The sequence below is a fragment of the Aquirufa aurantiipilula genome (genome assembly GCF_019923745.1).
Taxonomy (GTDB): domain Bacteria; phylum Bacteroidota; class Bacteroidia; order Cytophagales; family Spirosomataceae; genus Aquirufa; species Aquirufa aurantiipilula.
Genome location: NZ_JAANOG010000011.1, coordinates 1 through 57671, shown reverse-complemented (window position 1 = coordinate 57671; position 57671 = coordinate 1). Strand labels below are relative to the sequence as shown.

General features: G+C 37.6%; 52 protein-coding genes (1 of these 52 running past the window's edge). 21 read left to right on the top strand and 31 right to left on the bottom strand.

Features of this window, described 5'->3' with window-relative positions; all coding sequences use genetic code 11:
* The 4 genes in view from G9H60_RS11635 to G9H60_RS11620 are tightly spaced (at most 36 nt apart) and all read left to right on the top strand, a layout consistent with a single transcriptional unit that may run on beyond the window.
* A protein-coding gene (locus G9H60_RS11635) for a DUF4249 domain-containing protein (protein ID WP_223144229.1) crosses the window boundary here: on the top strand, window positions 1-956 show its 3' portion. The gene continues 199 nt to the left of window position 1, outside the view; 956 of the gene's 1155 nt are visible here — the last part of the coding sequence; its start codon lies beyond the left edge, outside the window; its stop codon occupies window positions 954-956.
* A gap of 36 nt (window positions 957-992) precedes the next feature.
* The gene (gene hemH / locus G9H60_RS11630) at window positions 993-2003 is read left to right on the top strand and encodes a ferrochelatase (protein WP_223144228.1); all 1011 of its coding nucleotides are present in this window, start codon (window positions 993-995) and stop codon (window positions 2001-2003) included.
* 4 nt (window positions 2004-2007) lie between these two features.
* On the top strand, window positions 2008-2874 hold the full coding sequence (locus G9H60_RS11625; protein ID WP_223144227.1) for an EamA/RhaT family transporter: 867 nt from the start codon (window positions 2008-2010) through the stop codon (window positions 2872-2874).
* Window positions 2875-2884: 10 nt separating this feature from the next.
* Window positions 2885-3283 (top strand): DUF6941 family protein, encoded by a 399-nt coding sequence (locus G9H60_RS11620; protein WP_223144226.1) that lies wholly within the window; start codon window positions 2885-2887, stop codon window positions 3281-3283.
* 57 nt (window positions 3284-3340) lie between these two features.
* Here the strand turns inward: G9H60_RS11620 and G9H60_RS11615 are convergent, their stop codons facing one another.
* The 6 genes from G9H60_RS11615 to pdxA all read right to left on the bottom strand — a co-directional run bounded on the left by G9H60_RS11615 (window position 3341) and on the right by pdxA (window position 11566).
* Complete coding sequence (locus G9H60_RS11615; protein ID WP_223144225.1) at window positions 3341-4231, bottom strand: YicC/YloC family endoribonuclease; 891 nt, start codon at window positions 4229-4231, stop codon at window positions 3341-3343.
* A gap of 4 nt (window positions 4232-4235) precedes the next feature.
* Window positions 4236-6671 carry a YfhO family protein gene (locus G9H60_RS11610; RefSeq protein ID WP_223144224.1) on the bottom strand — a complete coding sequence of 812 codons (2436 nt, stop codon included), beginning with the start codon at window positions 6669-6671 and terminating at the stop codon, window positions 4236-4238.
* Window positions 6672-6680: 9 nt separating this feature from the next.
* A complete protein-coding gene (locus G9H60_RS11605) occupies window positions 6681-7109 on the bottom strand; it encodes an FKBP-type peptidyl-prolyl cis-trans isomerase (protein ID WP_223144223.1) in 429 nt (142 codons plus the stop codon).
* An 83-nt stretch (window positions 7110-7192) separates the two neighbouring features.
* The gene (locus G9H60_RS11600) at window positions 7193-9634 is read right to left on the bottom strand and encodes an endonuclease MutS2 (protein WP_223144222.1); all 2442 of its coding nucleotides are present in this window, start codon (window positions 9632-9634) and stop codon (window positions 7193-7195) included.
* Window positions 9631-10557: an NAD(P)-dependent oxidoreductase gene (locus G9H60_RS11595; RefSeq protein WP_223144221.1), complete on the bottom strand. Its 927-nt coding sequence runs from the start codon at window positions 10555-10557 to the stop codon at window positions 9631-9633. Before G9H60_RS11595 ends, G9H60_RS11600 begins: the two co-directional genes overlap by 4 nt.
* 1 nt (window position 10558) lies before the next feature.
* Entirely contained in the window at window positions 10559-11566 is a 1008-nt protein-coding gene (pdxA, locus tag G9H60_RS11590) for a 4-hydroxythreonine-4-phosphate dehydrogenase PdxA (RefSeq protein ID WP_223144220.1), read from the bottom strand.
* A gap of 213 nt (window positions 11567-11779) precedes the next feature.
* On the opposite strand from pdxA, the gene G9H60_RS11585 reads away from it, so the two are divergent.
* The 5 genes from G9H60_RS11585 to G9H60_RS11565 all read left to right on the top strand — a co-directional run bounded on the left by G9H60_RS11585 (window position 11780) and on the right by G9H60_RS11565 (window position 19394).
* A complete protein-coding gene (locus tag G9H60_RS11585; protein WP_223144219.1) occupies window positions 11780-15640 on the top strand; it encodes a pyruvate carboxylase in 3861 nt (1286 codons plus the stop codon).
* Window position 15641: 1 nt separating this feature from the next.
* A complete protein-coding gene (locus G9H60_RS11580) occupies window positions 15642-16388 on the top strand; it encodes a PI-PLC domain-containing protein (protein WP_223144218.1) in 747 nt (248 codons plus the stop codon).
* Window positions 16389-16428: 40 nt separating this feature from the next.
* Window positions 16429-17331 (top strand): sugar phosphate isomerase/epimerase family protein, encoded by a 903-nt coding sequence (locus tag G9H60_RS11575; RefSeq protein ID WP_223144217.1) that lies wholly within the window; start codon window positions 16429-16431, stop codon window positions 17329-17331.
* A 19-nt stretch (window positions 17332-17350) separates the two neighbouring features.
* Window positions 17351-18571 (top strand): TCR/Tet family MFS transporter, encoded by a 1221-nt coding sequence (locus G9H60_RS11570; protein ID WP_223144216.1) that lies wholly within the window; start codon window positions 17351-17353, stop codon window positions 18569-18571.
* A gap of 85 nt (window positions 18572-18656) precedes the next feature.
* The gene (locus tag G9H60_RS11565) at window positions 18657-19394 is read left to right on the top strand and encodes a LolA-like protein (protein ID WP_223144215.1); all 738 of its coding nucleotides are present in this window, start codon (window positions 18657-18659) and stop codon (window positions 19392-19394) included.
* Between the two features lie 135 nt (window positions 19395-19529).
* Here G9H60_RS11565 and G9H60_RS11560 read toward each other — a convergent pair whose 3' ends face one another.
* Genes G9H60_RS11560 through G9H60_RS11550 form a run of 3 tightly spaced genes read right to left on the bottom strand, consistent with a single transcriptional unit; the run spans window position 19530 to window position 21548 of the window.
* Entirely contained in the window at window positions 19530-20450 is a 921-nt protein-coding gene (locus G9H60_RS11560) for a sugar phosphate isomerase/epimerase family protein (RefSeq protein WP_223144214.1), read from the bottom strand.
* A gap of 3 nt (window positions 20451-20453) precedes the next feature.
* The gene (locus G9H60_RS11555; RefSeq protein WP_223144213.1) at window positions 20454-20813 is read right to left on the bottom strand and encodes a transmembrane 220 family protein; all 360 of its coding nucleotides are present in this window, start codon (window positions 20811-20813) and stop codon (window positions 20454-20456) included.
* Window positions 20814-20831: 18 nt separating this feature from the next.
* Window positions 20832-21548: a tetratricopeptide repeat protein gene (locus G9H60_RS11550; RefSeq protein ID WP_223144212.1), complete on the bottom strand. Its 717-nt coding sequence runs from the start codon at window positions 21546-21548 to the stop codon at window positions 20832-20834.
* Window positions 21549-21744: 196 nt separating this feature from the next.
* On the opposite strand from G9H60_RS11550, the gene fsa reads away from it, so the two are divergent.
* Window positions 21745-22404 (top strand): fructose-6-phosphate aldolase, encoded by a 660-nt coding sequence (fsa, locus tag G9H60_RS11545; RefSeq protein WP_223144211.1) that lies wholly within the window; start codon window positions 21745-21747, stop codon window positions 22402-22404.
* A gap of 8 nt (window positions 22405-22412) precedes the next feature.
* Entirely contained in the window at window positions 22413-23084 is a 672-nt protein-coding gene (locus G9H60_RS11540) for a cell division ATP-binding protein FtsE (protein WP_223144210.1), read from the top strand.
* 34 nt (window positions 23085-23118) lie between these two features.
* On the opposite strand, the gene porX is transcribed toward G9H60_RS11540, so the two are convergent.
* Entirely contained in the window at window positions 23119-24684 is a 1566-nt protein-coding gene (gene porX, locus G9H60_RS11535; protein WP_223144209.1) for a T9SS response regulator signal transducer PorX, read from the bottom strand.
* A gap of 137 nt (window positions 24685-24821) precedes the next feature.
* On the opposite strand from porX, the gene G9H60_RS11530 reads away from it, so the two are divergent.
* The gene (locus tag G9H60_RS11530) at window positions 24822-25118 is read left to right on the top strand and encodes a HesB/IscA family protein (RefSeq protein ID WP_223144208.1); all 297 of its coding nucleotides are present in this window, start codon (window positions 24822-24824) and stop codon (window positions 25116-25118) included.
* The gene (locus G9H60_RS11525; RefSeq protein ID WP_223144207.1) at window positions 25115-26005 is read left to right on the top strand and encodes a Ppx/GppA phosphatase family protein; all 891 of its coding nucleotides are present in this window, start codon (window positions 25115-25117) and stop codon (window positions 26003-26005) included. The genes G9H60_RS11530 and G9H60_RS11525 overlap by 4 nt, the downstream gene beginning before the upstream one ends.
* A 70-nt stretch (window positions 26006-26075) precedes the next feature.
* Here the strand turns inward: G9H60_RS11525 and G9H60_RS11520 are convergent, their stop codons facing one another.
* The 6 genes from G9H60_RS11520 to G9H60_RS11495 all read right to left on the bottom strand — a co-directional run bounded on the left by G9H60_RS11520 (window position 26076) and on the right by G9H60_RS11495 (window position 30579).
* Window positions 26076-26903, bottom strand: coding sequence for a DUF3078 domain-containing protein (locus G9H60_RS11520; protein ID WP_223144206.1), 828 nt, complete (start codon window positions 26901-26903; stop codon window positions 26076-26078).
* 89 nt (window positions 26904-26992) lie between these two features.
* Window positions 26993-27952 carry an aldose 1-epimerase gene (locus G9H60_RS11515; RefSeq protein WP_223144205.1) on the bottom strand — a complete coding sequence of 320 codons (960 nt, stop codon included), beginning with the start codon at window positions 27950-27952 and terminating at the stop codon, window positions 26993-26995.
* On the bottom strand, window positions 27943-28725 hold the full coding sequence (locus G9H60_RS11510; RefSeq protein ID WP_223144204.1) for a TIGR02757 family protein: 783 nt from the start codon (window positions 28723-28725) through the stop codon (window positions 27943-27945). Before G9H60_RS11510 ends, G9H60_RS11515 begins: the two co-directional genes overlap by 10 nt.
* 4 nt (window positions 28726-28729) lie before the next feature.
* Window positions 28730-28894: a hypothetical protein gene (locus tag G9H60_RS11505; RefSeq protein ID WP_223144203.1), complete on the bottom strand. Its 165-nt coding sequence runs from the start codon at window positions 28892-28894 to the stop codon at window positions 28730-28732.
* A 1-nt stretch (window position 28895) separates the two neighbouring features.
* Window positions 28896-29834, bottom strand: a complete 939-nt coding sequence (locus tag G9H60_RS11500) for a septal ring lytic transglycosylase RlpA family protein (RefSeq protein ID WP_223144202.1) — start codon at window positions 29832-29834, stop codon at window positions 28896-28898.
* Window positions 29824-30579: a hypothetical protein gene (locus G9H60_RS11495; RefSeq protein WP_223144201.1), complete on the bottom strand. Its 756-nt coding sequence runs from the start codon at window positions 30577-30579 to the stop codon at window positions 29824-29826. Before G9H60_RS11495 ends, G9H60_RS11500 begins: the two co-directional genes overlap by 11 nt.
* A gap of 72 nt (window positions 30580-30651) precedes the next feature.
* Here G9H60_RS11495 and kdsB point away from each other — a divergent pair, with 72 nt between their 5' ends.
* The 3 genes from kdsB to metF all read left to right on the top strand — a co-directional run bounded on the left by kdsB (window position 30652) and on the right by metF (window position 36223).
* Complete coding sequence (kdsB, locus tag G9H60_RS11490) at window positions 30652-31404, top strand: 3-deoxy-manno-octulosonate cytidylyltransferase (RefSeq protein WP_262900027.1); 753 nt, start codon at window positions 30652-30654, stop codon at window positions 31402-31404.
* 100 nt (window positions 31405-31504) lie between these two features.
* Complete coding sequence (metH, locus tag G9H60_RS11485; protein ID WP_223144200.1) at window positions 31505-35266, top strand: methionine synthase; 3762 nt, start codon at window positions 31505-31507, stop codon at window positions 35264-35266.
* A 3-nt stretch (window positions 35267-35269) separates the two neighbouring features.
* Complete coding sequence (metF, locus tag G9H60_RS11480; RefSeq protein WP_223144199.1) at window positions 35270-36223, top strand: methylenetetrahydrofolate reductase [NAD(P)H]; 954 nt, start codon at window positions 35270-35272, stop codon at window positions 36221-36223.
* A gap of 35 nt (window positions 36224-36258) precedes the next feature.
* Here the strand turns inward: metF and G9H60_RS11475 are convergent, their stop codons facing one another.
* Window positions 36259-36831 carry an NUMOD4 domain-containing protein gene (locus G9H60_RS11475; protein ID WP_223144198.1) on the bottom strand — a complete coding sequence of 191 codons (573 nt, stop codon included), beginning with the start codon at window positions 36829-36831 and terminating at the stop codon, window positions 36259-36261.
* 127 nt (window positions 36832-36958) lie between these two features.
* Here G9H60_RS11475 and G9H60_RS11470 point away from each other — a divergent pair, with 127 nt between their 5' ends.
* Window positions 36959-37315 carry a CoA-binding protein gene (locus G9H60_RS11470; protein ID WP_223144197.1) on the top strand — a complete coding sequence of 119 codons (357 nt, stop codon included), beginning with the start codon at window positions 36959-36961 and terminating at the stop codon, window positions 37313-37315.
* 41 nt (window positions 37316-37356) lie between these two features.
* Here the strand turns inward: G9H60_RS11470 and purS are convergent, their stop codons facing one another.
* The 6 genes from purS to selD are packed head-to-tail and all read right to left on the bottom strand — an operon-like array spanning window position 37357 to window position 41512.
* Window positions 37357-37608 carry a phosphoribosylformylglycinamidine synthase subunit PurS gene (gene purS, locus G9H60_RS11465; protein ID WP_109323245.1) on the bottom strand — a complete coding sequence of 84 codons (252 nt, stop codon included), beginning with the start codon at window positions 37606-37608 and terminating at the stop codon, window positions 37357-37359.
* Window positions 37605-38327: a CDP-diacylglycerol--serine O-phosphatidyltransferase gene (gene pssA, locus G9H60_RS11460; RefSeq protein ID WP_223144196.1), complete on the bottom strand. Its 723-nt coding sequence runs from the start codon at window positions 38325-38327 to the stop codon at window positions 37605-37607. The genes purS and pssA overlap by 4 nt, the downstream gene beginning before the upstream one ends.
* A 1-nt stretch (window position 38328) precedes the next feature.
* Entirely contained in the window at window positions 38329-38970 is a 642-nt protein-coding gene (locus G9H60_RS11455; protein ID WP_223144195.1) for an MBL fold metallo-hydrolase, read from the bottom strand.
* A 23-nt stretch (window positions 38971-38993) separates the two neighbouring features.
* Window positions 38994-39716, bottom strand: coding sequence for an SAM-dependent methyltransferase (locus G9H60_RS11450; RefSeq protein WP_223144194.1), 723 nt, complete (start codon window positions 39714-39716; stop codon window positions 38994-38996).
* Window positions 39713-40474 carry an alpha/beta fold hydrolase gene (locus tag G9H60_RS11445; protein ID WP_223144193.1) on the bottom strand — a complete coding sequence of 254 codons (762 nt, stop codon included), beginning with the start codon at window positions 40472-40474 and terminating at the stop codon, window positions 39713-39715. Before G9H60_RS11445 ends, G9H60_RS11450 begins: the two co-directional genes overlap by 4 nt.
* Window positions 40475-41512 (bottom strand): selenide, water dikinase SelD, encoded by a 1038-nt coding sequence (gene selD, locus G9H60_RS11440; RefSeq protein ID WP_223144192.1) that lies wholly within the window; start codon window positions 41510-41512, stop codon window positions 40475-40477.
* A gap of 264 nt (window positions 41513-41776) precedes the next feature.
* Between selD and G9H60_RS11435 the strand changes: the two genes are divergently transcribed.
* On the top strand, window positions 41777-45085 hold the full coding sequence (locus G9H60_RS11435) for a TonB-dependent receptor (RefSeq protein WP_223144191.1): 3309 nt from the start codon (window positions 41777-41779) through the stop codon (window positions 45083-45085).
* 234 nt (window positions 45086-45319) lie between these two features.
* Here the strand turns inward: G9H60_RS11435 and G9H60_RS11430 are convergent, their stop codons facing one another.
* The 4 genes from G9H60_RS11430 to G9H60_RS11415 form a co-directional block, all read right to left on the bottom strand.
* On the bottom strand, window positions 45320-46294 hold the full coding sequence (locus G9H60_RS11430) for a UDP-glucuronic acid decarboxylase family protein (RefSeq protein ID WP_166228663.1): 975 nt from the start codon (window positions 46292-46294) through the stop codon (window positions 45320-45322).
* 9 nt (window positions 46295-46303) lie between these two features.
* Complete coding sequence (locus tag G9H60_RS11425; protein WP_223144190.1) at window positions 46304-47617, bottom strand: UDP-glucose dehydrogenase family protein; 1314 nt, start codon at window positions 47615-47617, stop codon at window positions 46304-46306.
* A gap of 86 nt (window positions 47618-47703) precedes the next feature.
* Entirely contained in the window at window positions 47704-49341 is a 1638-nt protein-coding gene (pafA, locus tag G9H60_RS11420) for an alkaline phosphatase PafA (RefSeq protein ID WP_223144189.1), read from the bottom strand.
* On the bottom strand, window positions 49338-49799 hold the full coding sequence (locus tag G9H60_RS11415; RefSeq protein WP_223144188.1) for a type I restriction enzyme HsdR N-terminal domain-containing protein: 462 nt from the start codon (window positions 49797-49799) through the stop codon (window positions 49338-49340). Before G9H60_RS11415 ends, pafA begins: the two co-directional genes overlap by 4 nt.
* A gap of 66 nt (window positions 49800-49865) precedes the next feature.
* Here G9H60_RS11415 and G9H60_RS11410 point away from each other — a divergent pair, with 66 nt between their 5' ends.
* Complete coding sequence (locus G9H60_RS11410) at window positions 49866-50639, top strand: AMP nucleosidase (protein WP_223144187.1); 774 nt, start codon at window positions 49866-49868, stop codon at window positions 50637-50639.
* Window position 50640: 1 nt separating this feature from the next.
* Here G9H60_RS11410 and G9H60_RS11405 read toward each other — a convergent pair whose 3' ends face one another.
* The 4 genes from G9H60_RS11405 to argS form a co-directional block, all read right to left on the bottom strand.
* Window positions 50641-51987 (bottom strand): tetratricopeptide repeat protein, encoded by a 1347-nt coding sequence (locus G9H60_RS11405; RefSeq protein ID WP_223144186.1) that lies wholly within the window; start codon window positions 51985-51987, stop codon window positions 50641-50643.
* A 37-nt stretch (window positions 51988-52024) separates the two neighbouring features.
* Window positions 52025-52939, bottom strand: coding sequence for a 1,4-dihydroxy-2-naphthoate octaprenyltransferase (gene menA / locus G9H60_RS11400; RefSeq protein ID WP_223144185.1), 915 nt, complete (start codon window positions 52937-52939; stop codon window positions 52025-52027).
* A 64-nt stretch (window positions 52940-53003) separates the two neighbouring features.
* On the bottom strand, window positions 53004-53630 hold the full coding sequence (locus G9H60_RS11395; protein ID WP_223144184.1) for a glutathione peroxidase: 627 nt from the start codon (window positions 53628-53630) through the stop codon (window positions 53004-53006).
* A 1-nt stretch (window position 53631) separates the two neighbouring features.
* Complete coding sequence (argS, locus tag G9H60_RS11390) at window positions 53632-55419, bottom strand: arginine--tRNA ligase (RefSeq protein ID WP_223144183.1); 1788 nt, start codon at window positions 55417-55419, stop codon at window positions 53632-53634.
* A 107-nt stretch (window positions 55420-55526) separates the two neighbouring features.
* On the opposite strand from argS, the gene G9H60_RS11385 reads away from it, so the two are divergent.
* On the top strand, window positions 55527-56093 hold the full coding sequence (locus G9H60_RS11385; RefSeq protein ID WP_223144182.1) for an L-threonylcarbamoyladenylate synthase: 567 nt from the start codon (window positions 55527-55529) through the stop codon (window positions 56091-56093).
* The gene (locus G9H60_RS11380; RefSeq protein WP_223144181.1) at window positions 56090-57535 is read left to right on the top strand and encodes a CCA tRNA nucleotidyltransferase; all 1446 of its coding nucleotides are present in this window, start codon (window positions 56090-56092) and stop codon (window positions 57533-57535) included. Before G9H60_RS11385 ends, G9H60_RS11380 begins: the two co-directional genes overlap by 4 nt.
* Window positions 57536-57671: the final 136 nt, after the last annotated feature.

The following is a 57671-nucleotide window of genomic DNA, read 5'->3' as shown; positions in this document are numbered from 1 at the left end:
CACTTCCTGTCACCAAGGCAGATGTGTACATCGTTGACCAAGCAGGCACTAAAACAACCTTCAAGGAGGTTACAGGAGGAGCCACAGGCACTTATTTGCCCCCATCCGGTTTTGCTGGAAAAGTAGGTTCCACTTATCAATTATTTATCAAGACCTTGGATGGTAGGCAATACCAGAGTAGCCAAGAAGAAATGAATCCCGTTCCTGAGATTGAAAATATTGTGACTCAATTTGAGGTCTTAGATCAATATTCCAAAGGAGATGTTCGCCGAGCTGGATATACGGTTTATCTTGATTTTAAGGATAGTCCTAAGGAAGGTGATTATTACATGTGGAATTGGAAACATTATGAACCGATATCCATATGTGCTTCTTGTGGAGGAGGAGGTACTTGGAATTTTAGACAAAATACTTGTATTACTCCTGCCGTTGCAACGGATCAAATCTTGAATTATACCTGTGATGGGAAGTGTTGGGATATTTCAACAAACAATGATTTGAATGTGTTTTCGGATGTTTTAACCAATGGTCAACGCATTGTAGGTCGTCAGGTGGCTCGTGCTCCATTTGATAATTACACCCCTTATTACTTTCGTTTAGAGCAAAGAGGTATTTCAAAAAGTGCTTTTACATTCTATCAAAGTCTAATCGCTCAAGTACAATCTAGTGGATCGTTATTTGATGTACCTGCTGAAACAAGATTTAGTGTTAATGTGAAGTCGGTTACGAATCCAACAGAAAAGATTTTAGGGATATTTAATGTATTCTCAGTAAGTAAGAAAATCTTTTACATTGACCGTACGAAGGGCATTCCTCCAGGGGAAAAGGCATTTATACCTCAAGTTCCAGGAGAAATGTTTTTCTGTCCAGGAGTTTCTCCAGGTTGTCAGGACCGCGTTCCTTGCTTTGAGGGGCCAACCAGAACAAAGATTACACCAGAAGGGTGGACTTTATAAGAATTTTGCATCATCTTTGCGGCAAATTAGGACAAAATGGTAGGAGTTTTATTGGTTAATTTAGGTACTCCGGATGCTCCGGATACAGGTTCAGTTCGTCGATATTTAAGGGAATTTTTAATGGATGGCCGGGTAATAGATATCCTATATCCTTTTCGATTTCTTTTGGTTAATGGCATTATTGCGCCTTTTAGGGCTCCTAAGTCGGCAAAGATATATCAACAACTTTGGGAAGAACGCGGCTCTCCTTTGAAATTTTATGGAGAAGATGTGCGCGATGCATTACAAAAGAGCTTAGGTGAAAATTACGTGGTTAAATTGGCCATGCGTTATCAAAATCCAGATTTACCATCGGTTTTAAAAGAGATGGAAAAGCTTCAATTGGAAAAATTGATCATCATCCCTTTATTTCCACAATATGCTTCTGCTACTACAGGTTCTGTTTATGAGCGAGTGATGGAACTGATGAGCTCTTGGCAAATTATGCCCAGTATTTCATTGGTTAGTTATTTCTATCAAAGACCTGGATTTGCCGCCTATTTTGCCGAAAAAGCAAAGAAATACCAAGCGGATCATGACTTTGATTATTACTTATTTTCTTACCATGGAGTTCCAGAGCGACATATTCGAAATGGTGATATCACGAAAAATACCTGTGTTTTTGGCACCTGTTGTGAGCAAATTACAGAAAAGAATCATGGATGTTATCGCGCTCAATGCTTTGAAACGACTCGCTTGATTGCCAAAGAAATGGGTCTGAAAGAAGGAACATTTGGAACAGCCTTTCAAAGTAGGTTAGGTAGGGACCCTTGGTTACAGCCCTACACAGATGAAACCATCAAAAAATTAGTGAAGGAAGGCAAAAAGAAAATATTAGCTTTTTCTCCTGCCTTTGTGGCTGATTGTTTAGAAACAACCATAGAAGTGGGTGAGGAATACAAGGAATTATTTGAAGAGGCGGGTGGTGAACACTGGCAATTGGTTGAAAGTTTAAACAATTCACCTGAATGGGTAAGTTTCTTGAAGGATTTGGTGCATCAATCATAATGCCATGATATACTTTGTTTTAAGCGTTTTCTTTGCCGTTTTATTGTTGGTCAATTTTAGGATGCATGCCAAATTTGGAGTGGACACTAGTTTGACTATCCTCTTAAATTATCCCATTTGTTTTTTAACGGGCTGGGCTGTTCAGCCTAATGCACTACCATTTCATTGGCCAGATTTGTCTTATTCAATGGGAATGGTGGCCTTGGGTTTGGGTTTTGTGCTTACTTTCCTTTTGACAGGTTTTTCGACCCAGAAAAACGGCATGGCGACAACTTCCTTGGCCAATAATATCTCTTTAGTTATTCCTGTATTATTTAATTTATTGATTTGGAATCGGGGAGGGGCTACTTGGACTTGGCAAATCATTGTTGGTTTACTTTTGGCTTTTGGTGCTATTTATTTCTGTAGCCCACAAATAGATGCAAAGGGGCAAAATAAATCTTTATTAGCTTTATTATTGGTGTTTGTTGGATATGGAATAACCAATACAGCCTTCAATTTTTTGAATGCAGAAGTTGCCATAGAAGCAGGGGGGACAATTCCATTCATGCTGATGATTGTGGCTGGGGCAATTGGTGCTTCAGTACTGGAATTAGTTCGTGGAACGATCTTAGGGAAATTTACTTGGAATAAGTCTTCTATGTTGGCGGCTTTTCCTTTAGGATTGCCTAATTTCTTCTCCTTTTACTTTTTATTGAAAACCTTGGATTACTTTGGTAACAATGGAGCGATAGTTTTGCCAATATTTAATATTGGAGTAATAGTGGGATCTACGGCCGTAGCCTACTTGTTTTTTAAGGAGAAAATAAGCGGTCGACAGGGCATTGGAATTAGTTTAGGCTGTATTGCTATTGTTCTATTACTACTTTAAAGAAATACATATGGAAGTTGAGATATTCACCTTGGCAGATTATGCTGCCGATTATGGACAAGGCAAATTGGTGATCAATGGCACGTTTGATAACATCACGGCCAAGGAGTTTCCTGCCATTCATCCATCTTGTGCTATTGTTGCCCGTATTCGAATAGCAAATTCGGAGCTTGGATTGCATTATTTCCAAATTGATGCTTTAAATCCACAGGGCGACAACTTCCATGAGCCATTTAAAGGAGAGTTCACGATACAAAAGAACCCCAATGCGGATCATACCACGTTGAATATCATTTGGAATTTAGTTCATTCCAAATTTGAGATGCCCGGGAAATACGCTTTTGAGTTCTTCTATGATAGGGAATTCAGAACGGGATTGAGCCTGACAGTAGGGGTGGTAGATTATTAGTTTTTAGTGATTAGTTATTAGGGATTAGATTCTTCAATTACTAATCACTAAACACTATTAAAGTACATTCGCTGTTTGCTCTTTGATTTTCTCTAATTCATCTTTCATGTTTACCACGATACGCTGGATTTGAGAATCATTGGCCTTGGACCCAATGGTGTTGATTTCTCGGCCAATTTCTTGCGCCATGAAATTTAATTTTTTACCGTTCCCTTCTTTTAATACTTCAAGGAAATATTCTAGGTGAGTCGCTAAGCGAACTTTTTCTTCAGAAATATCAAATTTCTCAATGTAATATACCACCTCTTGCTCGAAACGATTTTGGTCAAAATCTTCATTCAATCCTAAGTCCAACAAGGACTTTTTCATCCGTTCACGGATATTAGGCATACGAATCAAATCTTGCTCTTTTACAGCATCAAGTCCATTCTTAATCGAAGCAATGTATTCCTTGAATTTCTCTTCTACCACATTACCTTCTCTCAAACGAAAGGATTTACATTCTTGAGTCGCCTCTTGTATGATCTCAAAAATGGATTGCCAAAGGGCCTCTACTTCTTCTTCCGTTTCTTGGCTTTGTTCGGCCTGAATGGTATTGGGCATGGATAAAGCATGCAAATACAGGGCTGTTTCATTCACAGATTCTACCCCAACTTGCTTTGCTACTCGCTTTAATTCACTGAATAATTCTTCAATTTGCTTTTCCGGTAACAGGCTAGGAGAGGCCGTTTCCGTGGCCTTTTGCATAGTCAATGATAACTCTATTTTTCCTCGTTCTAATTGCTGAGTAAGGTAATTTCGTACTTCAATTTCTCTAGCAGAAAGCGACTTGGGCAGGCGACAAAACAAATCGGTGAATTTAGAATTCAAACTCTTGACCTCTACTTTGATTTGAAGATCTTGTATTTCTTTTTGGGCCTTCCCAAAACCGGTCATCGAATATATCATATACTTATACTTTCTTTTTTCTAAAATCTAATCCTAAGGACAATCCTAAGAATAAAATCAATCCAATGGAGGCCAAACCATCTATATTGCCTCCTGTCTCTACTGATTTCGGAGCAAATTTGAATTCAATTTGATGTTTACCAGCAGGTACCACCATGGCTCGTAATACGTAATTAGCTCGTACATGTGGCATTTCTTTTCCATCAATATAGGCTTTCCAATCTTGATTCCCTCGGTAATAAATCTCGGAGAAAACGACTAGTCCTGATGCACTTAATTGACTTTGATAAGTCAATTTATTGGGGGCATATTGACTTAAAATAACTTGTCCTGTACTTGGGACAGGTTGAAATTCGCCCAACCATTTTTTGTCTTGATTTTCCAATACTGCTTCTTGAGCTGGATTAATTTTTTCTATGGCATTCAAAGCCTCATCGGCATTGTTAGCCCATTTGATTTGAGATACAACCCAAGCATTCCCCAAAGCCGAAGGGTTGGTTTGAGCAATAGCTTGGTTCGTTGAATCCATACCAATTACATATTTGGTATTTAACATATTCAATACCGTCATTTGAGCTGGACTTCCAGCAAAATATTTCTCTATCAATTCTTGATATCGCCTAAGCTTAGCTCCGTGATATCCTCCAATGGAATGGTGGTAATAACTGGTGGTGGCATCGTTCATGAACGATACGGTCGAATTCAATACGCGGAATTGACTTTTATCGGCTAAGATTTGTTGATCCGCAGGACTTGGCTCTATATTTTCTTCCAGTGTGCTTTTAGAAACAAAGAATTCTTTTCCAAAATACCGTTTGGCAACAGGTGCAACATCCAAAACGAGTAAAAGTACCAATCCAAATACCCAAATGCTCTTTTTAACTTTCTCCATTGTGCTGACAAAAATCAATCCCGCAGCGAACAAAATAAAGAAGAAACTTCTCCAAGCATCTGAAGTAAATAAGGCAATACGATCTAATCGGATGCTATTCCAAATAGCAGTATTTAAGTTGGTATCTTGAATGAGTTGGATGCCATCTTGTGGTCCTTTGAAAGAAAGAAACAAATCAGGTAATAAGGCTAATATCAAACACAAACCGGCAGTAAAGCCGAATGATATCAATAAGGGCTTTTTGATTTGTTGAAAACTAGGTTTTTCTTTTGATAATTGAATTAAGCCTAGCATAGCTAAAGCCACCAATCCAAATTGTACAAATGACAAGACCATGGTAATGGCTCTGAACTTATTGAAAAGAGGAAAATGGTCAAAAAGGAAGTCATTAAAGCCAAAGTTTTTACCCCATGAAAAAGTAGTAAATAATAACGTAATGAAGATAATCCACCATTTTTCTTTGCTCTTGACATAAAGTGCCGCAAACAAAAATAAGAAGATGATGACAGCACCCGCATAGGCAGGTCCTGCTGTATAACTTTGTTCTCCCCAATAAGTAAATCCTTTTTCCACAAAGCCAAGCGATTGTTCTTCTGGAATACCGGCATCCGTCATGGTTTTGAAGGTATTGGATTTGCTTCCTCCTAAATCACCTTGGGAAGCTCCACCCATGAAATTAGGTATTAATAAAGTACCCGTTTCAGCAATTCCATACGACCAATCAAAGGCATATCCTTTATCCAGTCCATTACCTCTTGACGCGTTAGCTTTCAGTTCTGATGGACCGCGAGTAGTTTCTTTACTATACTCATAATTATTCCATAATCGCATCGTGTGCGTTCCTAAGGCTAAGACTAAGCCTAAAGCCATCCATAAACCATTGATTATCCAGCGCTTGAATTGACCAGCTTTAATCGCCTCAGTCAATAAGTAAAGCTTGATCGCACCAATAATGAAGAATAAATAATAGGTAATCTGAATGTGGTTGGCATATAATTCAAGTGCCATGCCCAAAGTAAAAATGGCTAATCCAAGCCACTTTCTTTGTCCCCAACACAGTCGTAAACCCGCCAAAACCACTGGGGCATACGCTAAGGCTAACACCTTAGAAGTGTGTCCTGCTGGAATAATGACCATGTTGTAAGTAGCAAAGGCATAAGCAACAGAACCGGCAAATCCTAAAATTGGCGAGATGCCCAAGGCCCATAAAAATAGGTACATGCCAAGCAATTGCAAGAAAATAAGGTTAACAGGGTTAGGTAGGATATTAGTAATCCAGCTACCTAGGTAGCTGGAGATACTGTTCGGATAAGAGCCTGAAATTTGGTAGGATGGCATTCCACTAAACATGGAATTAGTCCACCAGGCATCTTGTCCTGTTTCATTTTTAAATTGAACACTTTCCCTTGCCGCAGCTTGCGCCTGCTGTATGTCGTGCTGAATCAATACTTTCCCCTCTAAAACGGGGCCACAATAAAGAAATGCAATGATGACAAAGCCAAGTATGACTAAACCATGTGGCAAAAAGGAACGAAAATCAATTTTCATGCGGGTGAATTATTTAATCGCGACTAATTCTAATTCAAAAGTTAAATCTTTTCCAGCCATTGGGTGGTTCGCATCCAATGTTACATGCGTATCTGTTAAATCAGTCACAGTTACTTCTATAACATGTCCGCCATCTTGGTGCATATTTAAAGTAACGCCCAATTCTACTGGAATATGAGATGGAATTTGATTTCTTTCAATGGTTAAGGTGTTTTCTGGAGAATGCTCGCCATAAGCTTCTGCAGCTGGAATAGTAATGGTTTTTTTCTCACCAATAGTCATTCCAGTCACACCATCATCAAATCCTTTGATAACCATGCCAGAACCTAATTGAAATTCTAATGGGTTGCTTCCAACGGACGAATCAAAGATACTGCCATCGGTATGTTTTCCTGTGTAATGAACGGCAACCTGGTCGCCAGTTTTTGCAATAGACATAATGTATTGTTAAGTGTAAAAAATCAGGGACAAAGGTCAGTATTTTTTTATTAATCGAGGCATGAATAGAGGAAGATTTTCGACTATTTCATCGTAACGACACTGATACCTGCACCTCCGCGGTCGGCATGTTCATCCTGTACCTGCTTGATTTGGGCATAGCGTTTTAATTGCTCTCTAACCAAACTCCGTAAAATACCATCACCCTTTCCGTGTAAAATTCGTACTTCAGGAGCGCCTAAAAGCAACACATCGTTGATGTATTGATCCAAAGTCACCCAAACTTCCTCACCTCTTTTGCCTCGTAAATCTAGTGTTAAGCTAAATTGCGCCATTCGGTCATTAATGTCAATGCCTTTTAAAGGAGCAGTTTTGATTTTCTCTGTTTTGGGAGCTTGGACCTTTTGTAATCGCTTTAATTTAATAGTAGAACTAATAGATCCTAAGGCCAACAATGCATCTTTGCCTTTGATTTCTAATACTTGACCTACTGTTGGTTCACTACCTCCATCTTGTATCGCAACCCAGTCCCCGACAGCGATTGGACCACTGATTAGTTTGACAATTGGATTCGATGCTGGTTTAGGTTTTACTGGAGCCTCAATGAGTGATTTTTGGGCAAAATCATCCAGCTTTTCTCGAAGCACTTTGGTCTCTTCCTTGCCAGCTGCTTTTTCCTTAATCTCTCGAATGGTTTGCTCAATTCGTTGATTGGCTTCTTTGACCAATTGTTTAGCTTCAGCCTTGGCTTTATTGATGATGTTTTTTTGCTCTTCTTGCAAATGATTTTTCAACTGCTCATATTGCTGTTTGATGGCATCTACTTGTTCATTTTGAAGACTAAGGCTATTGTTTTTACTTTGCCAAATCTGCTTCTCTGTTTCAGTTTCTAGTAAAAGCTTATCAAAATCAACCTGCTTTTTACCGAGTTTTTTTCGGGCATTTTCAATGATACCCGTTGGTAAACCTATTTTTTGAGCAATTTCAAAAGCAAATGAACTACCTGGTTTACCCATATCTAAGATAAATAAAGGTTCCAAATGTGCTGTATCATAGCGCATGGCAGCATTGAATAATCCTTCTTTGCGGTCGGCTAAACTTTTTAGATTACCAAAGTGCGTATTGATAGCACCATAACAACCTTTATCAGCCAATTTTTCCAGAATAGCTTCAGCAATGGCTCCTCCTAAAGAGGGTTCAGTACCTGTACCAAATTCATCCACTAATACCAATGTTTTTGCATTGGCATGTTGAAGGAAATAACGCATGTTACTCAAATGAGAACTATAAGTACTTAATTCATTTTCTAGATTCTGTTCATCTCCCATATCTAGAAAAATCTGCTGAAAGAATCCCATGCTAGAGCCTTCTTCGATTGGCACCAAACATCCTGATTGATAAAGATATTGCAATAGCCCAACGGTACTTAAGGTGACAGATTTACCTCCAGCATTTGGGCCAGAGACTACCATAAGTCGTTTCTTTTCGTCTAAATGAATCGACAAAGGCTTAATTTTTTTACCTATTTTCTCCAGAGATTTTTCTAATAAAGGATGACGAGCATTTCGCCAATCTAAACTAGGTTTTTCCTGTAAATGAGGTAAAATAGCACGGTGTTCTTGGGCCCACATGGCTTTTGCGCGTATAAAATCAATCAAACCTAACCATTGTAACCATTGAGTCAACATAGGTACCATGGGTCTTACACGGTCAGATAAACGTGAAAGTATCTGAATGATTTCTCGCTTTTCTGCCGACTCCAAAGATTTGATTTCATTATTGGCTGTTAACGCATCGGCAGGTTCTAAAAATACGGTTTTACCTGTATCAGATTCATCTTGGACAAAACCTTTGATCTTCCGTTTATGTTCAGCTGCCAAAGGAATTACCATTCGACCATTTCTGAGCGTCAAGGAGAAATCCTTAGAAATCCAGCCTTGTTGTTGTGCTTGATTCAACAGACTATCAAGCTTCTTCCGCAATCCTTGCTCTTCGGCATTTTTCTTCCTTCTAATCTCTCCTAATTCCGAGGATGCATTTTCTTTTATTTGTCCATTGGCATCAAATACCCTACCTAATTCTTGCAAAACAGGTAATAATTGCATGTAATCCTGATCTGAAATCTCTGCGATTTTTTGGGAATACTGACGAGTTAATTGATGTAATTCTGGATAGGTTTCAGCATCTAAAAGGTGAAAAAATCGAATGCATTGGTAGAGTACATCCAATCCCCTTTGCCAATCTCTCCATTGGTCGGCTGATAAATAATTTCCTTCCAAGGTTAACGGAGCAAGCCATGGACGTAAGTCATAATAATCTACTTGTGGCCATTCTCCTCCACGCTCAGCCATCAATTGCTTCATTTCATGCACTTGATTGACCCATTGTTTTACTAAGGGAAATCGATTAGAAAAGCGCATTTTTTCTGCGAATTCTACTCCCATCTGGCTGAGACAAGCTGCTTTGATGTCGGACTGAACATGGCTAAAGCCTATTTTGTCAGCTAATCCTTCAGGGTAATTCATGCGGTATAAAAGGCTTTAATTTTGGCAAGTAGTACCTCGTTGATTTTGCGGTAACTTTCAATGGTCCATCCAGCTACGTGTGGACTGAATAGGGTAGCAGGATAGGAACTTATTTGATCAAATAATATTTTTTCTTCTGTTGACCAAGTATTGATTTTTTCATTAGGTAAAACATCCAATATAAGTCCTTGTATTTGACCACTTTGTAAGCCTGATAATAAGGCCGGCAAAGGAGTAATGGCACCTCTTGAACTATTGATGAGGACAATGGGCTTTTTAAATTGAGATATCCATTGCTCATTTACCATACCGCGAGTTTCCTCTGTTAAAGGGATATGCAATGAAACAATATCTGCGTGATCAAAAATATCCTGCATATCAGCATTATACCGACTAACGGGTTGGTATTTGTCATAAACCAACATGGTAGATCCAAAGCAGCTTAAACGACTAGCTACCGATTGTCCCATATGTCCATAACCTATGATACCAATGGTTTTTCCAGAAATCTCCCAACCTCTGTTTCCTTCTCTGTCCCAGATTCCTTGCCTTACTTCTTTGTCGGATTTATGCATATGATGAGCTAGACTTAATAATTGACCAATTACATGTTCAGCAACAGCTTCTTTATTGCCTTCGTTTGCGGCAAAAACGGCTACGTTTTGTTGATGGGCAGCTTCTAAATCAATCAAATCCAATCCTGCCCCTGCTCTTGCAATAAATCGTAGAGAAACAGCTTTTGTTAGAAATGAAGTATCAATTTTGAGCTTACTTCGAACCACTAAACCTTCAAAATGAGCAATTTGTTGAATAATTTCCTCTTTGCTCCATGTGCTTCCATCTACCACAGAAAATTGCATAGCCTCCAAGCCAATGGCCATGGATTCATGTACTTCATCGATGATTAGGACTTGGGCGGGCATGTTATGCTTGCATTCTATTTTTTACTAAATCCATTGCCAAAAAGATGGCATTCATGAAGGAACTAGGATCAGCTTCATTTTTACCAGCTATATCATAGGCAGTTCCATGATCTGGAGATGTTCTAATGATGGGAAGTCCCGCAGTAAAATTGACACCGGTATCAAAAGCTATGTATTTGAAAGGTATCAAACCTTGATCATGATACATACCTAAAACGCCATCAAATTCTTTGAATTGTGCTTTACCAAAAAAACCATCGGCTGGATATGGACCAAACACTAAATTTCCTTTGCTTCTAAATTCGTCGATGACTGGTTGAATGATTTCTAATTCCTCTTTTCCTAATAAGCCCGATTCTCCTGCATGAGGGTTTAATCCTAATACAGCTAATTTGGGTTTATCAATAGAGAAATCTTCTTTCAAACTCTTTAAAAACAAACTGATTTTATCTTTTAGCAATTGGGCATTCAAGGCATTGCTTACTTCTTGTAAGGGTAAATGTCCCGTAGCAACTCCCATACGTAGGTTATCACTTACCATCATCATTAATGACGATTTGGCATCAAAACGTTCGGTTAAATATTCTGTATGTCCAGGAAATGAAAATGCCTCAGACTGAATGTTATGTTTATTGATAGGAGCAGTCACCAAGGCAGATAATAAGCCACGATCTAAATCTTTAATCGCCATTTCCAGGCAATCAAAGGCGGCTTTTCCAGCTTCTTGGGTTACTTTTCCAGGTTCAACCATGGTATCTTTATCGTCCCATGCTTTCACTAAATAACTTTGACCTTCTTGTACCTGATTAAGGTTGTCAACTATTTTGATAGACCAATCTTTCAGCTCTAATTTTTGTCGGTAGAAATCCAATACCTTTTTAGAACCATAAATGACAGGAGTACACCATTTCAAAATTCTTGGGCTACCCAATGCTTTTAAAATGATCTCAGGGCCTATGCCATTATAATCACCTAGGCTAATACCAATCAAAGGTTTATTTGTGTTCATGCTTCAAAAATTCAGCCTGCAAGTTAAGAAATTTCGAGGGAAGAGGGCTTGATTTTTTTTGTGGTCCCTTTTTCGGAAAATAATCTACCGGCAAATTAGTAACGAACCCTATAATTATTGTAAATTTTTAATATTCGGCAAAGAAAATGGGGCAATTAATGCAAAAATGCCAATTATTTTAGCATTTTTGTTAGAATGCAATAATTGAAGATAATGCCAAAGTCATACGTAAGAAAAATTTCTAGTCTCCTTATCGCCAATCGTGGTGAAATCGCTATTCGTATCATGCGTGCTGCCTCCGAATTGGGGATTCGGACCGTCGCTGTTTATACCTTTGAGGATAGGTATTCCTTACACCGTTACAAAGCGGATGAAGCCTACCAAATTGGTAAAGACGATGAGCCTTTAAAACCTTATTTGGATTATGAAGGATTGATTGCTTTATGTAAAAGCAAAAACATCGATGCGATACATCCGGGATACGGATTTTTATCCGAGAATGTCAATTTGGCTCGTCGTTGTAGGGAAGAAGGAGTTGTCTTTGTAGGTCCTTCTCCAGAGGCGATGGATGCATTGGGTGATAAAGTTGCTGCGAAAGTTGCGGCCATGAAAGCCAATGTTCCGATGATTCAAGATTCAAAGGGAGATTTGTCAGTTTATTCATTGGCACTTTCTGAAGCCAAAAGAATTGGTTTTCCAGTGATGGTGAAAGCGGCAGCAGGTGGAGGAGGAAGAGGTATGCGTGTTGTTCGTTTAGAAGAAGATTTAGAAAAAGCTTACAATGAGGCTCGAAATGAGGCAAAGAATGCCTTTGGTGACGAAACGATTTTCATAGAGAAATTCATTGATCAGCCCAAACATATAGAAGTACAGTTATTGGGTGATCAACATGGTAATTTGGTGCACTTATATGAACGCGATTGTTCTGTTCAGCGCCGATTCCAAAAGGTGGTAGAAATAGCACCTTCTTTTGGTCTCAAAGACGAAACGAAAAAGAAATTATACCAATATGCTCTTTCAATAGGTAAAGCAGTAAACTACTACAATGCCGGTACGGTAGAGTTTTTAGTTGACCGTGACGAAAACATTTATTTCATTGAAGTTAATCCTCGTGTTCAAGTTGAGCACACGATTACGGAGGAGGTAACAGGAATAGATATCGTTCGTACCCAAATATTAATTGCTCAAAATTACAAACTGTCTGATCCTGGTATTTACATCCTGTCACAAGAAGATATTCCTTTGAGAGGATTCGCTATTCAATGTCGAATTACCACCGAGGATCCAACTAATGGCTTTAAGCCAGATTTTGGTACTATCATTGCCTACCGTAATGCTGCTGGATTTGGCATAAGACTAGATGAAGGTTCTTCTTATCCTGGAGTAAAAATATCTCCGTATTTTGATTCCATGTTGGTGAAAGTTTCTGCTAAAGGAAGAACTTTATTAGGAGCAGCTGAACGCTTAAATCGTGCATTAACTGAGTTTCGTATTCGTGGGGTGAAAACTAATATTCCTTTCCTAAGAAATGTAATTTCACATCCAATCTTCCAGAATGGTCAGTGTACCGTTCAGTTTATTGATACGCATCCAGAATTATTTAAGTTCACGCCAACCCGTGACCGTTCTACAAAGGCTTTGCGCTATTTAGGCGAAGTGATTGTCAATGGAAACCCCGATGTTAAGGTCAAACCTACGGCGAGTTTCAGACCACCAATTATTCCATATTCGGATGCTTTGTCTGATTTTCCAAAAGGCAATAAGCAGTTGTTGATGGAATTGGGACCTGAGAAATTTGCCAAGCACATTCGTGAGACGAAGCAAGTGTTATTTACGGATACCACATTCCGTGATGGTCATCAGTCGTTATTAGCTACACGTGTCAGAACACAAGATATGTTGGCTGTGGCTTCGGGCTTTGCCAAATCTTTTCCTCAATTGTTTTCCATGGAAGTTTGGGGTGGTGCTACGTTTGATGTAGCTATGCGATTCCTTCAAGAATCTCCTTGGAAGCGTTTACAGGAATTCCGTCAAGCTATGCCGAATATGTTGCTTCAAATGTTATTCCGTGGATCCAATGCTGTGGGATATTCGGCCTATCCGGATAATTTGATTGAGAAGTTCGTAGAGAAATCATCGGAAGCAGGAATTGACGTCTTTCGTATTTTTGACTCTTTGAACTGGGTGGAGGCAATGAAAGTGTCGATTCGTGCAGTGAGAGAAAGAACTCCTGGTATTGCTGAAGCAGCCATTTGTTACACTGGAGATGTATTTACCAATGAGAAATATAATTTACAGTATTACTTGGATTTGGCTCGTCAGTTAGAAGATGAGGGAGCTCATATGTTAGCTATTAAAGATATGGCTGGTTTATTAAGACCTTTCCAAGCAGAGCTATTAGTTAAAGAACTTAAAAAGGCAGTGGATATACCTATTCACTTGCATACACATGATACGGCATCAATTCAATCTGCTACTTATTTAAAGGCAATTGAAGCGGGAGTAGACGTGGTTGATGGTGCTTTAGCTGCAATGTCAGGACTAACCTCTCAACCGAATCTGAATTCTTTGGTAGCGATGATGCAAGGTCACGCTGACCAAGATTTGATAGATTTAGAGGAGATGAATCAGTATTCCAACTATTGGGAAGCGGTGAGAACTTGGTATACACCATTTGAATCGGAATTGAAGGCGGGTACTGCAGAAGTATATGATAATGAGATTCCAGGAGGACAATATACCAACTTACGTGGACAGGCAGTTGCTCTAGGCGTAGGGGATAAATTTGAATTATTGAAGGATAATTATTCTGAAGCCAATAAGTTATTTGGTGATATAGTTAAGGTAACACCTTCATCCAAAGTAGTAGGAGATATGGCTATTTTTATGACTGCCAATTCTTTAACCGCTGAAGATGTATATGCTAAAGGAGCAACGCTTTCTTTCCCAGAGTCAGTAAAAGATTTCTTTAAAGGAGGTTTAGGTCAACCATATCAAGGATTCCCTAAACAATTGCAGGAAATCATTCTGAAGGGGGAGACACCGATGGAAGGAAGACCGAATGACCATTTGGCACCGATTGATTTTGATAAGGATTTTGCAGCTTTTCAAGCGAAATTCCCAGATAATGAAGGCGGATTCTATGATTACTTGTCGTATAAAATGTATCCGAAAGTATACGAAGATTACTACAAGAATCACCAAATTTATGGCGATTTAACGGCCATGCCAACACCTGCATTCTTCTATGGCTTAAAGCAGGATGAAGAAATCATGATTACCATTGAGCCAGGAAAAACGATTATTGTGAAGTTCTTACACATGTCTGAGCCTGATGAGTCAGGTTTACGTAATGTGACTTTTGAATTGAACGGTCAAGCTAGAAGAATTAAAGTTCTTGATAAAAATATTAAAGTAGAACGTCCACAACACGTTAAGGCTTCTCAAAAAGGAGATATCGGCGCACCTTTGCAAGGACGCCTAAGTCGTATCTTGGTGAAACCAGGCGAAGAAGTAAAGAAAAATGCTCCTTTGTATGTGATTGAGGCTATGAAGATGGAGTCTATTGTTTCAGCCCCATTTGAAGGAATCATTGGAAATGTAGTGCTACATGAGGGAACAGTAGTAGAGCAAGAAGATTTAGTTTTGACTTTGGAGGAGGCTAAATTACCAGAACCTAACGTAGAAGAATACTTATTTGTCTATGGTACGCTTCGTCGTGATTGTGGTAATGACCTACATCGTTTATTGGCGAGAAATTCTGATTATGTAGGTATGGCAACTTACCAAGGTCGCATGTACCAAGTAGCAGAATATCCAGGTATCATTGCTTCTGAAGATCAGAAAGATCAAGTGATAGGTGAGTTGTATTTATTATCAAATACAATTAAACTATTGAGTGTTTTGGATGAGTATGAAGAGTTTGATGCGGATAAGCCAGATAAAAGTTTGTTCGTAAGAACTAAAGTTTCAGTTCAACTGAATGGACAAGAGGTTGAAAGCTATGCTTATTTGTACAATCGACCTACACAGGCAGATACACAAATTGTTTCAGGAGATTATTTAAAGAAATAAGATGAAAGTTTTCATTGGAATATTACTTTGTCTATTTACAAGTAATTTGATGGCTCAAAAGGCCTTGTTAAAGGCACATGCGCATAATGATTATGAACATACTAAGCCATTCTATGAAGCATTTAATTTAGGCTTTGGTTCCATTGAGGCTGACGTGTATTCCATCAAAGGAGAATTATTAGTAGCCCACGATGTAAAAGATGTCAAGGCAGATAGGACTTTGAAAACTTTGTATATTGATCCTATAGTGAAGGTTTTATCTGAAGATAAGCAAGGGAATTTTCATCAGTTCTTAATAGATTTTAAAACCAGTGCTGATTCGACACTACCCGTTTTGATTAAGGCATTGGAGCCTCATAAAGATTTATTCCTTAAAAGAGGTTTGAGAATTGTGATTTCGGGCAACCGTCCAGCGATTAAAAACTATGTATTGTATCCATCATGGATCACATTTGACGGACGGTCTACCGAAACATATCCAGCTGGATTAGGAAATCGTGTTGTTTTAGAAAGTGAATCTTTATATAAATTTGGCGCTTGGAGTGGACAAGGCCCGATGAGTCCAGAATTAAAAGAGAAATTGAAAGCTTATGTAGAGCGAGTGCATGCTCAAGGAAGAAAATTGAGGTTATGGGCTACTCCGGATAGTTTATTGGGGTATCAAACCTTATATGATTTGGGAGTTGATTATATTGGGACGGATCATTTGAGTGAGTTAGCCGATTTCTTGAGATTAGCCGTTAAGTAGAAATTACAAAACCTTACCTTTACTTTATAAACCTACAACTATGATTAAGCGTCGGGAGTTTCTCCAGCAAAGTTCTTTATTGGCCTTGATGGCCTCTTTTCCTGCATCTGTAGCAGATTCATCATTCAAAATGGGTTATTCAGCCATTACTTGGGGAGGAAAAGATGAACAAGCTATTTTAGATATTGCTTCTTTAGGATTCAAAGGAATTCAGTTGAGAGCTAATTCTTACACTAAATACAAAGATAATTCACAGGATTTAAAAGCATTATTGGATGCATCCAAGCTTCAATTAGTGATGTTTTCCAGTGGCAATGTAGAAATAGATCCTGCCAAGGTTCCGGCCTCGATTGAACAGCATGTCAATCATGCCAAATTTGTTAAAGCTTTAGGAGGAAATTCCATTCAATTGACGAACAGTTTACGTAAGAAAGGTGAAAATCCAAGTCAAGGCGATTTGTTGAAATTGGCTGAAGTGATGAATGAAATTGGAAAAAGAACTAAAGAAGTAGGAGTTCAGGCAACCTATCATAATCACATGAACCAGTTTGGTGAAACACCTGAGGAGGTGGACACTTTGGTGAAAAACATGAATACAGATTATTTGAGATTGTTGTTGGATGTAGCACATTACCATCAAGGAGGAGGCAAACCAGCGGACGCAGTTTTAAAATACAAGGATGTCATCCATTCTTTTCATATCAAAGATGTAGAGAGTCCTGTCAAAGGTCAGGAAACAAATCCAGCTTCTTATAAGTTTGTAGAATTAGGACAAGGGGTAGTGGATATGAAGGGAATTTTTACCAATATCCGTAAAATTAAATTTAAAGGATGGGCTATAGTTGAATTGGACGGTGTGCCAGATAAGGCAAAAACACCTTTGCAATGTGGAACTATTAGTCGGGATTTTTTACGTGATTCTATCAACTACAAGTTTGTATAAATGCCTCAATTAGTTTCAAATGGCTCGTAAAAAAGGTTCGGCTAGTATATTATTCATTTTCATTACACTCGTTATTGATGTTTTGGGAATAGGTTTGATAGTTCCTATTATGCCTACCTTAATTTCTAGCTTTACAGGAGGTGATTTAAGTTCTGCTTCTCAATATTCGGGATGGATGATGGCATCATATGCGATCATGCAATTTTTGTTTTCCCCGGTTTTAGGAGGTTTGTCGGACCAATTTGGACGAAGACCTATTATTTTAATTTCCTTATTGGGTTTTAGTCTAAACTATTTAATTTCTGCTTTAGCACCAGATTTGATTTGGCTATTTTTGGCCCGAATTTTCTCAGGAATAACGGGTGCAAGCTTTACTACGGCACAAGCATATATTGCTGATATTTCCAAACCGGAGGATCGAGCTAAAAACTTTGGTATGGTAGGAGCTGCCTTTGGGATAGGATTTATTATTGGTCCTGCAGTGGGTGGTTTTTTAGGTAGTTATGGAGTTACCGTTCCTTTTTATGCTTCGGCGATATTGACTTTACTGAATGCCTTGTACGGTTATTTTGTTTTACCTGAATCTTTGGCTGTAGAAAACCGCAGGAAATTTGATATCAAACGTGCCAATCCTTTGGGTTCATTGAAAATATTCACTCGGTATCCATTAATTACAGGATTAGTGGGTGGGTATTTTTGTTTGCAATTAGCCGGTCAAGCACATCCAAGTACCTGGTCTTATTTTACCATGAAGGTCTTTTCATGGACTCCAACAGAAGTGGGCTATTCCTTGGCATTTGTGGGGGCGATTGTGGCCATTGTGCAAGGAGGTTTGTCACGATTTATCATGCCCAAGCTAGGAGATAAAAGAGCCATTTTGTATGGTTTAATGATGTATGGATTAGGCTTTTTCTTATTTGCCTATGCTACCAAGTCGTGGATGATGTATGTATTTATGGTACCTTTTGGATTAGGAGGAATAGCAGGACCAGCATTACAAAGTATGATTACGCAACAAGTAGGGCCAGATGCACAAGGAGAATTACAAGGAGGTTTAACCAGTTTACAATCCATCACAACTATTCTTGGACCATTAGTAGCATCCAATATGTTTGCTTACTTTACCTCTACTTCTGCACCAATCCAATTTCCAGGTGCTGCATTTTTTATTGCAGGAATTCTTGTTTTTATAGGCTTGGCTATCGTTTTGTCATCCATTTCTTCTAGAAAAAGGATTTAATTGACAATTGGTCTATTGCGGGGATGAGTGATTTTCATTTGCTCAATTATTACTATAATTTCGAATTCAATAAAAAATCCTAATCATGAAAAAAATCGTTTTTTTATGGGCAATCCTTGCCTTAAGTGTTAGTTCGTTTGTGGTATCTGCACAAACCGTAGATGAGATTTTAGCCAAGCACCAAGAGGCTATGGGAGGTGCTGAAAAGTGGAGTAAAGTTAAATCGGTGATTCAAAATACCAAGTTTACAATTCAAGGTATGGAAATACAATCCAAAGCTTCTATTTTGGTAGGAAAGGCTTTTCGTTCGGAGATTGATGTCATGGGGAATAAAATGGTACAAGTGATTGAGGGTGAAAATGGCTGGTGGATTCGACCACAGATGATGGGTGGTTCGGGTGAACCAGAGGATATGCCCAAGGAGATGATTAAAGTAAGCAAGAATCAAGAGTCTGTCGGTTCATTATTATTGACAGCCAAATTGGAAGGAAGTAAAATTGACCTAGTTAATAAAGAGAAGTTGGATGGGGCAGATGTTTATGTTTGTCAAATTACTAAAAAAGATGGCGAGGTAGCGACTGCATATGTGTCGGCAAGTACCCATTTAATCTTAAAATTTGCGACTAAAGTGAATCTAGGTGGTCAAGTAATGGATACTGAATTGAAGTTTTCCAACTACAAAGCTGTAGATGGTTTGTATTTCCCTTTTTCTATGGAAACAGTTAATCCTATGGGTGGAGGAACGATGCAAGTGGATACGACTTCTATTGAAATCAATCCAACGTTGGAAGCAGCAATTTTTGTTAAACCAGTGAAAAAATAGTTTTTTTAATTAAATATTGAAATACCCGAGGATTTAAATCCTCGGGTATTTTTTTTAACACCTTGTAAATCAATTAGATAAGTAGATTACTTGAGTATGATCCGAGGATTTAAATCCTCGGCTTCCAAACCACATTTAAGGCAAATACTGCTTGATGTGATTTCTGGCGCTTAAAATAGCTTTTTCAATATCTTCATCCGAACCTTCATAGGCCTTATCCTCAACTTCAATAACGATTGGTCCACGATACCTAACATCATTTAATGCAGAGATGAATTTACCCCAATGAATATCGCCTAGCCCAGGAATTTTGGGAGAATGGTATTCCAGAGGATTGGCTAAAATCCCCACTCGGTTTAATTTTTCAGGATAAACCTTGACGTCCTTCAGGTGAACATGATGCAATTTTTCCGCATAATGGTAAATAGGATAGGTATAATCCATCATTTGGAATACCATATGTGATGGATCATAATTCAAGCCAAAGTTTTTGGATGGGATTATACTAAATAACTGATCCCAAATTTTAGGCGTAGTCATGAGGTTTTTTCCTCCTGGCCACTCATCATCCGTAAAGAACATAGGACAGTTTTCTATACCAATTTTGATGTTCAAAGAATCAGCTAATCCGATGATCTCAGGCCAAACTTCGGTAAATTTTCCAATGTTGTAGTTGACATTTTTGGTATAATCTCTACCAATGAAGGTATTAACCCGACTAATTCCTAAAACGGCCGCTGCCCGAATGATTTTTTTGATATGCTCACGGTAAAACAATGCTTGGTCTTCATTGGGATCCATAGGATTGGGATAGTATCCTAAGGCGGAAATCTTAACAGGATGTAGAGCTAATTGTGCTTTAAGGGCAATTAATTCATCATGTGATAGATTGTCAACAGCAATATGACTTACACCCGCGTATCGACGAGTATCAGCATTGCTAGATGGCCAGCACATAATTTCTACACAAGCAAATTGTTGTTGTTGAGCAAAATCCAATACTTCCCATAAAGTTTTATTGGGAAGTATGGCTGAAACGAATCCTAAATCCAGCATGTGTTAATTGTATTTTTTATCGAGAAAATAAAATGTCGCAAATGATAAGGTAGTAATCCAAAGACCCACGGCTTCCCTTGCTAATTCTTGATTCATCGTTTTCATGCTCAAACCATCCGTGATGAATCCTTCCCATGCGGTCATTTCTACCCATGTTTGTAGCCCAGCCACTCCTGAAAGAATAAATAGAACTACCATTAACTCAGCATTTACTTTTCCAGATATTGCTCTAAAAGCTGTATACGTTGGAATCAAGTAAACAGGTACCCATAAAATGGGATCTGGGTCGTTCAATTGCCAATAGGCAAATAATATAAATATGAGCGTAAATACGATGCCTGAGATTAGAAATGCTTTGTTCATATTGATATGGTTTAGGTGTTATTCACAGAGTTTATGGACCGCCTCTTTGGCCCCTGGATAATTCATTTTGGAAGCTTGCTGAAATGCTAAACAGGCTTTTTCGCTTAATTTTTGTTGGTACAAGCTTAACCCTAATGCATAATATCCTTTTCCAAATGTAGGATTAATTTCAACACTTTTTTCAAAGTCTTTGGCTGCCTCTGTTAGGTTTCCACCTTGATAATAGATATTACCTCGGTTGTACAAAGCATTGATTTCTGTAGGATTTTTAACTAAGCAGGTAGTGAAATCTGCCAAGGCCAATTTAGGTTTAGCCAATGCAGCCCACACGATTCCTCTTTGTAAATAGGCTGAAGCCGAATCAGGGGCATTTTTTATAGCAATTTCCAAAGGAGCTAAGGCTTTTTCCCATTCTGATTTTTCCATTCTTACAGCCGCTAAATTTAATTGGGCTTGATATAATGAGGGCTTTAATTCTGTTGCTTTTAGATAGTTACTTTCCGCTTCCACGAATTTTTTCTCTTGAAAATCAATAACCCCCAACATGTTAAATGCTTCAGCAGAGCCAGGATTTTTCTCAATGGACTTTTTTAAAGCCTCCCGGGCAGATACTAATTCACCCTTTTTTAATCGAGTTTTAGCCTCTTCTAACCAAGCATCAGATGATGATGAACAAGAAGAAAGTAGGGCGATAAAAAGGCAGCCAACTAAGGGCCAGGATTTTAGGTAAGACATGTTGATTAAAAGCATCATCAAAGTTAATGCCTAGCGCTAAAATATCGGTATGTATTTTGAAAAAAGGGGCATTTTTTATTATATTTGCAACGGCAAATTACCAGCTCCCGCTGAATCCCCCAGGTCTTGATCGAAGCAAGGGTAAGTTGGTTGTAGCGGTGAATTTGCCATTTTTTTGTTTAAACCAATTCTTCTCATGAAATTTTTTATCGATACAGCTAATTTAGAGCACATTAAAGAAGCACAAGATTTAGGTATTTTAGATGGTGTTACAACCAATCCATCCTTGATGGCCAAAGAAGGCATCAGTGGAAAAGATCAGGTTTTGAAGCATTATAAAGCCATTTGTGATATTGTTGATGGAGATGTTTCTGCCGAAGTAATTGCTACCGATTTTGCTGGGATGATTCGTGAAGGTGAAGAATTGGCAGAATTAGATGAAAAAATTGTTGTTAAAATACCTATCATCAAAGATGGTGTAAAAGCGCTAAAATATTTTTCTGATCACGGAATCAAAACCAATTGTACATTGGTGTTTTCTGCTGGTCAAGCGTTGTTAGCTGCAAAAGCTGGTGCAACCTATGTATCTCCATTTATCGGTCGTTTAGATGATATTTCTTACGATGGTATTCAATTGATCGAACAAATTCGATTGATTTACGATAACTATGAATTCGAAACGGAAATTTTAGCCGCTTCGGTTCGTCACCCAATGCATATCATCAATTGCGCTGAAGTTGGTGCTGATGTAATGACAGGTCCATTATCTGCTATTCTAGCTTTATTAAAACATCCATTGACAGATAGCGGTTTGGCTACTTTCTTGGCTGATCACGAAAAAGCAAAGAATAAATAAGCAATCCTATGGCCGTTCTATCTTTTGAAAATGTTACTATTTTGCAGGATGGTATTCCTACCTTGCAAAATATCAATTTAGAGATGAATGAGGGGGATTTTGCCTATTTAATCGGCAAAACAGGAAGTGGAAAAAGTACACTTTTTCGATCTATTTATGCGGAATTACCCATTGAACTGGGTGTAGCTAAAGTTGCAGGCTATTCATTAAACGATATAAAGCGCAATGACGTCCCTTTTCTACGTCGTAAATTAGGATTCGTTTTTCAAGACTTCCAATTATTAACAGATCGTAACGTTGAAAAGAACCTTTCATTCGTTTTGGAAGCCACAGGACATTCCAATCCAGACGAAATTCGTTTCCGAATAGAGCAAGTTTTAGCTCAAGTAGGCATGTCCAATGCCATTCAAAAACGGGTACATCGACTATCAGGAGGTGAACAACAGCGTATTTGTATCGCTAGAGCTATTTTGAATAATCCCGTTCTATTGTTGGCAGATGAACCTACAGGTCACCTAGATCCCGAAGTATCCTTAGAAATCATGCAATTGTTTAAACAATTGAATCAGCAAGGAACTGCTATATTGATGGCTAGTCATGATTATAATACCATGCGCCAAATTCCAGGTAAATTCTTGAAATGCGAAGGAGGAAATATCTTCCCAGTAGATAATATTTAGAGTTGAAGCATTGCTTCAGTTCTCAGCTTGTTCTCTACTTACCCGTGAGGTATACTACCGGTATAATGCATTCCTCTAGTGAAATCCCTCCATGCTGGAATGTATTTCTGTAATGATTCACATAGTGATTGTAATTGTTTGGATAGGCAAACATGTAATCTTCTTTACTAAACACATAGGTGGTGGATACATTCGGTTTTGGTAAAAACAATTGCTCAGGCCTTCTGGAAACCATCATTTTATTTGTGTTGTCCCAGTTTAAATTTTTACCTTGCTTGTACCGTAAATTGGTATTTGTAGTTCTATCCCCAACTATTTTAATCGGATTTTGCACCCGAATCATTCCATGGTCAGTCGTTATAATGACACGACCTTTCTTATCTGCTATTCTTTTTAATAAGTCAAATAGGGGAGAGTGTAAAAACCAGCTTGCTGTTAAACTCCGATACGCAGATTCATCTGGTGCCAATTCCTTAATCATCGCCATGTCAGTTCTGGCATGTGAAAGCATATCTACAAAATTATAGACAATCACATTCAGGTCATTGGTCAATAACTTACTGAAATTATCGACTAAATTCTTGCCTTGGTATTGATGTATAATCTTATGGTATGATGCTTTTGCATTAATTCTCAATCGCTTCAATTGCTCCTGTAAAAAGAATTCCTCATATTGATTAAAACCTTCCTCATCTTCTGAATCTCCTAAATCAAATATCCATTTATCAGGATAATTTTTTTGTATTTCTAGCGGCATCATACCCGCAAAAATCGCATTTCTAGCATATGCTGTAGTGGTAGGTAGAATGGAATAATAGGTCTCTTCTTGCTCCAATTGGAAGTATTCTTGAATAAATCCTTCCAAAATTTTCCATTGGTCAAAACGTAAATTATCTACTAAAATAAAAAATAGAGGACTTTTCTCCTTCAGTTTCGGAAATACATATTTTCGCATCATTAAATGAGAAAGTATGGGTGTTTCTGAATCAGGCTTTTGGAGCCAGTTTTCATATGAATTCTCAATGAATTTACTAAAATGGACGTTGGCTTCAGATTTTTGACTGCTCAAAACCTCTGCCATCGACTTGTTCTCAGTTTTGTCAATTTCAAGCTCCCAATACAATAATTTTTTATAAATATCTGCCCATTCTTTGGCGCTTAATTGATCCTGATATTGTAAGGATAAAGCCCTAAACTCTTGTTGATAACTGATATTAGTTTTTTCCTCCTCGAGTCTTTTTTTGTCAAAAATACGTTTGACAGAAAGTAGTAATTGATTGGGGTTGAGGGGTTTAATTAAGTAATCAGCAATTTTTGACCCAATCGCATCTTCCATGAGTTCCTCTTCTTCTGATTTAGTAATCATGATGACAGGAAGGTTAGGTCTGATTTGTTTGATGGAAATTAATACTTCTAAACCCGACATGCCCGGCATATTCTCATCTAAAAAAAGTACATCAAATTTCTGCTTCTCCACCAACTCCAAAGCATCCGCACCTGAATTCACAGTAGTCACTTGATAGCCCTTGTTTTCCAGAAAAAGAATATAAGGAGTTAATAAATCAATTTCATCGTCAGCCCAAAGTATCGAATACGTCATATTGCATTATTTTATTCTATTTAACCCATCTCTATGTCAATTATTGTCCATCCAAAAATTTAATTTTTGTTAAATGCTCAATCTAGATTTTGGTCACCTAAAATTAGCTAATTTTGTCTTGCTAATCATTTTTTTCCATGGCTAATACAGAAGCCCCTGTTCGATTTACAGAAAGTGCCAAGGCTAATTTATTGCCTTTGGTCCATGAAGGTAAAATGCCAGAACCATTTATTCGTGTTGGGATGAAAGGAGGGACCTGTGGAGGAACTTACGTTTTGGGATTTGATTCCAAAACGGAGTTTGATGAAGAATATGTGATCGACGAAATTCCTTTACTCATTGATCGTCGTCAATTGCTTTTTGTATTGGGAACAGAAATAGATTTTGAAGCCCGTGCCAATGGTTTTTACTTACATAAACCCGCTACATTATGAAATTTGCCGCCATTGATATCGGTTCTAATGCTGCCCGACTACAAATTTCCAGTGTATTGGAAAACGACGGAGTTATTAGTTTTAAACGTATCGAATATGTACGTTTCGCATTACGTTTAGGTCACGACGTTTTCATTGATGGTGTCATTTCCCCTGACTCTGAAGTTCGAATATTTAAGTTATTACATGCCTACAAATTACTTATGGATTTACATGAGGTAAAGGATTATGCCATTTGCGCCACTTCAGCCATGAGGGAAGCCTCCAATGCCCCTGATATCATTACCCGTATCCATAAAATTTTGGACATGAAGATCAATGTGATTGACGGAAGTAGAGAGGCAGAATTGATCAATGATGTCGTGGTTCAATCCCTTCATCCCAAGAAAAACTACTTACACATTGACGTTGGTGGAGGGTCTACCGAATTGAATATTTACCACAATCGCCAAAAACTTGCCTCCAAATCTTTTAAAATTGGATCTGTTCGTTTATTAGAAGGGAAGGAGAAAGAAGGTGATTGGGAAAAGATGCAAAAGTGGATAACCCAACAAAAAATGGAAATCCCAGGTAAAATGATTGCCGTAGGTACTGGAGGTAACATTAGTAAATTGTATAATATTTCCGAAAAAGTAAACGAATCGAAAATGATGCAATTCAGCGAGTTGCAGCGTATTTCAGACTATGTAGCTTCTTTTACTTATGAAGAGCGTGTACACAAATTACGTTTAAATACTGACCGAGCGGATGTAATTGTTCCAGCAGCATCCATCTATCTTGCCGCCATGAAAACGGCTGAATGCGAGGAAATCTTTGTTCCAGATTTAGGACTTAAGGACGGAATCATACAGTTATTGTATGATCGTTATTTACAAAGGAAAAAGTGAGTTAGTTATTAGGTATTAGAATTTTCACATTTTAATTTTCGCTATTAACTTATACTTAGTAACTAATAATTTACTTCGTGATTTTATACAACAATCCCATCGATAGTATCTGAGAAAACTGCCAATTGGGATCCTGGTCATAATCACGGAATAAAACAGCTTGTACATTAGTGCTTAGGTATTTATTAACTTTCATGGTTAAATTGGCATCAAAACGATGTACAATACCATTGGATACTCCAAATCTGAAATAATCCATTAAAGCAGAATATCGAGCTTTTAAATTAACATTTTCAAAGATGTTTTTGTCGACATTGGCCAAAAACTGGAATACAAACTGATTACGAATGTTGTCTCCAGGTTTTTGTAAACCATATAATCCAGCTCGAGAAATCCGTTCATCCAAAACAAAGGTTTGACGTAAACTGCCTATACCAAATCGAGTATAAAATGCCTTTTGTGGATGATATTCAAAACCCATGGATGTTGTCAAATAGGCAGGGGCAAAAATGGATGAAGTGATGGAATCAACAGGAATACCCGCACTGTTCTTTTTATTGTATTCAAATCCTTGAAAAAATTGAGTTTGAAAGTTGGTAGAACCATAATAATCCCATTTAGGACTTATCCGATAACCCGCTTTAAACTCATAAAAGATGCGATCCACATTTTTACGTAAACTTTGGGTTCTATTTTGTAAAAAACCAACCTGCATTTGTAAATCACTGGCTAAGCGCCAAGAATTATTTTGTACACTCGCCGAATGGTTTAAATACCATCCTGTAGCGAATGTGTTCGTTCCTCCACCTTTCCAATTATCACTAAAGCTTGATTGATTCAGGTTAATCCCTGTCGTAAATTCTTGCTTCCATTTTCTCACCACGCTATCTGGTTTCATCGAGCCCATCGACTGAAAAGCAATAAAAATGCCAGCGAAAATTAGGAGTAAATGGACCTTCATGAGACAAATGTACAAAAATGATTGTTCTACCTTGTGAGCTCTAACGGATTTCCTACCCAAATTTGTACATTTCCTTGAAAAAAATCTTTCGGTTTTAAATGAATCAGGCCATCTAGTGTATTCATGGCATCCGTATTTGCAGTCATTGGCTCTATCGCCACGCATTGCTCATTAGCAGGGGCAAATACAACCAAAAAAGGGAATAATCGACTTGATTGTTGAACGAATAGTGCTCTTTTGAGCTTCGTATCCACTAATTCAGTGACATGTTCCTCTGAGGGATTTAACCGAAATACATGGTCAATCTGGTTGGTTCTAAAGGATAAGCCGTCTTTCATGTCCATTAACTCCTCCTTCATTGGAATCATCTGAGAATCAGATAAAAATCGACTTTTTCCTTGAAAGAATATGTGGTAATCATCTAAATCTGTTCCTGGTATTTGAAAATAAGGATGCCATCCACAAGCAAAAGGCATTTCGCCTTCTCCTGTATTTAGACATTTCATAGATACATCCAATTTCCCATTTTGAAATAGCGTAAACTCCCATTCAAATTGAAATGGGAATGGAAAACCTTCGAAATCACCCGAATATGGATAATAAAGTATCACACGCGCATAGTCTGATGTAATTTCTTGTTTACCTAATTCAAATTTCCTTCTTGCTAAAAATCCATGAATGGCATTACCTAAGGCCTTTTCATTGATCGGCAATTGGTAATTTTTTCCTAAAAAGGAATAATTTCCATTTCTAACTCGGTTAACCCAAGGGCAAAGCAATGCACTAGGATACAAATCATTTTCTGCCATCGAAAATTGACTTTCCTGAGGAATAGCAATAATATTTTCCAGTTTCCCTTGAATGAGTACATGTAAGCTTTTTAAAGCTCCACCTAAATCTTGCAAAATCTCGGCAGATTCACCTGTGTGCTCATTTTTTAACTGAACAACTTGGCCATCGACTGAATCGAAAATGTTTATTTCCATAGTGTTTTTTCTTCGATTCCCATGCCATATAAGGCAAAGTCATATTGCACGGGATCTATTGGATTAAATTGTTTTAAAACTCGAGTTAGGTCTAAGGCTTTCTTCCAATGGGTAGGCCCGGCATTGACCAATCCCAATTTTTCTGCAGTTCTTTGCGAATGTACATCCAATGGGCAAATTAATTGATGAGGCTGAATTTTTGACCAAATACCAAAATCAACTCCTGCTTGATCATTTCTGACCATCCACCTTAAAAACATACATAATCGTTTGCATGCTGAGTTTTTGGAGGGAGCTGATACATGCTTTTTTGTTCTTTGGGGTGCCCACTCTGAATCAAAAAAATAGGTATAAAATCCATTCAATGCTTGTTCTATACTTTCATTTTCGGGATTAAATTCACCTTGGGTAAAAGCTATTTCTAGACTATCATGTTCTTGATAATGCCTTTGAAAAAAGGAAAGAAAGTACAGTGCATCAGTACTATTAAAGGTTCGATGTTTGAATGATTCAAAGCGCTTCAAATCTTGTGATTGATGGTTAAGTACAAAATCATGAGGAGCACCATCCATTAAATCAATCAACTCTCTACCTTTTTGTAATATCGTTTTTCGCTGTCCCCAAGCTAACATGGCGATCCAAAACCCCATTATTTCTATGTCCTGAGGCTTTTTAAACAAATGTGGGATCGAAATAGGGTCGTGTTCAATGAATCTAGGATGATTGAAAAATGCCACTTTCTTATTCAGTAGCTCAGCTAGTTCCTGCTGCATCGTCCTATTTTTTTGAACCAAAGAATGCGATGATTTTGGAAGGTAAAGAGAATATCCAAACTAGGATAGTGACTAGCACCGAAAACACGGCAATGAAAGGGTAGGATAAGATAAAAAATATCTCAAATACGACATTTCCTGCAGTAATAGGTCTTTTACGTTTCGCCATCTTATTGAACTAAATAGCTAATTTCAGCTCGAATACGCTTGTCTACCGCATTTAATCGCTCAAAAGCCTTAGGTGATAATTTGATGATTACCTTATTGTCTGTATTGGGTAATCTTCCAATCACCTTCACCCAGATGCTTTGATTGTTGGCTAAATTTTTGACTAAAACCAATGTACCAATTGGCGCAGATTTATGTAAAGCCAAATACTTGCCAGAATTATCAGGAACGTCAATAAGTTCGGCAATTCCAGTTTCTATGGTCTTGCGAATTCCTTCTTGTGTTGTTGCTCCCTCAGGATTAGCACTAGCAGCCGCTGCAGGATTTTCTTTGGCAGCAGGTAGAGTCATATCAATTTTAGCTTCTGTCGCAGGAATCTTCTCTGTTTTGTTGGGTAGTAAGCTAGACTTATCAATACTAGTAGCCGCACTTGGTTCAGCAATGATTAATCGTTGGCCCTCTTGTAAGCGATCCGAAGTCAGATTATTCCATTTCCGGATTTGAGCCATGGTTACTTGATGCATATTGGCAATGGTCAAAAGACCTTGTCTACGAGCTACAATGTGAATTCCTTTATCCGATTTATTTCCATCTTCCACAACTGTTTTTTCATTCGCCACAGGCGCCACACTAGTTTCATTTGGTTTATCAATGGTTTTAAGAATACTCGGACTTTCCTCTAAATAATGTAAAGGAAGAAATACCAATTCTCCTGTTTTTACTGGAATAGAAATTTCAGGGTTAACTTGTTTGAATTCAGTTAAGGATAAATTATAACGACGAAGTATGGAAAACAAAGACTGTTTTGGCCCTACTTTGAATACGATATAGGTTTTATTATTTTCTTTTTTTAAACCAAGAGAATCTACCGTAATGGCTTTAATCTGTGTGGAAATGACCAAACAAATAAATAGATAAAGTATGGATGATTTAAAATTCATAGATTTTAAGTTGTAGTTTTTGTTGAATAAATAATAGGTGGTTTTGGGAAATTTGAAAGGTATGATATCCCATTAAATCACCTTCCTCCAATAGTTCATGCAGTAAAATTTGGAATTCATGATCGCATACCAAAAGGTAGTTTTTCCAAGCACCATCGTAAAGATAATAAGAAAAAACTAGCTTATCCTTGCCCTCCCAATAATCCAAACCCTTTGCAATCTGTAAACTGAATTTTAGACTAAAAAATTGTTTAAAGGCATTAAATTGTTCCTGACTTTCCTCTATATGATGTGGACTTTCATAGGGAAAACTAGTTAAATCGGGTGATTCTTTTTGTTGTTCTAGAATTTTTCCAGAATCAACATCCATCAATAAAACCGAATTTCCTTGTTGGATGATGAGTTGGTCTTCTGTCAAATCTTTCGCTTGTTGGCTTTCTATGGCATATTGGCGTTTCCCATTTTGTAATTCATAAGCCTCAATGGCTTCAATTCCGGGATTTTTTCCAGATTGCAAACGAACAAATAAGCCTAATTTTTCTCTACCTTTTAACCATTGCAAATGGCTATGATGTGAAGGAACCGGTGAAATAATGTTGATTTCATTGTTTCCAAATTCATAGGAATACCAATTTCCTTGCGAAGCATCTTTCGCTTCAATCCAAAGCTTAGGTGCATCTTTTGACCCCCAATAGCCAAGGCTCCAGATTTGTTGCGGAAAACGGTAATGGAATTTTTTTTTCAAGTCGGACGAAAGGTTTCTAGGCAAATAATGTGCAAATTTGGCAATATTCTATCAATTAACGTACATCTGAATATGATGCAAGGCAAAAAAGTCGTAGCAGTAATCCCAGCCCGGTATGCTTCTACTCGCTTTCCAGGAAAACCACTGGTTGATTTGGGAGGAAAACCCATGATCCAGCGAACATATGATCAAGTGGCCTCGGTTCCGGGATGGGAACGTATCATCATTGCCACAGACGATGAACGTATTTTTTCTGTCGCTAAGAAATTTGGTGCGGAAGTCATGATGACCGATTCAGCTCATCAATCAGGAACTGACCGCTGTGCAGAAATATTAGGGTATTTGGATAGCCAAGTAGATTACCTAGTCAATATTCAAGGAGATGAACCTTTCATTAATCCAGATCAATTACTAGAACTAAGCTCTGGTTTTGAAAGCAATGCCCCCATATTAACCTTAGTCAAAGAGATTCATGATGAACTAACTTTGTTCAACACGAATGTACCCAAGGTTGTCATGGATGACCAACATAATGCCTTGTATTTTTCGCGTCAAACCATACCTTATTTACGTGGAGTAGCCACTGAAGACTGGTTTGATCATCACCACTTTTTTAAGCATATTGGATTGTATGCCTATCGGGCAGACATATTGCCAATCTTAAGTCAATTGCCTGTTTCTAGTTTAGAAAAGGCAGAAATGCTAGAACAACTGCGTTGGCTGCAACATGGTTTCCAAATTAAGCTAATCGAAACTCAACATGAAACTGTTGGAATAGATAGCCCCTCAGATTTGGAAAAAATTAAGAAATTAGGCTTCCTTTAGATTAATTTCCCTTTATCTAAACCTGCAAAAGGTGTATCTTTATCAGATTTTTATGTGATTATTCGAATTTTTGTACGATTCGGAGAAGGTTTATATCTATATGCAGAAACAAAATATTTTGGATCGATTGAAAGATCGAATCTTGGTGCTAGATGGTGCCATGGGTTCTTTAATTCAACAATATCAATTAACAGATGCTGATTATCGTGGAGAAAGGTTCAAAGACTTTCCTCATGAAGTAAAGGGTAATAATGACTTATTATCCATTACCAGGCCGGATGTTATCAAAGAAATACATGCTAAATATTTTGAAGCAGGAGCAGATATTGCGGAGACTAATACATTCTCTGGCACTTCCATTGCCATGGCAGATTACCACATGGAGGATTTGGTGTATGAATTAAACTTTGAATCCGCCAAAATTGCCAAAGAAGTTGCCGATGAGTTTAGCTCAAAAAATCCAGATCAACCACGTTATGTGGCTGGTTCCATTGGCCCTACCAACCGTACCTTATCTTTATCCCCAGATGTCAATGATCCTGGTTTTAGAGCCGTTTCATTCGATGAATTAGTTGAAGCCTACCAAGAACAAGTAAAAGGTTTAGTAGATGGAGGTGTTGATTTGCTATTAGTCGAAACCGTATTTGATACCTTAAATGCCAAAGCAGCATTATTTGCAATAGATCAATATTTCCAACAACATCCTGATAAGCCTTATTTACCAGTCATGGTATCAGGTACTATTACCGATGCTTCAGGAAGAACTCTTTCTGGTCAAACTACCGAGGCATTCTTGACATCCATTGCGCACATGCCTTTGTTGTCAGTAGGATTAAACTGTGCCCTTGGAGCAGATTTAATGCGCCCATACATTAAGACGCTTTCTGATAAATCACCCTTTTTAGTTTCGGCTCACCCCAATGCGGGTTTGCCTAATGAAATGGGGGAATATGACCAAAGTCCAGAACAAATGGCGGCGGTGATTGAAGATTATTTACAAAATGGCTTTATCAATATCATTGGCGGGTGCTGTGGAACTACTCCGGATCACATTCGTTTAATTGCTGAAACAGCCGCAAAATACCCTCCTCATCAATTACCAACTAATAATCCAAACCAAAAACTATCTGGTTTGGAACCTTTGGAGATTACTGAATTAACCAATTTTGTTAACATCGGTGAGCGCTGTAATGTGACAGGTTCTAAGAAATTTGCTCGTTTAATCCGGGAAGAAAATTTTGAAGAAGCGATCGCGATTGCGAGAGAACAAGTGGATGGAGGTGCTCAAATATTGGATGTCAACTTAGATGAAGGGATGATTGATGGTGTCAAAATGATGCCACAATTCTTGAATTTATTGATGTCCGAACCGGATATTTCTCGTTTGCCTATCATGATTGACTCTTCCAAATGGGAAGTTATAGAAGCCGGTTTGAAATGTGTTCAAGGTAAATCCGTGGTGAATTCAATTTCTTTAAAAGAAGGAGAGGAGCGGTTTATTGAATTAGCTAGAAAAGTGAAAAGATACGGTGCATCCGTAGTGGTTATGGCCTTTGATGAGCAAGGTCAAGCGGATTCATATCAACGCAGAATAGAAATTTGTCAAAGAGCCTATGATATTTTAGTCAATGTGGTTGCATTCCCTCCACAGGACATCATCTTTGATCCGAATATTCTGACAGTAGCCACGGGAATGGAAGAGCATAATAATTATGCTAATGATTTCATTCAAGCTACTGCCTGGATAAAGAAAAATCTTCCCTATGCCAAAGTGTCGGGTGGGGTTTCCAATATTTCATTTTCATTCCGTGGAAATGAAGTAGTAAGAGAAGCTATGCACACGGTATTTTTATATTATGCTATTCAGGCAGGTATGGATATGGGTATTGTAAATGCCAGCCAATTAGGTGTTTATGATGAAATTTCTCAGCCATTGCGGGATTTGTGTGAAGACGTACTTCTCAACAGAAATCCAGATGCTACTGAGAAATTAGTAGCTTTTGCTGATACAGTTAAGTCTTCAGGAAAAGAACAAGTTATCGACGATGCTTGGAGAAAATTGCCTGTGAATAAACGCCTTGAACACGCGTTAATCAAGGGTTTAACTGAGTTTATTGATGAAGATACAGAAGAAGCGCGAAAGTTAGTAGAACGTCCAATTCAGGTGATTGAAGGTCCTTTGATGGACGGAATGAATGTGGTGGGAGATTTGTTTGGTGCTGGAAAAATGTTCTTACCTCAAGTGGTTAAATCTGCCCGTGTGATGAAAAAAGCGGTTGCTTATTTATTGCCATACATTGAAGCAGAAAAACAAGTTGGGGAGAGCTCTTCAGCTGGGAAAATATTGTTGGCAACTGTTAAGGGCGACGTTCATGATATTGGAAAGAATATTGTTGGAGTAGTTTTAGCGTGTAATAACTATGAAGTGATAGACCTGGGTGTTATGGTGTCTTGTGATAAGATTTTGGCTGCTGCCAAAGAACATCAAGTTGATATCGTGGGACTATCTGGATTAATTACGCCTAGCTTAGATGAAATGGTCTATGTAGCCAAAGAAATGAAGCGCATGGGCTTTACCATTCCATTGTTGATTGGAGGAGCCACGACCTCTCGTTTGCATACTGCTGTCAAAATAGATCCACATTACGATGGTCCTGTTATTCACGTGTTGGATGCATCTAGGTCTGTACCTGTGGCGGGTCGATTATTGCAGAGTGAATTATCTCAAAAGGAAATATTCAACGAAATCAAGGAGGAATATGCTCAAATTCGAGTGCAACATGCTGCGCGTCAACAAGAGAAAAACTATTTGACGATAGATCAAGCAAGGCAAAAATCAAGAGGTATTGATTGGGCTGATTTTCAAGCTCATCAACCTACTTTCTTGGGAGTAAAATATTTTGAAGATTATTCATTGGCTGAAATCGCTAAATACATCGACTGGACCCCATTCTTTGCCACATGGCAGTTGAGCGGTAAATACCCCCGTATTTTTGATGATGCAGTAGTTGGTCATGAAGCCAAGAAATTATTCCAAGACGCACAGGATTTACTCGCAGAAATAATACGAGATAAGTCTCTGCAAGCCAAAGCTGCATTAGGATTTTTCCCAGCGAATGCTTTTGGTGATGATATCATTTTACATGACTTTGCCGTCAATGAAAATAAAGTGGCATGTGAAAAGCATGGTGAGCATATCCATGTTCAATATGAGATTCAAAAAAAGGATTCAAGCTCGGATTCAAGTCAATGGTTGCATCATTTGCGTCAACAAAATGTCAAAGCTGCAAATTTGGCAAACCACTGTTTAAGTGACTTTGTGGCTCCATTAGAAACAGGATTAACTGATTATGTAGGAGCTTTTGCTGTTACAGCAGGTATTGGAATTGAAGCCCTATTGGATAAATACGATAAGGCACATGACGATTATAATTCCATCATGGTTAAGGCCCTTGCGGATCGTTTGGCAGAGGCATTTGCTGAATTATTACATGAAAGAGTACGTAAGGAATTCTGGGGATATGAGCGTGATGAGGATTTGTCCAATGAAGATTTAATCGCTGAGAAGTACACGGGTATTCGACCTGCTCCGGGTTATCCAGCTTGTCCAGACCATACTGAAAAGAAAAGACTATTCGAATTATTGGATGCGGAAGATAAAATAGGGATAAAATTGACAGAGAGTTATGCCATGTATCCTGCCTCATCTGTTTCAGGATTTTACTTTTCTCACCCTAAATCCACGTATTATGGTTTAGGTAAAATTACTAAAGATCAAATTGAGGATTATGCTCAGCGTAAGCAGATGCCAGTCGAGGAGATTGAACGTTGGTTAAGTCCAGTTTTAAATTACGATGTTTAATATATGACTAAAATTACCGAGTATTTTAAGAATTCTGGAGGCAAAACCTTATTTTCCATTGAGATCATTCCACCCGTAAAAGGTCAACACTTGGGGGAATTAATGGGACATATAGAACCATTGATGGAATTTAAGCCACCTTTTATTGAGGTAACCTACCATCGCGAAGAATTCATTGAAAAAGAAGTAAATGGAGAAATAAAGCGAATACCTATCAGGAAACGTCCTGGTACCTTAGGTATTTGTGCCGCTTTGATGCAAAAATTCAAAGTAGAAGCAGTTCCTCATGTTATTTGTGGTGGATTTACTCATGAAGAAACAGAAGATTTTTTGATCGATTTACACTACCTAGGAATCGAAAATGTGCTTGCCTTACGCGGTGATCAAGAAAAAGGGGAAGATCGATTTATTCCGAAATCGGGCGGACATGCCTATGCCAATGAATTGGTAGAACAGATTAGTCGGATGAATAAGGGACATTTATTGTACGAAGAGACAGAGTCCTTTCCAACGAATTTTTGTGTCGGAGTAGCGGCATATCCTGAAAAACATTTTGAAGCGGTTTCTTTAGAAACAGATTTACACTATTTAAAACAAAAAGTGGATGCTGGCGCTGATTATGTAGTAACTCAAATGTTTTTTGATAATCAAAAATACTTTGATTTCGTCAAGGCATGTAGGGCTATCGGCATTCAAGTTCCTATTATTCCAGGTATTAAACCTTTAGCGACAGCCAAACAATTAGAGGTTTTGCCAGCCATTTTTCACTTGGAAATTCCGCAGGAATTATCTTCGGCCGTATTATCGGCCTCTAATGCTGCAGGAATTAAACAAGCAGGAATTGAATGGGCTATCCAACAAGGTAAAGAATTGATTCAAGCTGGTGTTCCCGCTTTGCACTTTTATACCATGAGCAAATCAGATAGTGTCCGATCCATTGCATCGGCGTTATTCTAGTAAAAAGGAGCGAATTAGAATCGCTCCTTTTTTATTTACATGGCTGCACTAGATTCTTCTAATTTAACATGTTTCCAGTTTTCACCAGAACGAATACGGTTTAGCTGAGTATGCGTAATGCCAAATTGTTTAGCGATCATTTTGAATCGACTCTTCTCCGATTTTAGCATCTTTTTGATCATCAACACTTTGCTTTCCGTCAGTTTGTAATTTTTCGTTCTTTTCGGAATCTGTCGATTAATTACACTCGGATTGTTCTTGTTGTGAGCAGTGACTAGACTTCGATTTCCCCAAGCTAAATTTTCAGCTCGGTTATTCATTTTGTCATGATCTAAGTGCAACACAAAATTGTCCGATTCGTCTTTTTTGTTGACAAAACATTCAGCCACTAATTTATGGATGTACCGATTAGCAGATTTTTGTTGAAATCGAATATTGAGAGATCGATACCCCTGAATCATAGAACCTTGTATTAAATCGCCTTCCGGATTGTTTTGAAAGCTTTTTACACGGCCATAATTAGAGATTTCATAATGAATTTGGTTGTCAAATTCAGGGAATGGAATGCGCTTCCATTGCTCATTCCAATAGTTTTTTAAGGCGGTCATAGTATTAATTGTACGTATTATAGAACGGTAGTAATTGCAATTTAATTATATTCCTTGAATTGCAAAAGTTTAGCTCAAAACGAAAAAGAATAATTAATATTGTTAATTATTAATTCTCTTTAATTATATGAAAGTATTAGTTTACGGTGCCTCAACAAATCCTCAACGATATGCCTATTTAGCCGCTCATCTATTGCACCAAAAAGGGCATGAAATAGTACTAGTGGGAATTAAAAAAGGAGAGTTATTAGGGGCAACCATTCATCCCAATGATTGGGTAGAAGAGAATATTGATACGGTTACCTTGTATGTTGGCCCACAAAATCAAGAAGGCTTATTGGAATATCTTAAAAAAATACATCCAAGAAGGGTGATTTTTAACCCTGGAACCGAAAATGAAATACTGAAGAGGAACCTGGAAGAGGAGGGGATAGAGACAGATGAATCCTGTACCTTGGTATTATTGCAAACGGGGCAATTTTAAAAGGAATCTGTTGGGTCATATTCAACAGATTCCCTTTTTATTTATATAGCTTTCAATACGAAGTCAAATTCCTCCATAATTAAATTTGCTAATAATTTTTTGCAAGCATTCGTAACGATATCATTAGCTTCAGCCTCAGAACTAGCTTCAATTTGTAACTGAATATGTTTACCAATACGCACATCGGCTACCTGATGTATATCTAAGTTTTGTAAACCGATACGCACAGCTTTACCTTGAGGATCAAGGATTTCTTTTTGAGGCATTACATTAATTTCAGCTAAAAATTTCATTTTTTTTGGGTATTAAGTATGTAAAGAACTCCTGAAAGGAGGATATAGGATGCTACTAACAGTGGCAATGCTACAAATTTAAGGAAAATCAGTCCAGCAACACAAAAAACTAGGAAAATGAATTTAATTTGATTGCTTTTCCAATCCCAAGTTTTAAACTTAAAGGCCATTAAGGGCAATTCACACACGAGTAAATAACTCATGATAACGGAATAAATCAACAAGCCTTTAAAATTAAGTATGTATTCGCTATACTCAGGTTGAAATTCCAGAATGAGGGGCAAGGCAGCAATTACAATGCCGTTGGCGGGTGTCGGCACACCAATAAACTGATCACTTTGACGAGTGTCTACATTAAATTTAGCCAAACGATAGGCGGAAAATATAGCCAATGAAAAAACGATAAAAGGTTTATAAAATCCGAAAAGGCCGATAGAGCATTGGGTGCCACAACTTGCCTCTACCAAATGAAATAACATAAATGTTGGTAGCACACCGAAAGAAACCATATCTGCCAAGGAATCCAATTCCTTTCCTAGTTCAGAATAGGCATGTAATAATCGAGCTAAAAAACCATCTAAAAAGTCAAAAATTAGTGAAATTACGATGCAATAAGAGGCCCATAAAACATGTCCTTGCATAACAAAATAGATACCAAAACAGCCTGACAATAAATTGCCTAAGGTTAAGGTATTCGGGATTTCTTTTTTTATCGACATCTTATGCTTTAACAAATGGATTTTGAATTTTTTCTATGCCTATTGTAGTACTCCCTCCATGTCCAGGAAAAACTTCCGTTTCTTCTGGTAAAACATACAATTGATTCTGAATGCTATTCACCAAATCTGCATGATTGCAGAAGGGGAAATCTGTCCTGCCAATGCTTCTTCTAAACAAAACATCTCCATCGATGAGCCAGCCTTGTTCTTCTAAATAAAAGGCAACATGCCCTGGCGCATGCCCAGGAACAAACAAAACTTTCATGTTCATTTCTCCAATTTCAATAACCTCATCGTCTTCCAAAAAGCGGTCTACTTCCACTGATTGAAAAGCAGGAAAGCCATAAACTGCTGCCCGATTAGCCGCATCATTTAATAAAGGCAAATCTTTGGGATGTAAGGCAAATGGTACTTTAAAATGTTCCTTGATATAATGTACTCCTAATACATGGTCTATATGAGCATGGGTATTGAGGCAATATTTCAATTGAATGTTTTTGGATAAAATGAAGTCCGTAATTGTTTTTCTTTCCTCGTAATTATGACAACCTGGATCAAATATGACTCCATTGCCAGCATCATCCCAGAGTAGATAGGTGTTTTCTTGAAATGGATTACATGTAAAAACTTCTTTATATACCACGAATGATCTGTTTTGTATGCAAATTACTTATTTCCTGTAAATTGATGTTGACCTAATAAGAATAAGCAAGGTTTTTTATGCAAATCTGGAAGTGTTTTTGCCCAAGCCTCTACGGTTTTTGTCTGGATAAAGCCTGTTTCTGCTTGGATATCACAACCGATACATATTAATTGTTGCTTAGGACAAATCTGAATTAAATCAGCCAACAATGCATTATTCCGATATGGAGTTTCGATGAATAATTGGGTTTGTCCTGATTTCTCAACTTCCTTTTGTAATTGTTCAATTCTTTTGATTCTAGCGGTCTTATCAATGGGTAAATAACCATGAAAGCAAAAGCTTTGTCCGGAGAATCCTGAACCCATTAAGGCCAAAAGGATGGAGGAGGGGCCAACCAATGCAATTACTTCAATTTGTAATTTATGCGCAATGGAAACTGCTAAAGCACCAGGATCAGCAATTCCTGGACAACCTGCCTCGGAAATGATACCAATGGAATGATCTGCTTGAGCTTGAGTCTGTATGAATTTTTCAATACTACTAGTTTCACTATCCTTATCCAATACTTCAAAAACCAATTCCTCTATTTGAATGCCTAATTTTAACTCACTGACGAATCGTCGAGCCGTGCGTACATTTTCTACTAAAAAATGTTTACATGTTAATACAGCTTGGATAACTTCAGGAGTGATAACTTTGGAAGCAGTATTTTCAGCAATCGGACAAGGAATCAAATAAATTTTCATAAAATACTGCGCAAGGCGTCAACAAAAGCTTCTGGTTGATCTGCTTGAACCCAATGGCCAGCATTCGGTATTTCAATCAGTTCAAAGTTGGGGAAAATTTCTGCAATATAACGTTCATCTTCTGGTTGGATGTAATGAGATTCCGCTCCTTTGATGAAATAGGCGGGTAGATTCACAGAATGTTTAACCCACAATTCATGTCCAACTACATCTATGTTCTTGGTAATTACTTTAACATTAATTCTCCAAGCAAACTCCTGCTGATCATTTCGATACAGATTTTTTAGTAAAAATTGACGAACGCCTTCTTTCTCTTCAAATCGCTTTAAATGTTCATTGGCATCAGTTCTACTGGCCAAATGTTTTAAATCTAGACTATTTAAGCCTTCCAATATGGCCGTATGATGTACCGGATAGAATTTAGGAGCAATGTCTACCACAACCATCTTTTGGGCTATATCAGGATGATTTAAGGCAAACTGCATCACCACTTTACCACCCATGGAATGACCAATGATGATGGGTTTATCCAAAGAGTGTTCTTGAATAAATTCCAATAAATCCTCTGACATGACTTGGTAATCAAATTCATCTGACCATGGAGATTGACCATGATTTCTCTGATCTACCAAGTACACTTGGAATTTGTCTGAAAGTACTTTGGCAATGCCTAACCAGTTGTCGGATGAACCAAATATACCATGTAATATAATGATGGCAGGTCCTTGTTCTCCTACTTTTCGGAAGTATAGTTTCATTTATTTGATATAAATAGCTTTTTCTTTTTGTGCAATCGTTTTACCTATTACCTGTAGGCTAAAACCTTGTGTCTCTGCAAATGATTCGAATTCGGTTTGTGAATTTGCATCAACGGCTATTAACAAACCTCCAGAAGTTTGTGGGTCAGCACCAATGAGCTGTTGAATTTCAGAAATACTTTCTTCTACTCGATGTCCATAACTAGCCCAATTTCTAGATGTACCTCCTGGGAAACATTTTTGTTCCAAATAATGACCAATCTGAGGTAGAGTAGGTATTTTATCAAAAAACAATTGGGCGCTCACTCCAGATCCATCACACATTTCCACTAAATGACCCAATAATCCAAATCCGGTAACATCAGTCAACGATTTGACATAGGCCAATGGCCCAAGTTTTTCACCAAATTGATTCAGCGTGCTCATTTGTTTTACAGCTAAAGCTAAATCTTCTGGACTAACGATCCCTCTTTTTTGAGCCGTAGATAAAATACCAACCCCTAATGGCTTGGTTAAATACAATAAGCAATCTTCACTTGCCTGATCATTTTGTTTTAAATGTTCTTTTTTCACTTTACCCGTTACGGCTAAACCAAAAATGGGTTCAGGAGAATCAATGGAGTGACCACCAGCTAAAGGAATACCAGCTTCAGCACATGCCGCTCGCCCACCTTCCAACACCTTTTTAGCAATTTCTGGAGCTAGTTTGTCAATTGGCCAACCTAAAATGGCGATTGCCATCAATGGAGAACCACCCATTGCATATATATCTGATATGGCATTGGTGGCAGCTATTTTTCCAAAGTCAAAAGGATCATCGACAATGGGCATGAAAAAATCTGTCGTGGAAATAACTGCTTCTCCATTTTGCCAATCAAAGACAGCAGCATCATCCCGACTTTCATTTCCTACTAAAAGTAATGGATGATTTTTTTTAGGGGTATCGGTATGTAAAATTTGGTCTAAAATTTGAGGTGAAATTTTACAACCACAGCCGGCTCCATGAGAAAAGGAAGTTAATTTAATGCTAGTATCCAAAGTCGAATAATTTAATTGAAGAGTACAAAAATATTCTTTAAATAATTAAAAATTAAGTTTGTGTTAAGATTTAAGCCAAAATAGTACATTTAGATGAGCTTATTCGTTTAAATAATTACAGAAAATGCTTTATAAGTTCTAATTATCAGTTGATTAGTGCAATTTCATATGAAATGACTTTAGTCAAACAGTTGTAGTATTTGATTTTTTCCATTTATTTTGTGGAAATATCTTTCAACTCAATTATAACTAAATTCCAAATTTATGCAGAAAAGATTTATTACTCGTTCTGTGTTATTGGGGGCGTTTTTTGCGCTTTTGATGGCATTGCCGATTGGGCAGCTATTTGCTCAAGTTACTAGCTCCTCCTTTACCGGTACTGTTACCGATGCTAAAGGAGAAGTTTTGCCAGGTGCTAGCGTTTTAGCTGTGCACACTCCATCTGGGACCAAGTATGGGGTAGCCACTAACGCTGCTGGTCGTTATACCCTTATTGGTGTTCGTGTGGGTGGACCATTTGTTTTAAAAGTAACTTTTGTTGGTTACAAAGAACAAGTTAAAGACAATCTATTCACTAGTTTAGGTACATCTACCAACGTAAGTTTCAAGTTAGAGGAAGAAGGACAACAATTACAAGAAGTTGTAGTAAAGTCTTCTCGTTCAGATTTGTTTAGTTCAAACAGAACAGGGGCGGCTACTTCATTCGCTACTGAAACCATCAATGGTTTGCCTACAATCGGTCGTACAATTGACGATATTACCAAATACAACGCGTATAGTAATGGCCGTTCATTTGCAGGACAAGATTCACGTTTCAATAACTTCACCATTGACGGATCTGTTTTCAACAATGGTTTTGGTTTAGGTAGTTCATCTCAAGCAGGTGGTCGTACGGGTACTACAGCCGTTTCTTTGGACGCAATTGAGCAAATTCAAATTAACATTGCTCCATTTGATGTGCGTCAGTCAGGTTTTGCTGGTGCTGGTATCAACGCCGTTACTCGTTCTGGAACAAATGACTTCACTGGATCAGCTTATCATATTTTCAGAAACAGTGATTTAGTAGGAAAGAAAGCTGATGGTAGAGATTTACCTTCCATCAACATTTCAGAAAAGACAACTGGTTTCCGTGTAGGAGGACCATTGATTAAGGATAAATTATTCTTCTTTGCTAATTACGAAGAATTTAAGAGTTCAACACCTGCATTAAACTGGTCAGCTAACCGTTCTGGAGCTACCGGTAACGTATCTCGTGTATTGGCTTCAGATATTGAAGATTTGGGAAATTTCATGAAGACTAATTTCAACTATGAAATTGGTGCCATTGATAATTTCAATAATGAAGTTACTTCGAAGAAAGGTTTGTTGCGTTTAGATTATAACATCAACAACAACAACAAATTAACGATTCGCTACTCTCAACATGATTCAGAGTCTGGATCAATCATTTCTAACTCAAACAGTAGTAATACGGCTGGAAATGGTAACCGTACAAACTCTGCTTTAGCCTTGTCTCCTCAAAATACAGGGTATATCATTCAAGATAATACACGTTCCATCGTAGCCGAGTTAAACTCAACGCTTAACTCTAAGTTTGCGAATAACTTCATTGCTACGTATAACAAGCAAATTGAAGATAGAGCTCAAACAGCTTTGTTCCCGACAATTGATATCTTGAAAGATGGTTCTACCTATACTTCATTAGGTATGGATCCATTTACTCCAAATAACAAGTTGAATTATTCTACTTTGAATTTTACTAACAACTTGACTTATTTCAACGATAAGCACACATTCACATTTGGATTAAGTTATGAGTATTTCGTATCAAATAACGTATTCTTCCCATCTTCGAATGGTGTGTATGTGTTTAATTCGATCAACGATTTCAAAACGGCAGCTTTGGCCTACAAAGCCAATCCAAATTTAGCTGTTTCTCCAGTTGTTATGCCTCGTTTTAACTACCGTTACTCTTTATTGCCAGATGGTGCTGAGCCATTACAACAATTGAAAGTTTCTACCTATTCAGCTTATTTGCAAGATGAATTCCAGGTTTCTGAGAAATTTAAAGTGACTGGTGGTGTACGTTTTGATTTGTTCTCTTATGACAATTCAACTTCTGCAGACTTTTACAATCCAATTGTTGCAGGTTTGACTTACAAAGATGAAAACGGTAAGGATTTGAAAGTAAACACAGGCGCTTTCCCTCCAGCAAAATTATTGGTTTCTCCACGTATTGGATTTAACTATGATGTCAATGGAGACAAATCACTACAAGTACGTGGTGGTACAGGATTCTTCGTATCTAGAATTCCACAAGTATTGGTTTCTAACCAATTGGGTAATAATGGTGTGAATACAGCTGTTATTTCAGCTTCTAACACAACGGCATATCCATTTACAATGAATCCAACCGTATACAAGCCAGCTACTACTGACATCAATAAGTTGCCAGCTTATGTAGTGAACGCTTCTACAGAAGACTTGAAAAACCCAATGATTTGGAAAACAAACTTTGCCATTGACAAGAAATTGCCTTGGGGCTTAGTGGGTACATTGGAGGCTATTTACAACAAGAACATCAATTCTTTACGTTACATAGATGCTAACTTAAAAGCACCAGCTGCTACTTTTGTAGGTCCAGATAACCGTAGTCGTTTCAATACAGCAGGTCGTTTTATTAACTCAGCTACAACCAACGTATTCGTATTAACAAACACAGATAAAGGTGAATCATATTCATTTACAGCAAAATTAGAGAAACCAACTGTTGATGGTTTTGGTGGTATGTTAGGTTATACTTATGCTGTTGCTAAGGATATTCAATCTGTAGGTTCTACTGTTCAAGCTAACATTGCTTCTGAATTTGGTCAAAACTATTTGAATACTTCTTATTCAGATAATGACTTACGTCATCGCTTCGTAGGATTTGTAAATTACCGCTTGAATTATGGTGGAAAATTAGGTGGATCTACCATGTTTACTTTAGGTGCAGTTTCATCTAGCGGTTACCGTCAATCTTACACTTTTGGTGCTGATTTCAACGGAGATGGTCAAATCAACGATTTAATTTATGTTCCATATAGAGCAACTGATTTAACATTTACTCCATTGACAGTTAATGGTCGTACTTATACTCCAGCTGAACAAGCTGCTGCATTTGACGCATTCATTGATGGAAATGAGTATTTGAGCAATCGTCGTGGAATGTATGCTGAACGTAATGGTGCTTACTCTCCTTGGTTAACTCGTTTTGACTTTACTGTTGAGCAAGATTTCCATATCAAAACAGGTAAGAACAAGAAAAATATCATCCGTTTACGTGCTGATATCTTGAACGTAGGTAACTTATTAGATAATACTTGGGGTGTAGGTTGGGTTCCAACAAATGCTAACCCATTACGTTTCACTACAGCGTCTAATGGAACTGTTACGTATCAAATGGGTACTCAAGTTATTCAAAACGCTTCAGGAGCTAACGAAACTATCTTATTACGTGATTCATTCGTGAAATCAATCAACGTAAATAATGTTTGGCAAGCTCAGTTAGGTATTCGTTATATCTTCGAATAATCGAAATAGACAAATCCTATATGTTAAAACAGGCTGCTCATTCGGGCAGCCTGTTTTTTTTTCAACGCATTTTTTCACGCTGGCAAGGTTCCAAACCTTGACAGCGTTGTGCGTTGATAACGATTTCGAAAATAAATTTATTTTAATTCGAAATTCTTTATCAAGTTTCTGATAAAGTTAGGACAATAAAAAAGGCCAGCGAAAGCTGGCCTTAATATAATCATGTTCAGGTTTTTATTTAAACTCCTTATGATGAGCTAATCGATGTAAGTCTTCCTGACTTAATGATTTGAAATATTCATAGGTGATTTTTAAACCTTCAGCTCTAGAAACCTTCGGTTCCCAACCTAATATGGCTTTAGCCTTAGTAATATCTGGTTTTCTCTGTTTAGGATCATCTGTCGGCAAAGGCAGAGAGATTAACTTCTGACTAGTACCCGTCAATTTGATAATTTCCTCTCCAAACTCCTTGATGGTGATTTCATCTGGATTTCCGATATTCACAGGTTGAGCATAATCGCTTAGCAATAAACGATATATTCCTTCTACCAAATCATCAACGTAGCAAAATGCTCTTGTTTGAGATCCATCACCAAACATAGTTAAGTCCTCACCTCGTAAGGCCTGACCAATAAATGCAGGTAATACGCGACCATCATTCAATCGCATTCTAGGGCCGTAGGTGTTGAATATACGGACAATACGCGTTTCTACTCCGTGATACGTGTGGTATGCCATGGTCATAGCTTCCTGAAAGCGCTTAGCTTCATCATATACGCCTCTTGGACCAACTGGATTTACATTTCCCCAATACTCTTCAGTCTGCGGATGAACCAATGGGTCTCCATAAACTTCAGAAGTAGAGGCAATCAATACACGTGCATTTTTAACACGTGCCAATCCTAAACAGTTATGAATTCCCAAAGAACCAACTTTTAAGGTTTGAATTGGGATTTTCAAATAGTCAATAGGGGAGGCTGGAGAAGCAAAATGAAGAATATAATCTAATTCACCAGGTACATGGATGAATTTAGATACATCATGGTGATAAAATTCAAAGTTGGGTAGCTTAAAAAGATGCTCAATGTTTTTCAAATCACCTGTGATTAAATTATCCATGGCAATCACATGAAAACCCTCTTTGATAAATCGATCACATAAATGTGACCCTAAAAATCCTGCACCCCCTGTTATTAATACTCTTTTCATTTCTATGATTTATGATAATACGGTTTGACGGCCAATCGAGTAATACGTATACCCCAATTCTTTCATTTGAGATAATTCATATAAATTTCTACCATCAAAAATGACTTTGTTTTTTAGCAATGAATCCATTTTTTCGAAATCCGGTGTACGGAATTGAGGCCATTCAGTGACAATCAATAAGGCATCCGCATCCTCTAGGGCTTCGTATGGATTTTTGCAAAATTGGACACTATCTCCTAATAAAGCCTGAACATTTGGCATAGCTTCAGGATCATAAGCTTTAATAGTGCATCCTGCTTCTAATAATGCTTCAATGTTATACAAAGCCGGTGCTTCACGAATATCATCTGTGTATGGCTTAAATGCCAAACCCCAAATGGCAATAGTTTTGCCTGCTAAATCTTCCTTGAAATACTGGCGAACTTGAGGCAATAATTTAGTCTTTTGGTTTTCATTTACGCGCATAACGCTATCCAAAATATGGAACTTGTAATTATTCTCTTCGGATGTTTTAGCTAGCGCTTGAACATCTTTTGGAAAACAACTTCCACCATAGCCAATACCTGCAAATAAGAAGCGCTTACCAATACGAGAATCTGTACCAATACCGCGACGAATATCATCCACATTAGCACCCACCAATTCACATAAATTGGCTATTTCATTCATGAAGGTAATCTTGGTTGCTAAAAACGCATTGGCCGCATATTTGGTCATTTCAGCGGAACGTTCATCCATAAAAATGATGGGATTTCCCTGGCGAACCAAAGGCGCGTACAATTTGGTCATTAATTCTTTAGCTCGCTCAGATTCAGTACCTATCACTACTCGATCAGGTTTCATAAAGTCTTCCACTGCTACACCTTCACGTAAAAATTCAGGATTAGATACCACATCAAAAGGAACCTTCGCATGTTTTGCAATGGCATTTTTTACCAATTCTGAAGTGCCCACAGGAACAGTACTTTTATCAATGATAACTGTATATTCTTTCAATAATGGGCCTAAATCATTGGCTACCTGTAAGATGTATTTTAAATCTGCTGAACCATCTTCTCCTGGAGGAGTTGGTAGGGCTAAAAAGATTACTTTAGCTCCTTCAATTCCATCAACCAACGAAGTGGTAAAATTTAAACGACCTTCTTCCACATTGCGGTGGAATAAATCTTCTAAACCTGGCTCATAAATGGGTACAATACCCGCTTTCATTTGATTAATCTTAGCCTCATTGATATCGACACATGTGACGTGGTTACCTGTTTCTGAAAAACATGTTCCTGTAACAAGGCCTACATATCCCGTTCCTACTACCGCAATTTTCATGGGTTAATCTTTATTTAGTTCAAAAATTTGGCTCAAAATTAGCCATTTTTCTTTTAAAATTTATAAATGCAATGGATAATCAAAACTTATTTAGCCATCGGTATTATTTTACCAATACTTCCTGAAGGCTCCATGCAACCTAACCAATTTGCTAAGGTGGTAGATATGTCGCTAATGCTAGTTCTACTACTTAACTCTTGAGGTTTCACCTTCCAGCCATAAAATAATAAAGGTACATGTGTATCATAAGCATATAAGGTACTGTGGGTGGTACCCGTTTTTCCTCCCATAAACCATTGTGGTTTTAATAAAATCATGAAATCACCACTTCTTGAGGGATTATATCCATTCGATACCAATTCTTTGTAAGGTTGAATCAAACTACTATTGGTTACATCCTGCATATCCACTATGGTGGAAGTACCTTCTATTTTGGAATAAGCAGTCAAGATTACTTGATGTAGTTTTTTGCGATTGATGGCTAATTTTTCTACTAATGCATGGTCAATGTAAAGTTGTGAATTCTCACTTCCCACAATTAATTTATCTGTTCCAAATTCTTTTTGTAGGGCATTTTTAACTTCCGTTAAAGCTTTACCAGCTTCAAATACTCCACCAGGCATTTTTTTAGATTGTAAGTATCCAGGTACTTCTGCTACAGCATGGTCAGCTGTTAAAAATACTAATACTCGATCTTTGCCAAATTGCTTATCCAAATAGCTCAATAATTCAGCAATATCTCGGTCCAAACGTAAATACGTATCTTCCAATTCGATGGATTGTGGTCCAAAAGCATGACCTACATAATCCGTGGACGAAAAGCTGACCGCTAAAAAGTCAGTGTTATTGTTTTGTCCTAATTTTTCTTCTTCAATGGCTTTCAAAGCAAAATCTTTGGTTATTGAATTACCATATGGAGTAGAACGAATGATTTCCAATGGATTTGGACCTTCTAGTGCATGTGGGAATGTTGGTGTTTTTTCTGATGGTAATTTTCCCTCAAAAGGTAAATTGTCTTCCGCACTTTGTACATAGCTTTCTATTGGATATAACGTATTCCATCCTTGCTTGACATATTTTAGCGCTTTTTCTTCCGAATTAAACTTCTGAACCCAAGTAGGTAATTCTTTCATGTAAAATGAGGATGTAATCCAGCGTCCTTCTTTGGAATCATACCAATATGACCCATTGGCCGTATGTCCTCCAGGTAAAATAGCTCCACGGTCTTTCAAGGCAATTGCTATCGTTTTAGATCGGAAATTTTGTGCAATTCTCAATTGGTCAGTAATAGTGCTGGTCCAAAGATTTTTGGGCGACATAAATCCCGTTTTGCCTGTAGTTCCTACCGTTGTAACCGTACTGTCTTCTGTACAATATACCTTTTTTCCCGTGGCTACATCTGTCCAATCATTTCCTACAATACCATGAACGGCAGGTACTGTTCCTGTATACACACTAGCATGGCCAGCAGCAGTTACAGTTGGGGCATAGTTGTAATGATTATCCTGACAATTTAATCCTTCGCGCATTAAACGTTTGAAACCATTATCGCTATATCGATCTTGATATTTATATAAGTAATCATAGCGCATTTGATCAACCACAATGCCTACAACCAAGGCTGGTCTTTTAGCTAATGATTTAGTTTTATTTTGAGCCCAAGTCGTGCTGATGCTAAGTAGACTGATGATCAAAATGGCAAATACTTGTGTCGTTTTTTTCATGAATAAATAGGGAATTCTGTTAATGTATTCGTTTTTTGGTGTAATAAATCGATTTCTAATAATCTTGTTTCCAGTCCATTGGTAAGTACTAAGAACTTGGAATTAATTTGCTTTTGATATTGACTAATCTGTTGCCATGTAACATTAGTTAGTTTCACATGTGGAGCTTTACATTCAATGATCATAAACACACTTCCATCTTTGGCAAAAATTTGAATATCACTTCTCCTTTGTAATTGATTGACACTAATGCCTCCTTCAATTTGAATCATGGCACTCGGGTAATGTAAATGACTCGTAATGTACTGCAAACAATGTTGACGGACCCATTCCTCTGGAGAAAGCAATCTATATTTTTTGGCGATAGGGTCAAAAATATAGAGTTTTCCATCCTTTTTTTTTAATTTGTAATCATAAGGGGGAAATTGGAGCGTCAGGTCAGCTATCGGTTGCATCATGGGCCATTACACAAACTCTAAATTAATCTATTTGTAGATTAATTTCATCACGAACTTTATCTTTTCATGAAAACTAAAGAAGAAATTGTACAAAATTGGTTACCCCGCTACACAGGTACACCATTGGAAAAATTTGGTCAATACATTTTATTAACCAATTTCAAGAATTACGTGGACATGTTTGCCCAAAAATTTGACGTAGAAATTTTAGGACAAGATCGTCCTATGCAAACCGCTACCGCCGATAACATCACCATTATCAATTTTGGTATGGGTTCACCCATGGCAGCAACAGTGATGGATATTCTTTCTGCCATTTCTCCTAAAGCTGTATTGTTTTTAGGAAAATGTGGTGGACTTAAAAAGAACCTAGCATTGGGTGATTTAATCTTGCCTATTGCCGCCGTTAGGGGAGAAGGAACATCGGATGAATATATGCCCAAAGAAATCCCAGCATTACCCTCTTTCCGTTTACAGCGTTCCGTGTCTTCCATGATTAAAAAACATGAAAAAGATTATTGGACAGGCTTAATTTATACAACGAACCGTCGGGTTTGGGAGCACGATGAAGAGTTTAAAAAGTATTTGTCAGACATCCGTGCTATGTGCATCGACATGGAGACGGCAACGATTTTTACGGTGGGATTTGTCAATAAAATACCACGTGGAGCTTTGCTTTTAGTATCTGATAATCCAATGACTCCCGATGGTGTAAAAACGGATGCTAGCGATAAAAAAGTAACTGATAACTATGTGAATCTACACCTTCAAATAGGCATAGACGCTTTGGAAGAGTTAGCTTCTTCTGGAGAATCCGTAAAACACTTACGTTTCGAATAAATTAGTTACAGAAATCTCGGATTACTTGGAAGGAAGGATTGTATCCTAATTCTCCTGCTTTACTTAAATCCAAGCATCCGGTGGTATCAGCTAATGCTAATTTGATTATACCTCTGACAAAATAAGCTTCAGCGTATTTGGCATTCAATTTGATGGCATTACTACAATCTTGAATAGCACTGCGCTGATCTCCAACATTGGATTTGGCCATTGCCCTCATGAAATACGCATCTGCATAAATAGGATTCAAAGAAATGGCTCGATTGTAATCTTCCATCGCTTGTTTGGGATCGCCTGACTTTGATTTTGCCAATCCTCGATTGAAATAAATTTCAGCCCTTTCAGTTGTGAATTCTGCAATTTTGATTTTATCTTGAACCGAATTTCGTAATTCATCCAATACCGCCTTATTCATTTTTGCGGTATATAGAATTTTAGCATTATCTAAATTTCCCATGTCCACAGCTTTGGTATAATCCTCAATAGCACCTCGTTGATCTCCTAATTTAGATTTAACAAATCCTCTTCCGTAAAATGCCTCTACTTTGGATGGTTCTAATTCTAAAGCTTTGTTGAAATCTTCTAAAGCTCCTTTTTCACCATTTTCTCCTCTGAAATTTTCCAATTGAGTTTTACAAAATCCTGAATAATACCAATCATTGGCCTCATCCGGACTGATTTTTAAAGCCTCATTAAAATCCTTTAAGGCATTGGCAAAATCATTCAGTTTCATTTTGGCAAATCCTCTTCCAGAATAATAGGTAGATCTTTTTGGACTTATTTCAATGGCCTTGCTGTAATCTTCAATACTGCTAGCGTATTCCCCTAATTTCACTTTGCAATCCCCTCTAGCGGCCAAGCACGGAGCATATTCAGGATTTAATTCCAAGGATTTGTTGAAGTCGGATAAACCACCACGGTAGTTTTCTAATTTGCTTTTTGATAATCCTCGGGAATAGTAAGCGGTTGCCTCCAAGGGATTTAAACGAATCGCTTCGTTGTAGTCTTGAATAGCAATTTTGTGATTGTCTTGCTTACTATAACTCTGACCACGAGCAATAAATGCTTCATAGTAAGTTGATTTTAATTCAATCGCTTTTTCGAAATCTAAGATTGCCCCACGAAAATCTTTTAGGTTATACTTCGCAAATCCACGGTTATAAAAGGCAACTGGATTCGGATTGGCTGTGTTTTTCTCAATTTCAATACTGAAGTTGCGGAGAGCTTCGGCATAATTACCTGTTTTATTTTGAGTTAAGCCTAACTCCATGTAATTAACAGCATCTTGGGCCAGTATGGAATTAGAAAAAATAAGCAAGCAGGCAAAAGCCAGAGAAGTCCACTTCATGTTTTAATGTCTATTTATGGTGTAAAAATAAGGGAAATCACTCGCTAAGAAAAATTTGTGTAAAGCCAAATACCAAAATAAGCCATAAGGTTATCAAAGCCGTTTTTTTCAAATAAGGATCTATTTGAGCAGGAGTTAAATTGGGTTGTAATTTGTTGGCTAATAGTGCAATGGGAATATAGGCCGCTAACATACTGGAGTTTTGAAGAAAAGTAGGAGGAACCCCAAAATTCATCATGGGATATATACCAAAACTTAAGATGCTTAGAATGTATAAAAACTTTTGATATAAAAATCCGGCTGTTTTACCAATTCGAACGGGAATGGATAATTTTCCTTGTTTTTTATCATTTTCTAAATCCCTTAAATTATTCAAATTCAATACAGCAACAGACATAAATCCACATCCAGCAGCAGGCAAAAATGTGGCTAATTTGAATTCCAAAGTTTGTAAAAAATAAACGCCTACTGTACCTACTAAGCCAAAAAAAATGAAAACAGAGAGGTCCCCCAATCCCATATATCCATAAGGTCTTTTACCAACGGTATACGCAATGGCAGCACCGATGGCCAAAAGTCCTACAACTAAAAAGCCAAGAATGATTTCCAAGGGGGCCGTTTGAAGGCTAGTAAACAATAAACTAATTCCTGAAATGAATGCTAAAAGTGCACTTAGGTATACAGCATTTTTCATTTCAGTCGGACTGATAGCACCTGTCTGAACGGCTCGTAAGGCTACTTTTCTATCGGCATTGTCTATGCCATTTTGAGTATCACCCAAATCATTGGCAAAATTGGATAAAATTTGAAGTAGGAGGGTAGTTAGAATAGCTAAGGCGCCAATAGTCCATTGAAAGTGGCCATCCACATAGGCTAAAATATTACCTAAAATGGTACTGGCTATGGCCAGAGGTAATGTGCGGGGCCTGGCGGCTTCTACCCAACGATTCATATGCTTGTATTTATTAGAAACAAACATCCCTGAATTTTGTGAATTCAGGGATGTAAGAAAATGATTATTTCGCTAAAGCTTGGAGAAATTCTGGGCTCGAAGGTTTGATAGCTGATGCGAAAAAGTTGACTAATTCACCTTTTTCGTTGATGACATACTTGCAAAAATTCCAGCTTGGTTCTTTTTCATTCCAACCGTTTCCTTTTTTATCTGTAAGCCATTTGTATAAATCACACTTACCATCGCCTTTCACTACGACTTTCTCCATCATCTGGAAACTAACTCCGTAATTTTTTTGGCAAAAGCTGGCAATTTCCTCATTGCTACCTGGTTCTTGACCACCAAATTCATTGGCAGGAAAACCTAAAATAACTACATCTTTGTTTGCTTGGTGGAATTTCTCCCAATCTGCATACTGTGGTGTATATCCACATTTAGAAGCCGTATTTAATACGACAACTTTCTTTCCTTTGAATTGGCTAAAGTCAATAACCTTTCCATCAATTCCTTTCATTTTAAAATTATGAAAGTTCGGTGCTGCAACAACAGTTTCCACGTTTTCTGGGCGATTTAAAATGGTGTTTTGTGTAAACGGCAATGTTAGAGCCGTTAATAAGGATCCAATTTTTACAATATTTACTAGCATAACGACAGTGATTAATATAAGTGAGAAAGTTAAGATTCGTTTCATGTTACATTCGTTCAGGTGAAACTATCCCCAATAACGAAGTTGCGTGCTGAATTGTTTTGCCTGTTAAGTCTGCCAAGGTAAGTCGAATTGTTCTAATCTCCTCGTTTTCTTCATTTAAGATGGTCAATTCATTGTAAAATTTATTGAATTGTTTAGCTAAATCAAAAGAATATTGAGCAATTATTGATGGGGAGAAATTCTCACATGCTTCTGCCAATTTGCTTTTGTAAGTTCCCAACAAAAATATTAATTCTCTTTCCGATTCGGCAAAGGATATTTTCGATTGAGTTTCTCCATTAAGTGGATAGCCTTTTTCTATGGCTTTTCTACGGATAGAGCAAATTCTTGTGTGTGTATATTGGATAAATGGCCCTGTATTTCCTTGGAAATCAATGGATTCCTCAGGATTGAATAACATACGTTTTTTAGGGTCTACTTTCAATAAGAAGTATTTTAATGCTCCCATGCCCAATTGCTGAAATAATTGATTGGATTCTTCTTCTGTGAATCCTTCAATTTTCCCTAATTCCAATGTTCTTTCTCTAGCAGTATCCACCATTTCCTGCATTAGGTCATCCGCATCTACAACTGTTCCTTCTCTCGATTTCATTTTACCGCTTGGTAAATCCACCATACCATAAGAAAGGTGATAGTTCCCCAAAGAGAATGGTTTATTCAGTTTCTTTAAAATATGGAATAAGACTTCAAAATGGTAATCTTGCTCATTACCTACGACATAAATTGACTGCTGAGCTCCAAAGTCTTCATATTTCAATTGGGCTGTACCCATATCTTGAGTGATGTAAACCGAAGTCCCATCCTTTCTTAAGACTAATTTTTCATCCAAGCCCTCATCCTCCAAATTAATCCAAACAGATCCATCAGGTTTTTGGTAAAAAACACCTTGAGATAAACCTTCATCTACTAATTTTTTACCTAATAAATACGTATTGGATTCACGATAAATTTTATCAAAATCTACCCCCATTTGATTATAACTAGCCGCAAAACCCTCCAATACCCAGGCGTTCATGGTTTCCCATAATTGAATAACGGCAGGTTCTCCTTGTTCCCAAGCCAATAACATAGCCTGAGCTTGTAACATAATGGGTGCTTGAGCTTTGGCTTTTTCAGGATCAACACCAGTAGAAACTAATTGTTCAATTTCTGATTTATAAGCCTTATCAAAGGCTACATAGTATTTGCCTACCAAATGGTCACCTTTTAATCCACTTGAACTAGGAGTTTCCCCATTTCCAAATAATTGATAGGCCAACATGGACTTACAAATATGTATGCCTCTATCATTAACTAAGTTTGTTTTAATTACCTCATAACCTCCTGCTTTCAGTATTTGAGCTACCGAATAACCTAGAAAATTATTTCTTAGATGGCCTAAATGAAGGGGCTTGTTGGTATTGGGAGAAGAGTACTCAATAACAATTTTTTCATTTTTGGGATCCAACTGAAAAGCTGAATCGTCCGAGGCTATTTCTTGTAATAAACCATACCAAACAGAATCGTGCAAGGAAATATTTAAGAATCCTTGAACTACTTGATAAGCCTTAACTAGTTGTGGATTATTTTCTAATAAATAATCACCCAAAGCTTGAGCAATTTGGGCTGGAGCCTTAGCAGCCCTTTTGGTATAAGGAAAGACAACAAAAGTATAAGCTCCTTCAAATTCCTTTTTAGTTTCTTGAAGACTTAAGTCATTTTCCTCTATGTGAAATAAAGAACTTAAACCAGCTTGAATACTTGCAATGAGTTGTACTTGTATAATCGACATACCAAAGACTAAGAAATTGTGATTAAAATGTTTGCAAAGGTAGCCAATTCAAGCTAAACATTGATTCTTGACTTAATAAAAGAGGAATTAATCTTTACCTTTGTGTTATGATACAGTCCATTTACGACGACGCGTTAAAATCATTAAAATCTGGAGGCGTACTCTTATATCCTAGTGATACCATCTGGGGTTTGGGATGTGATGCCCGAATGGATGCGTCCATTGAGAAATTGTTTGACATCAAACAAAGACCTGAAAACAAAGGTCTAATTTTGCTTATTTCCAAGATTGAGCAATTAAATGAATATGTAGAACAAGTGCCTGATATAGCCTGGGACTTAGTCGATTTTGCGGAAGATCCTTTAACTGTCATTTATCCTAAAGGTAAAAATGTAAGTAAATACGTCTTAGGACCTGAGGGAACCATTGCTATTCGTTTAGTGAAAGATGAGTTTTGTAAAGGTCTTGTTTATCGATACCAGAGAGCGATTGTTTCCACTTCAGCGAATATTTCTGGAGAACCTTCACCAGAAAATTTTGAAACTGTTTCACCAATTATTAAAGATGGGGTAGATTATATTTTACAAAACCCCAATCCTCCTAAAGGAAAAGCTAAGGCATCTAAAATTGTCAAATTAGGCCTGAATGGTGATTATACGATGATTCGTCCATGATAAAAACGGGAAAGGAAATTATTGAGAATCCGATTTTTTTCAAGATTGGAGCAGCTGCTGACCGTTTGGGATTGGATGCCTATGTCATTGGGGGATATGTAAGAGATGCCATTTTAGGAAGAGATAGTAAGAAGGACATTGATGTGGTTTGCATAGGCTCAGGCATTGCATTGGCGGAAGAAGTGGCTCGTGAATTTAATTTGCCAGAACATCAGGTTTCTGTTTTTAAGAACTTTGGAACAGCCATGTTGAAGGTGGACGACTGGGATTTAGAATTTGTTGGAGCAAGAAAAGAATCTTACCAACGTGATTCTAGAAAACCCATTGTAGAAGAAGGAAGCTTGGAGGATGATCAAAATCGAAGAGATTTTACCATCAATGCCATGGCAGTACAGCTTAATTCAGCCCATTGGGGTAAACTTTTAGATCCATTTGATGGAATAAAAGACCTAGAAGCTCGAATATTACGTACACCTTTGGAACCGGGTATTACCTTTTCCGATGATCCTCTGCGCATGATGCGAGCTGTTCGTTTTGCGGCTCAGTTAGGCTTTGATATATTTCCAACTACTTTTGAAGCACTTCAAGTAGAGAATGGGCGCTTGGAAATAATTTCCATGGAGCGTATATCAGAGGAACTAAACAAGATTATTCTTTGCAGAAAACCTTCTTATGGATTTTTGCTACTTGATGCATGTGGAATTTTGCCCATCATTTTTCCTGAATTTGTAAAGTTAAAAGGAGTAGATACTGAAGAAGGAAAAGGGCATAAAGATAATTTTTATCACACCCTGCAGGTATTAGATAATATTTCTCAACATACCGATGACTTATGGTGGCGCTGGGCAGCTATTTTACACGATATAGCTAAACCTGCTACCAAGCGCTTTGATCCGAAAAAAGGATGGACTTTCCATGGACATGAAGAAATGGGAGCAAGGCAGGTTCCGTCCATTTTCAAGCGATTAAAGTTGCCACTGAATGAGAAAATGAAATTAGTTCAAAAGCTAGTTCGTTTGCATTTAAGGCCCATAGCTTTGTCTAAAGAAGAAATTACTGATGCAGCCTTACGTCGACTATTATTTGAGGCAGGAGAAGAGTTAGAAGCCTTAATGACATTGTGTCGAGCAGATATCACTTCCAAAAATGGGGATAAAGTAAAGAGGTATTTAAAGAATTTTGATAAGGTAGAAGAGAAATTAAAAGAGGTAGAGGAAAAGGACTCATTACGAAATTTTCAACCCATAATTTCTGGGGAGATTATCATGCAAGTTTTTGATATTGGTCCAGGGAAAGAGATTGGATTAATTAAAGTGGCTATTCGAGAAGCTATTTTAGAAGGCCAAGTAAAAAATGATTTAGCCTCGGCTTGGGAATTTATGCTGGAAGAAGGAAAGAAACTCGGTCTGAGTCCTCATATTAGTCTTGCTGATTTAGCATAAAAAAAGGTCTCTTTGAACTGCACCCAAAAAGTTAGACAACTTTTTGGGTGTTTTTATGTCAAGAAAAGTCAAGTATTCCTACAAGTTTAAGCTTTCGTGCGTGAAAGCCGTTGTTGAGCTTCATCAGCCTATTTTA

Excerpts from the sequence above, each read along its gene's own strand:
- G9H60_RS11430 (WP_166228663.1), bottom strand. The coding sequence starts at position 46,294 with ATGAAAAGAGTATTAATAACAGGGGGTGCAGGATTTTTAGGGTCACAT.
- G9H60_RS11410 (WP_223144187.1), top strand. The coding sequence starts at position 49,866 with ATGAAAACTAAAGAAGAAATTGTACAAAATTGGTTACCCCGCTACACA.
- G9H60_RS11585 (WP_223144219.1), top strand. The coding sequence starts at position 11,780 with ATGCCAAAGTCATACGTAAGAAAAATTTCTAGTCTCCTTATCGCCAAT.
- G9H60_RS11570 (WP_223144216.1), top strand. The coding sequence starts at position 17,351 with ATGGCTCGTAAAAAAGGTTCGGCTAGTATATTATTCATTTTCATTACA.
- G9H60_RS11540 (WP_223144210.1), top strand. The coding sequence starts at position 22,413 with ATGGCCGTTCTATCTTTTGAAAATGTTACTATTTTGCAGGATGGTATT.
- G9H60_RS11395 (WP_223144184.1), bottom strand. The coding sequence starts at position 53,630 with ATGAAACGAATCTTAACTTTCTCACTTATATTAATCACTGTCGTTATG.
- G9H60_RS11470 (WP_223144197.1), top strand. The coding sequence starts at position 36,959 with ATGAAAGTATTAGTTTACGGTGCCTCAACAAATCCTCAACGATATGCC.
- G9H60_RS11500 (WP_223144202.1), bottom strand. The coding sequence starts at position 29,834 with ATGAATTTTAAATCATCCATACTTTATCTATTTATTTGTTTGGTCATT.
- G9H60_RS11595 (WP_223144221.1), bottom strand. The coding sequence starts at position 10,557 with ATGCCCGCCCAAGTCCTAATCATCGATGAAGTACATGAATCCATGGCC.
- porX (WP_223144209.1), bottom strand. The coding sequence starts at position 24,684 with ATGACGTATTCGATACTTTGGGCTGACGATGAAATTGATTTATTAACT.
- G9H60_RS11425 (WP_223144190.1), bottom strand. The coding sequence starts at position 47,617 with ATGAAAATTGCGGTAGTAGGAACGGGATATGTAGGCCTTGTTACAGGA.
- G9H60_RS11415 (WP_223144188.1), bottom strand. The coding sequence starts at position 49,799 with ATGATGCAACCGATAGCTGACCTGACGCTCCAATTTCCCCCTTATGAT.
- G9H60_RS11520 (WP_223144206.1), bottom strand. The coding sequence starts at position 26,903 with ATGAAACCAGATAGCGTGGTGAGAAAATGGAAGCAAGAATTTACGACA.
- G9H60_RS11525 (WP_223144207.1), top strand. The coding sequence starts at position 25,115 with ATGAAATTTGCCGCCATTGATATCGGTTCTAATGCTGCCCGACTACAA.
- G9H60_RS11380 (WP_223144181.1), top strand. The coding sequence starts at position 56,090 with ATGATAAAAACGGGAAAGGAAATTATTGAGAATCCGATTTTTTTCAAG.
- G9H60_RS11515 (WP_223144205.1), bottom strand. The coding sequence starts at position 27,952 with ATGGAAATAAACATTTTCGATTCAGTCGATGGCCAAGTTGTTCAGTTA.
- G9H60_RS11505 (WP_223144203.1), bottom strand. The coding sequence starts at position 28,894 with ATGGCGAAACGTAAAAGACCTATTACTGCAGGAAATGTCGTATTTGAG.
- hemH (WP_223144228.1), top strand. The coding sequence starts at position 993 with ATGGTAGGAGTTTTATTGGTTAATTTAGGTACTCCGGATGCTCCGGAT.
- G9H60_RS11600 (WP_223144222.1), bottom strand. The coding sequence starts at position 9,634 with ATGAATTACCCTGAAGGATTAGCTGACAAAATAGGCTTTAGCCATGTT.
- fsa (WP_223144211.1), top strand. The coding sequence starts at position 21,745 with ATGAAATTTTTTATCGATACAGCTAATTTAGAGCACATTAAAGAAGCA.
- G9H60_RS11435 (WP_223144191.1), top strand. The coding sequence starts at position 41,777 with ATGCAGAAAAGATTTATTACTCGTTCTGTGTTATTGGGGGCGTTTTTT.
- G9H60_RS11575 (WP_223144217.1), top strand. The coding sequence starts at position 16,429 with ATGATTAAGCGTCGGGAGTTTCTCCAGCAAAGTTCTTTATTGGCCTTG.
- G9H60_RS11530 (WP_223144208.1), top strand. The coding sequence starts at position 24,822 with ATGGCTAATACAGAAGCCCCTGTTCGATTTACAGAAAGTGCCAAGGCT.
- argS (WP_223144183.1), bottom strand. The coding sequence starts at position 55,419 with ATGTCGATTATACAAGTACAACTCATTGCAAGTATTCAAGCTGGTTTA.
- G9H60_RS11405 (WP_223144186.1), bottom strand. The coding sequence starts at position 51,987 with ATGAAGTGGACTTCTCTGGCTTTTGCCTGCTTGCTTATTTTTTCTAAT.
- G9H60_RS11605 (WP_223144223.1), bottom strand. The coding sequence starts at position 7,109 with ATGTCTATTGCAAAAACTGGCGACCAGGTTGCCGTTCATTACACAGGA.
- metH (WP_223144200.1), top strand. The coding sequence starts at position 31,505 with ATGCAGAAACAAAATATTTTGGATCGATTGAAAGATCGAATCTTGGTG.
- pdxA (WP_223144220.1), bottom strand. The coding sequence starts at position 11,566 with ATGAACACAAATAAACCTTTGATTGGTATTAGCCTAGGTGATTATAAT.
- G9H60_RS11450 (WP_223144194.1), bottom strand. The coding sequence starts at position 39,716 with ATGAAAATTTATTTGATTCCTTGTCCGATTGCTGAAAATACTGCTTCC.
- G9H60_RS11475 (WP_223144198.1), bottom strand. The coding sequence starts at position 36,831 with ATGACCGCCTTAAAAAACTATTGGAATGAGCAATGGAAGCGCATTCCA.
- G9H60_RS11580 (WP_223144218.1), top strand. The coding sequence starts at position 15,642 with ATGAAAGTTTTCATTGGAATATTACTTTGTCTATTTACAAGTAATTTG.
- pssA (WP_223144196.1), bottom strand. The coding sequence starts at position 38,327 with ATGTCGATAAAAAAAGAAATCCCGAATACCTTAACCTTAGGCAATTTA.
- G9H60_RS11610 (WP_223144224.1), bottom strand. The coding sequence starts at position 6,671 with ATGAAAATTGATTTTCGTTCCTTTTTGCCACATGGTTTAGTCATACTT.
- G9H60_RS11625 (WP_223144227.1), top strand. The coding sequence starts at position 2,008 with ATGATATACTTTGTTTTAAGCGTTTTCTTTGCCGTTTTATTGTTGGTC.
- purS (WP_109323245.1), bottom strand. The coding sequence starts at position 37,608 with ATGAAATTTTTAGCTGAAATTAATGTAATGCCTCAAAAAGAAATCCTT.
- G9H60_RS11385 (WP_223144182.1), top strand. The coding sequence starts at position 55,527 with ATGATACAGTCCATTTACGACGACGCGTTAAAATCATTAAAATCTGGA.
- pafA (WP_223144189.1), bottom strand. The coding sequence starts at position 49,341 with ATGAAAAAAACGACACAAGTATTTGCCATTTTGATCATCAGTCTACTT.
- G9H60_RS11565 (WP_223144215.1), top strand. The coding sequence starts at position 18,657 with ATGAAAAAAATCGTTTTTTTATGGGCAATCCTTGCCTTAAGTGTTAGT.
- G9H60_RS11550 (WP_223144212.1), bottom strand. The coding sequence starts at position 21,548 with ATGTCTTACCTAAAATCCTGGCCCTTAGTTGGCTGCCTTTTTATCGCC.
- kdsB (WP_262900027.1), top strand. The coding sequence starts at position 30,652 with ATGATGCAAGGCAAAAAAGTCGTAGCAGTAATCCCAGCCCGGTATGCT.
- G9H60_RS11615 (WP_223144225.1), bottom strand. The coding sequence starts at position 4,231 with ATGATATATTCGATGACCGGTTTTGGGAAGGCCCAAAAAGAAATACAA.
- G9H60_RS11555 (WP_223144213.1), bottom strand. The coding sequence starts at position 20,813 with ATGAACAAAGCATTTCTAATCTCAGGCATCGTATTTACGCTCATATTT.
- G9H60_RS11445 (WP_223144193.1), bottom strand. The coding sequence starts at position 40,474 with ATGAAACTATACTTCCGAAAAGTAGGAGAACAAGGACCTGCCATCATT.
- metF (WP_223144199.1), top strand. The coding sequence starts at position 35,270 with ATGACTAAAATTACCGAGTATTTTAAGAATTCTGGAGGCAAAACCTTA.
- G9H60_RS11620 (WP_223144226.1), top strand. The coding sequence starts at position 2,885 with ATGGAAGTTGAGATATTCACCTTGGCAGATTATGCTGCCGATTATGGA.
- G9H60_RS11510 (WP_223144204.1), bottom strand. The coding sequence starts at position 28,725 with ATGCAGCAGGAACTAGCTGAGCTACTGAATAAGAAAGTGGCATTTTTC.
- menA (WP_223144185.1), bottom strand. The coding sequence starts at position 52,939 with ATGAATCGTTGGGTAGAAGCCGCCAGGCCCCGCACATTACCTCTGGCC.
- G9H60_RS11560 (WP_223144214.1), bottom strand. The coding sequence starts at position 20,450 with ATGCTGGATTTAGGATTCGTTTCAGCCATACTTCCCAATAAAACTTTA.